Source organism: Vagococcus intermedius (genome assembly GCF_029144185.1).
Lineage (GTDB): Bacteria > Bacillota > Bacilli > Lactobacillales > Vagococcaceae > Vagococcus_D > Vagococcus_D intermedius.
Genome location: NZ_CP110232.1, coordinates 576,716 through 634,386 on the forward strand (window position 1 = coordinate 576,716; position 57,671 = coordinate 634,386).

Consider the following 57,671-nt stretch of genomic DNA (forward strand, 5'->3'; position numbering starts at 1 on the left):
CTTAAAAGAAGTAACAGATATGTTTATTGGTATGTTCGAAGCGATGGAAGATAACCCTTACATGCAAGAGCGTGCTGCTGACATCAAAGATGTTGCTAAACGAATTTTAAGTCATTTATTAGGCGTTAAATTACCCAACCCTTCAATGATTAATGAAGAAGTTGTGGTAGTAGCACACGATTTGACACCAAGTGATACGGCTCAATTAGACCGTCGCTATGTTAAAGCTTTTGTTACTGATATCGGTGGACGTACCTCTCACTCAGCTATTATGGCTCGTTCTCTAGAGATTCCAGCAATTGTTGGAACAAAAGAAATTACGACTAAAGTTGCTGAAGGCGATATGTTGGCCGTAAATGGTATTGATGGTGAAGCATTTATTCATCCAACAGATGAACAAAAAGCAGCTGTCATTAAAATTGGTGAAGATTATGCTGAATTAAAAGCTGAATGGGACAAGTTAAAAGATGCTAAGACTGTTACAGCTGATGGCAAACACATTGAATTAGCTGCCAATATTGGAACGCCTAAAGATTTAGAGGGTGTTAACAATAACGGTGGTGAGGCAGTGGGGCTTTACCGTACTGAGTTTTTATACATGGATTCACCAGATTTCCCAACAGAAGACGACCAATACCAAGCTTATAAAGCTGTTTTAGAAGGTATGGCTGGTAAACCTGTTGTTGTTCGTACAATGGATATTGGTGGAGACAAAGAGTTACCTTACTTACAATTACCACATGAAATGAACCCATTCTTAGGGTACCGCGCTATTCGTATTTGTTTAGCTGAAGATGCAATGTTCCGTACTCAGTTACGTGCCTTGCTACGTGCATCAGTTCATGGTCAATTACGTATCATGTTCCCAATGATTGCAACACTTCAAGAATTTAGAAGTGCTAAAGCCCTTTTAGATGAAGAAAAAGCTAAATTAATTGCTGAAGGTGTCGAAGTAGCCTCTGATATTCAAGTAGGTATCATGATTGAAATCCCAGCAGCAGCTGTGATTGCTGATAAATTTGCTAAAGAAGTCGATTTCTTCAGTGTTGGTACGAATGACTTAATTCAATATACAATGGCAGCAGACCGTATGAACGAACGTGTCTCTTACTTATACCAACCTTATAACCCGTCAATCTTACGTTTAATTAAAAACGTTATTGATGCAGCACATGCTGAAGGGAAATGGGCAGGTATGTGTGGCGAGATGGCTGGCGATCAAACAGCTGTACCACTACTTGTTGGTTTAGGTTTAGATGAATTTTCAATGAGTGCGACAAGTATTCTTAAAACTCGTAGCTTGATGAAACGTTTAGATACAGCTAAAATGGCTGAACTAGCGGATAAAGCAATTAACGAATGTGATACAGCTGATGAGGTTGTAGCGTTAGTTGATTCTTACACTAAATAATAAAAAAGCTTAGCTCCTAGGAGTTAAGCTTTTTTTTGTATCTAGTTTTCATTTAGTAATCTCCCCAATATAGTATGCTTATTTCTTGTGAAAGGCTTTTTAATAAAACGGATTCAATGTATAATAAAGGTAGATATTATTATCAATAAAAATGAATTGGAGGCTTCAACAGATGAAAAAAATTGGATTTATCGGAACAGGCGTAATGGGGTCATCCATTGTTAAGCATTTACTTGCAAGTAACTATGAGGTGGCTGTTTACAATCGGACCAAACAAAAGGCTGATGAGTTAGTCGGTTTAGGTGCGATATGGCAAGATTCGCCACAACAAATTGTTGAAGTTAGCGATATTATCTTTACAATGGTTGGTTATCCACATGATGTAGAGGAGACTTATTATGGCGAAAGTGGTATTTTTCAAGCGGAAGTTACAGATAAAATTTTAATAGATATGACGACTAGTACGCCTGTTTTAGCACAAAAGATTGCTAAGACGGCTACTGATAGAGGAGCAATTAGTTTTGATTCACCGGTCTCTGGTGGGGATTTAGGTGCTAAAAATGGGACGTTGACTACAATGGTTGGCGGAGATCTTTCTAGTTTTGAAGAAATCAAAGAGCTATTAGCTATTTTTAGTTCAAAAGTAAACCTACAAGGTCCAGCTGGTTCGGGACAGCATACAAAGATGGCCAATCAAATTATGATTGCTGGCACGATGACAGGAATGACAGAGTTATTAGTTTATGCTAAAAGTGCGGGACTTGATTTGGAGAAAGTATTGGATACAGTCGGTGGAGGTAGTGCAGCTAACTGGTCGTTAGCAAACTATGCTCCTAGAATTTTAAAAGAGGATTACACACCAGGCTTCTTCGTTAAACATTTTGTGAAAGATTTAAATATTGCTTTAAGTGAAGCAGAACGAATGAATATAGCGTTACCTGCCACCGAAAAAGCGAAAGAACTGTATGAGGAGCTAGTAAAAAATGGATTTGAAAATGAGGGGACACAGGCTCTAATTAAATTATGGTGGTCGTAATTTGACTAACTGATATAAAAAATAAGATGAGGCTAAAAAAAAATCAAAAAAAATGATTATTTTCGGTGCATGTTATATAAGAGTCTGATACAATATAACAGAAAGTGATATTGAAGGAGGTTTACCCTATGAGACATTCACAATTAGTAGCGATTATCAAACGTTTAGAAGCTATGACTGAGGCAACGGATAATGAAATTCAAGTTCGTCGTTTTGAGCGTGAAGGTAACGAAAGATGTATCGTAACTTATGATTCAGCAAATGAAATGTTTGAATTAACAGAAACTGACACACAACAAGTGTATCAATTTGACGATATTGATTTAGTTGCAATGGAGATTTATGAATTATTGCAAGCTTAATAATCACTAGTTGATGATTTTTGCATAATGACATAATCAAAAGTCTGGGATCTTGATTCCAGGCTTTTTTGTTACAGCAAGTGGTTTGAACAGGCTACTAAAAAATAGTTTATGTTAAAATAAACTGACTAACTTTTGAAGGAGAAGAAGATGAATAAAAAGAGATGGATTGCGGTAGGAATTGCAGCGGGCTTATTATTGGCTACAAGTTTAGTTGCCGTACCTGATGCTAAAACAGAATTAACCTCTCATATGACAGATAGTCAATTGTCAGAGGTAGTCATCAATGAACGTGATGACAATCAAAAAATTGCGTTGTTACAGCTAGATGGCACAATTGGCCCAACAGAATCAGCTGGTTTATTTGGTAGTGAGGGCTATAATCATGATTTTTTCATGTCGCAATTGAAAGCGATTGAAGGAGACGAAACTGTTAAAGGGGTCTTACTAGAAGTGAATACACCGGGTGGTGGCGTTTATGAAAGTGCTGAAATCGCTCGTGAATTAACAAAAATTCAAAAAGATCGTAAGATACCACTCTATGTGTCGATGAAAAATATGGCAGCTAGTGGCGGGTATTATGTTTCAGCTAAGGCTGATAAAATTTTTGCAACAGAAGAAACGATGACAGGATCAATCGGTGTGATTATGACGGGATTAAATATGTCAGAATTTTTTGATAAGATTGGTTTTAAAGACGAAACTGTTAAAAGTGGTCAGTTTAAAGATATAGGGTCAAGTACTCGTAAGTGGACAAAAGAAGAACGTGACGTACTGCAAAAAAATATTGATAGCTCCTATAATCGTTTTGTTAAACTAGTTGCAGAGGGTCGTGGGATGTCAGAAGAAGCGGTTAAAAAAATTGCAGATGGTCGTATCTATGATGGACAACAAGCTAAAGAAAATGGCTTGGTCGATGAATTAGGCTATCCTGATGAAGCGCTAGAAGCACTGAGAAAAGAGCATAAATTACGTGATGCCTCAGTGATTAGCTATGACAATACTAATAATTCATTTGCTAAAAGTTTAGGTGGTAATTGGTTAAGTTCAGCTATCAATCAGTTGACAGGATTTAAGAGTCAATCTCCTTTAAATCAATCACTAATGCCAAAAGAAGAGGTATCACCTCTTGAAATGATGTATTTATACGGAGGGGAGTAAGATGACTAAGGAAGATAACTTCAAAGATCGGATCGATGGGAGTCAGGAAGACGCTAAAGATAATCGAGAAGACTTAAAAAAATTGCCAAGCTTCCCCTCAGAAGAGGAATTAGTTGAGTGGAAAAAGCAACAAGCTATTAAGAAACAACAAGAGCAAATGATAAATGATGATCATTCAGAAGTGACGACAGAAAGTGTGACGGATAAAATAGAAGGACAAGAACGAACAGCCCGTTCAGTCTCTGAGGATCTAGAGGATGAACGGGTAGAAAAACTATTGGATGCGTTATTAAGTGATGAAAATGAGGGAAGTAGTCCGTCTGTAGGAGAGCCACTAGACAATAAAAAAATGATTAAAGCCAGTAAAAGTCAGCATGAAAAAAAAGAAGTGACAGATTATTTTCAACATTTAAAAGAGAAAGAAAAAAATAATCTCCCGGATGATCCAAAAACGAGATACCAAAGACAAAGTGCATGGTCTTATTTGACAACAGCAAGGAAAAGTAAAAAATCGCCAGTATTTCATGATTTTCCAGACTATTTTTATGCAGGTTTTTGGATCAGGTTGTACGCTTTTTTAGTTGATTTAATTTGTATCAATGCGCTATCAACATTTTTTGTTTGGTTAATCCCGACATCGATGATTAATTTACAAGGAATAGCGATTGTTGAGTCAATTATCTATTTAGGTTATTTTATTTTGATGACAAAGTTAACCAATGGTCAAACAATTGGGAAGATGATCTTTGGTATTCAAGTTGTTTGTTTTAATGAAGCAAGGTTGAGCTGGGAAACGGTTTTGATTAGAGAAGGAGCTTGTCGTTTTATGATGCAGGTGGGGCCTTTTATGCTGGCTTATTTAGTAACAATTTTTACTGGAAAAAAACAACATATTGGTGATTTTTTCAGTGATACAAGTGTTGTGACGTTGAACACGCTAAAAGCATATAATGGTATGAGTCAATAGTATACTAATATAGGAGGCACTGAAATGGGAGAACGTATAGAATTTTCAAATAATTTTGAAGGGTACTTAGCATTAGGCAAACAAGCCTTTAATGACGGTCAATATAAGGTAGCAACAGAGAATCTAGAAGCAGCTTATAATTTGAAACCTGATTTTGAAGCAAACTATGGTTTGGTTAAAAGCTTGTTAGCTCAAAATAAATCGCTGGAAGCAGAAAAAATCGCGACTGAGATGCAAACAGAATATTTGGCAGATAGTGATTTCTTAAAAGTTTATTTACAAGCACTCTTAAGCAATCAAAAATTTATTCATTGTCATAAACTTGTTCACTTGTCTCCGATAACACCACAAGAAAAAAATGACCTAATTAGGTTTGTTGGATTCAGTGAAGAGAATGCCAGACAATTTTTACAAGCTAGTTTAGCAGATCGGGTAAAAGCAGGTCTTAATTTAGGCGAGTGCTCTTTTATGAAAGCACTAGAAGTCATTAGTGAATTAGAAAAAGTTCCGTTTAAAGAGTATGCAGATGTTGCTACAACAGTAATTCATGAAAAACAGGTGAGTTTGCTTCTCTCTCAATTGTTGATAGAAAGTTTAGTTGCCATTGATTATAAAGAGAGGGTCATCGTGCCTGATATTTTTGGTGGGACACAGAAACTGAAACTAGCCGAATTAGAACCAATTGGGACAACAGCAATTTATCAACAATGCATGACTGAATTAATGAGGGAATTAGGCGCGACAGATTCTGAAATGGCGGGACAACTACAACAGGCGTTGCATGTTCAGATGGTTTTAATTTATCCAAAAGGGCAAGAGCTTATAAGTGATGCATCGCTGTGGGTTAAGCTATTTGTTGCCTCATATCTGGGTCAAGAAATTAAAGTAGCGGACACTCAAAAAGAGATGATGACCTCAATGCGAAAAGTGCAACAACTCATTCAAAATGAACTGTTACAAAATATGGGGTAAGACTGTTTTAGTACCTGAGACAATTTGTTGTAAAAATGTTTACATTTAGGTGACAATAGTGTACTATTGTGGGGTATGCAATTGAAAGAATTGTTAAAATTAGATATTTTCTGGAGGGAATAAGTATATGACTGCCAAGTTTGAAAAGAAAGGCACCAATGATGGTGTATTAACATTTGAAATCGATAAAGAATTAGTAGCACAAGGCTTAACAAAAACATTTAACCGCGTGAAGAAAAACCTAAGCGCACCAGGTTTCCGTAAAGGTAAAATTTCACGTCAATTATTTAATAAAATGTATGGCGAAGCAGCATTGTATGAAGATACTTTAAATGATCTTTTACCAGCAGCTTACCAAGCAGCAATTGAAGAAGCTGGAATTAAACCAGTTGTTCAACCAACAATTGATATCCAAAGTATGGAAGCTGACTCAAACTGGGTTATCGATGCTAAAGTTATCTTAAAACCTGAAGTTAAATTAGGTGATTACAAAGGTCTTACAGTAGACAAACAAGATACAGATGTAACAGATGAAGAAGTTGAAGAAGCTATTGCTTCAAAACAAGCAGCTTTAGCTGAATTAGTTTTAAAAGAAAGTGCTGCTGCTAATGGCGATACTGTTGTAATCGACTACAAAGGTACGAAAGATGGCGTAGCTTTTGATGGTGGTACAGCTGATAACTATTCATTAGAATTAGGTTCAGGCTCATTCATTCCTGGTTTTGAAGAACAATTAGTTGGCGCTAAAGCTGGCGATTCTGTAGATGTTAAAGTAACTTTCCCAGAAGAATACCATTCAGAAGATTTAGCTGGTGCTGAAGCAGTCTTTGCTGTAACAGTTCACGAAGTTAAAGCAAAAGAATTACCAGAATTAGATGACGAATTTGCTAAAGATGTTGATGATTCAGTAGAAACATTAGCTGACTTAAAAGCTAAAATCCGTACTGATTTAGAAGTTAACAAATTAAACGCTGCAAAAGAAGCTGTTCAAGAATTAGCTATCCAACAAGCTGTTGACAATGCTGAAATCGTTGACCTACCAGGTGAAATGGTTCACGCTGAAGTACACCGTGCTATGGAAGAATTCTTAAACAACATGCAACGTCAAGGAATCCAACCAGAAATGTATTACCAATTAACAGGTACAACTGAAGCTGACTTACACACTCAATTTGAAGGTGAAGCAGAAACTCGCGTTAAAACTAACTTAGTAATCGAAGCTATCGCTGCTGAAGAGAAATTTGAAGCAACTGAAGAAGATCTTGCTAACGAAGTTAAAACTTTAGCTGAAACTTATGCTATGGAAGAGGCTGAAATTCGTAAAGTCTTAAATGACGATATGTTAAGCCATGACATCGTATTGAAAAAAGCTTTAGACGTAATTACAGAAACTGTTAAACAAGCTTAATAAATAATAGTTATGTGAAAGAGCGAAGGTTAGTTCCTTTGCTCTTTCTTGCTTTAAACCATAAAATTAAAGAAATTTTTATTTTTATGGTAAGATAGATGAAGTGATAATATGAGATTGATAGATAGTGATACTATTTATTTGGTCTGAATAGATATAGTAAGAGGAGGATTTTTGTATGTACGATAATACAGACGAAAATGGTTCTGTCCGTTGTTCCTTCTGTGGGAAAGCTCAAGAAGAAGTCAAAAAAATAGTTGCCGGACCAGGTGTCTATATATGTGATGAGTGTATTGATCTATGTAAAGAAATCATTGCAGAAGAGTTTCACGAAGAAATAGCTCAAGAATTTTTAGATGTATTAAAACCGAATGAAATTGTGGAAGCCTTAAATGCTTATGTTGTAGGACAAGAACAAGCTAAAAAAACGTTATCAGTAGCTGTATACAATCACTATAAACGTGTTGGAGCAGAAACTGTCACAGATGATGGTGTTGAGCTACAAAAGAGTAATATTTGTTTAATTGGACCGACTGGTTCAGGTAAGACTTATTTAGCTCAAACATTAGCTAAAACGTTAAATGTCCCATTTGCGATTGCTGATGCGACAAGTTTAACAGAAGCTGGCTATGTTGGGGAAGATGTGGAAAACATCTTGCTTAAATTATTACAAGCGGCTGATTTTAATGTTGAACGTGCACAAAAAGGAATTATCTACATTGACGAGATTGATAAAATTGCTCGTAAAAGTGAAAATGTCTCAATCACTCGTGATGTTTCAGGTGAAGGAGTGCAACAAGCCTTACTTAAAATTTTGGAAGGCACAGTGGCTAGTGTCCCACCACAAGGTGGTCGTAAGCATCCGCAACAAGAGTTAATTCAAATCGACACAACTAATATTTTATTTATTGTAGGTGGCGCTTTTGATGGGATTGAAACGATTGTTAAAGAACGTTTAGGTGAAAAAGTGATTGGTTTTGGAACATCAAACGCTAAGTGGGATGAATCTAAGAGTTTAATGCAAGAGATTATTCCAGAAGATCTCTTGAAGTTTGGTTTAATTCCTGAATTTATCGGACGTTTACCTGTGATGACAGCTTTAGAAAGATTGAGAGTGGAAGACTTAGTACGTATCTTAACTGAGCCTAAGAATGCTTTAGTTAAACAATATAAAAAACTATTAGCTTTAGATGATACAGAGTTAGAATTTGAACCAGCAGCCCTAGAACGTATTGCTAAATTAGCAATTGAACGTAATACAGGAGCGCGTGGTTTAAGATCAATCATAGAGCATATCATGTTAGATATTATGTACGATATTCCAACACGGGATGATATCCAAAAAGTGATTATTACAGAAGAAGTTGTTGATCATGCTAAAGAACCTAAATTAGTTTTAGTTGATAAAAAAGCAAAATCAAAAGAATCGAATGATCCTTCGGATAAAAAAGTAACAGATGAAGAGTCTAATTCTGCAAAAGATAATACTAAAGCAAAAGAAAAAGTATCAGATAAAGAAATTAGCAAAGAAACAGCTACCAAAAAAGGTAAAAAAACTAAAAAGAAATAACTAAAGAGTAACAGAGAGACTATCTCTCTGTTATTTTTTGTATGGAACTACTTGGGATAGGTGGGGTAAATAAGTTATTCTTTTATTTTGCTAGTTAGATATTTTTAAGTATGCTAAAATAAGTAAGGATTTAGTTAATGAAAAGTTAGGTGATTGTGATCGATAGAATCACACGCCAATAGGAGTGAAAAAATGAAAGTACATAATGCAGATATTGTTATTAGTGCCGTATCACCTAAACAATATCCGGATGTTGAAATACCAGAGATTGCTTTAGCCGGTCGTTCTAATGTGGGTAAATCTTCCTTTATTAATACCTTGATTAATCGTAAAAACTTAGCTCGTACATCAAGCAAGCCAGGTAAAACCCAAACCTTAAATTTTTATATTATCGAAGATAAATTTCATTTTGTGGACGTTCCAGGGTATGGTTATGCCAAAGTTTCTAAGAGTGAACGCGCTAAATGGGGGCAAATGATTGAAACGTATCTAACACAACGTGAGCAATTACGTGCTGTGATTTGTTTAGTTGATATTAGACATAAACCGAGTCAAGAAGATATTCAAATGTATCAGTTCTTAAAATACTATGATATTCCAGCGATTGTGGTGGCTACAAAAGCTGATAAAGTTCCAAAAGGCAAATGGAACAAGCATGAATCGATTGTGAAAAAAGCATTGGATTTTGATAACAATGATGCCTTTATTTTATTTTCTTCTGAAACTAAAAAAGGTAAAGAAGAAGCTTGGGTTGTGATTGAAGAATTTTTAGGTCTAGACTAAATTTAGTATTCTAAAACAAGTTAAGGGTGAGTAGATGGAATTTAATGATTATCAAGAGCTAGCTAACCGCTCTTTAAATGGAGATGAGCAAGTTCTAACCAAATGTGCTTTAGGCTTAGCAAGTGAGACTGGTGAGGTTTTAAACTTGATTCAAAAATATACATTTGAACATTCTGAGGTCAGTCGAAAAGAGTTAGTGAAAGAAATGGGTGATGTGATGTGGTATTTGTCACAAATTGCTCAATGGGCTAATATCCCCTTTGAAGAAGTTGCTAAATCTAATGTTGAGTTATTAAAAAACCGTTATCCAGAGCGTTATTAAGGGTTATGGTTGAGTGATAGTATAGAGGAGTAGAGAGTGTGCAAAATAGAATGATGAGTATGCCAGTTGTCAAACAAGAAGTGGTTGATTTTATGCGTGACAAGCAAAAAAAATTACCAGGACAACTAGGTGAATTAGAAAAAGAAGCAAATGAAAATGGTGTTCCGATTATCCCACATGAAACAGTCGTGTTTATGCAATTTTTATTAGGACAATTACAACCTAAAAATATTTTAGAAATTGGAACAGCGATTGGTTTTTCAGCAAGTTTGATGAGTCAGTTTGTCGGGGAAGATGGTCATGTGACAACGATTGATCGTTTTGATGTGATGATTGAGAAAGCTAAGAAAAACTTAGTTAAGTTAGGATTAACAGACAAAATCACCTTGTTAGAAGGACAAGCAGCGGATATTTTGCCAACCTTAACAGAGCAATATGATTTTATTTTTATGGATAGTGCTAAAGCAAAATACATTGAATTTTTGCCGTACTGTTTAAACGTCTTAAAAAAAGGTGGCGTATTGATGATTGACGATGTCTTACAAGGAGGAACTATCCTTGAACCGATAGAGTCAATCCATCGCAGTCAACGTGCGATTCACCGCAAGTTAAACGAGCTATTTGACGTAGTAACCAATCATCCGGATCTGACATCAAGTTTGGTACCTTTGGGGGATGGCGTATTATTGATAACTAAAGAAGCTGAAACAGTTAAATTATAAAAAAAGACCCTTGCTTATGTTAAGATAGCAAGGGTCTTTTTTGTTTGAACGTAAAATAAAAAAATCATCACAAGGATGATTTTTTATTACTGATGATATGTCACAGGAGGGATTCGAACCCCCGACCGTCCGCTTAGAAGGCGGATGCTCTATCCGGCTGAGCTACTATGACTTTTTTACCGAACAAGCTTATTATAGGCAATAATAGTTGTAAAGTCAACATGTTTTTTTAGAAATATATGTAAAAAAAGAGAAACTTAGCAATATTTTTGTAAAAAAGTATAAAAAACGTTGATATAATAAGGATTTGCTCCTATTATATTCTTTATATACGATTTAAGAAAGTTTTGGTAACTGTTATTGACTAGACAAACAAAAAAAATCAATATATACTGATTTTGTTAGGGGATTTGTGATAAAAATTTGGGCTTAATTGACACATAACAAAGGGAAGAGGAAAATAATATGGGGAAAATTGACCCTCGAGTAATTAAAACAAGACGAAAATTAAAAAATGCTTTTTTGTCTTTAATTGCAACTAGAAAACTTAGCGAAATAAATGTAAAAGACTTAACGCAAACGGCTGAAGTAACACGTGGCACGTTCTACTTACATTATAAAGACAAAGATACTTTCATTCAGGTAATGATGGAAGGCTTAATTGATGAGTTTTTTGAAAGTGCAATTTTTGAAATGAAACAAGAAGATAAAGTATATCCAGTATTATCGTTAATTCATGTCTTCGATTATGTAAATGATCGTCCTGATTTCTTTACAGTTCTATTGAAAGAAAGTGATGCGATTGAGTATCAAAATATGTTTAGCAATAAATTGTATCATTATATTGAAAATTATCAGGTGACATCAGGTATTGTATCTAATTCTAAAGTACCAAAAGAATTATTAATGAACTTTTTGATTTATGGTGTGTTAGGTTATATTGATCAGTGGTTAAAAGATGGTAAAATTTATGCAAATCGTTATATGGCAGAAAACTTAGAAAAATTATTAACATCTGAATTAACAAGTGAAGCCGGCTTACATGGTTTCTTTGTAACAGATGAAAATGATGTTATTAACAAGTTATCAAATGGTTAAGCTAGGTTATGTTAGTAGATAACAAATAAAAAATCGCAAGTTTTAAGACTTCGGTTTTTTTTATTTTGTTAAGGAATTGACAATATTGTTTTTTTTTGATAGAATATGAATGTTGTAATTGTGGGCACCACAACTACAACCGCACGGATTAAGTAATTAAGAACATGATGTCGCTTATGACGGCGAGTCTAAGTTAAAAAATAAGGAGGTGCTTAACAGCATGTATGCAATCGTTAAAACAGGTGGTAAGCAAGTAAAAGTAGAAGTAGGTCAAGCAATTTACGTTGAAAAATTAGACGTAGCAGCTGGCGAAAAAGTTGTATTTGACGAAGTTATCTTAGTAGGTGGCGAATCAACAAAAGTTGGTACTCCAACTGTCAAAGGTGCAACTGTTGAAGGAACTGTTGAAAAACATGGAAAACAAAAGAAAGTTGTTACTTTCAAATACAAACCTAAAAAACATACTCACCGTAAACAAGGTCACCGTCAACCATATACAAAAGTTGTCATTGACACAATCAACGCGTAAGCTTATCAGATGAAAGAAGGCAATTAGATGATTAAAGGTACAATTAGGCGTGAAGAAGATGGTCGTATTGTTTCGTTTGAAATGAGAGGTCATGCTAACGCGGGTCCCTATGGTAGTGATATTGTCTGTGCAGGAGTTTCAGCTTTAACTTTCAGTACCGTCAATGGTATTGAAGCATTAGCAGGCATCATTCCAATTGTGGAAATTGATGTAGCAGATGAGGGCTACTTATACTTTGAAACAGAAGAAGATATAACTCAAGAACAATCAAATATTGCTCAGATTTTACTGGAAAACTTAGTGTTAGGTTTACAGGGTATCCAAGAAGAACATTCAGATTATTTAAATCTTGAAACAGTAACGAAAAAATAAGGAGGTGCGAACCTATGTTAAAAATGAATTTACAATTCTTCGCGACTAAAAAAGGTGGAGGTTCTACTGCCAATGGACGCGATTCACAATCTAAACGTTTAGGTGCTAAACGTGCTGATGGCCAAACTGTAACAGGTGGATCAATTTTATACCGTCAACGCGGAACTAGAATTTACCCAGGTGTTAACGTTGGTAAAGGTGGAGACGATACATTATACGCTAAAGTTGATGGCGTAGTACGTTTCGAACGTAAAGGACGCGACAAAAAACAAGTGTCTGTTTACCCAGTAGCTCAATAAGAGTCATTAAACCATTGCTTTTAAAGCAATGGTTTTTTTTATAAATTGAATCTAGTTAAATTAAGTAGAAAACTTATCCTAAAAATTAAAAATATGCAAAGATTGTAAAAAAATAATTTTAAAATAGTTAGTATAGGAAGCTTCTTGTTATGATAACAACGATATGTTACACTATAAACAAAAAGTGACGGTAGTGTCATTTTCGGGGAGGAGGGACACTTTGTTGACTAAATCAGAGTTGAAGAAGAAATTAATTGTTGAGGCTGCTAAGAGAGTATTTGTGAAAAAAGGTTATGTGAGTACCACAATGCAAGATATTGTTGATGAAGCTCGCATTAGTCGTGGGGGATTGTATCGGTATTTTACTTCAGTAAAAGAATTATTCGAAGCGGTTATGAGAAATGAAATCGCCATTCAGGAAGAAAATATTTATGCCGATTTAGATGTTTTTCTAGAGACCCAAAAACAAGAGTTACTAACCATTGAACATACATTAAGAGTAGCGGGTTATGAGTTTATGATGAAAGAACGTAATTCGCCAGATGAAGAGTTAGGCAAAGCTTTATTTAAAATTTCTCTGAAACAAATAGAGCATTGCTTAGCAGAGTCGAATAAACAGCAAGCTTTGGGAATTATGTTGGAATTAGAAGGCTTGACAGTGATGGCGTTGACAGGGATTTTGGAAGAAACATTTTTGACTGAACGATTAGAAATTATTTTAGAAAGAGGCTGGGGAAATGAGTAAAGTGAGAGAAATGAAGCAAGATGAATTAAATCAAGTCATGACTATTTGGTTATCAGGAAATAAGAGCGGTCATCCTTTTATTTCAGAGGGATACTGGGAGTCTCATTACGACGAGGTTAAAGAAATGTTACCTAGTTCTACGGTTTATGTTTGGGAAAGTAATAGGGAAATTAAAGGGTTTGCTGGTTGTTTAGAAAATGGCTATTTAGCTGGTATTTTTGTGAATCCCAAAGATCAAGGTAAAGGGATAGGACACGATTTATTGACTCATATTCAAGCCAAGTATGAGGTGGTCAGTTTACATGTCTACAAAAAAAACGAGCATGCTATAGCTTTTTATAAGCAACATGGCTTTCTATTACAACAGGAAAAATTGGATGAGGTAACTCAAGAAATAGAACTGGAATTTTGTTATACTAGGTAAGTATTTTAGGTACAAAAGAGTCAGGGTGACTGTCACTAACGTGTATGTTGGGTACTAATAAAAGTAAAAAGAGGAGTGTTTTATGTTAGTTAATGGCAATAAATGGTTACACCGTTTTGTTGATTCTCTCCTAATTATCTTAGGGTTGATGTTGATGGGTGTGATGATGAAACAAATAATTGAGATAGGTCAGGAAGTCTTTTGGATTAAAGGTGAATTTGATGTAGTGATTGATAAAGTCTTATCATTTTTCTTATGTTTTGAGTTTTTTACAATGATTTTACGTTATATCCAGGAAGACCATCATATTCCTTTGCGTTACTTGATTTATATCTGTATTACTGCGATTTTACGGCAAGAAATAGGGCATCATACAACCGCTCTTAATACGCTGCTGGTTTCTTTATCAATATTATTATTAGTGATAACACTCGCCTTGATACAGTGGATGACTCATAAGTTTCAAACATCATCGGAAGATCATTATAGTGGTTAGAAAACCTTCCTTCTTGGACGGTTTTTTATTTTGTGAAGGGAGTTGTCAGGCGTAATATTTAATAATACAATGAGGAAGAAGTAGCGTGTTTAATTGGTATAGATAATGTATAAAAGAGGTGGAAATAGTGTCAAAGTATAAAGCGCATTTTTTATTAGATACACAGACGGTCGTTGATTATGTGAAAGTTAACCTGCCTTTTTTTGATGAAGAAGCTGATTTAATTAGTCATGAAATCGGAGATGGCAACATTAATTATGTTTTTAAGATACTTGATTTGAAGCAGGGGCGCTCTCTTGTGCTCAAACAAGCAGATACCTTATTAAGGTCTTCCGGTCGTCCTTTGGCTATTCAGCGTAGTCAGATTGAAGCTGATATCTTAAAGATTCAGTCAAGCTTAGTACCGGAACAGGTCCCGAGAGTGTACCATTACGATCCTACGATGGCTGTCTTAGCGATGGAAGATATTTCTGCTTATCGAAACTTACGTCAAGAATTAGACTTGGAGCAGATTTATCCTGATTTAGCTGATCAGATTAGCCATTTTCTTGTTGAAACCTTACTGTCAACAACTGATTTGGTAATGTCGCGGAAAGAAAAAAAACAACAGGTTCAGCGTTTTATTAACATAGAATTGTGTGATATTAGTGAAGATTTGGTTTTTACTGAACCGTATACGGATTATCGAAAACGCAATGTTATTACAGCAGGAATGGAAGAATTTGTCACGAAACACTTATATGAAAATTCAACGTTACAGTTAGAAATTGCTAACTTACGTAATAATTATTTGAATAATGCGCAAGCGCTCTTACATGGTGATTTGCATGCCGGCTCGATTTTTATTAATAATCAGGGAATAAAAGTGATTGATCCGGAGTTTGCTTTTTATGGTCCGATTGGTTATGACATTGGTAATGTTTTAGCGCATCTTATTTTTCCGTTGTGTCAAACTGATATGATAAACAAAAAAGAAACAGTCGGGTTCAGTGAGTGGTTGATAGAAACCCTAGGTGACGTTTTTGATTTAACCTTTGAAAAATTTGACAAGAGGTATGAGGAGCTAGTCCAATTGTCTTTATATCGTTTGCCAAATTTTAAAGACCAGTATCTAAATGACGTAAAGGCAGATGCGATTGGTTATATGGGGACGGAAATAATTAGACGGGTAGTAGGAGATTCAAAGGTGCCAGAGTTAGCTGATTTGCCAGTGACGTCTTTAAAAATAAATTTAGAGAAAACCTTATTGACGATGGCTAGTCAACTTATTTTAGAAAGAAAAAATATCAAAACAGGCCAAGAGTTGATAGGTTACTATGTATCAGCAAATAATAATTAATAGGAGTGGAGAGTATGGCGAAAAGGCAAGACTATGATTTACCGTTTTTGTTGCAGTATGAAAACGTGGCTTGGTATGAAAAAGGTCAAGTTAGAATATTGGATCGAAGAATATATCCGACAGAAATCACTTTTGTCACATGTCAAAGCTATCAAGAAGTCGCCCAAGCAATTACAGATATGGTGACACAAAGTGCAGGACCTTATACAGCAGCAGGGATGGGGATGGCTCTGGCAGGGTATGAGTGTCAAGGGTTACCGCAAGATGAACAAGTGGTGTTTTTAACGAAAGCAGCTTATGAGATTGCCCATGCTAGACCAACAACCGCAAATCGCATGGGAGCGATTACTGAAAATTGTTTGCAAGTAGCTAAGGCAGCTATTGCCAAAGGGGAAGATACGATAGAGGCGATGTTCCAAGAAACGTTGGCTTCTCTTGAGAGACGCTATGCAACTATGGCAACGGTTGGGGATAACTTATTAAAACATATTCCAAATGGGAGTCGTGTCTTAACGCAATGTTTTGGTGAAACAATTGTTGGGATGCTTTTACGAGGTGCTCAGGAACAAGGGAAAGAGTTGGAGTTATACTGTGCTGAGACAAGACCTTATTTACAAGGGGCTCGTTTAACTGCAAGTTGTTGCCAAGAGATGGGATTTAAAACGACCTTGTTAACTGATAACATGGTTGGTTATGCAATGGAACATCATCACATTGACATTTATACCTCAGCTGCTGATACGATTGCGTGTGATGGGTATATAGCTAATAAAATTGGGACCAAGCAAATGGCATTGTTAGCAATGCATTATGGTATTCCTTATTTTGTCACAGGTATTCCAGACCAAGATAAGGCCAAGGGTAGTGAAATTGTGATAGAAGAACGGGATCCTCAGCAAGTGTTAGAGTTTAGGGGGATCCAAATAGCATTAGAAGGCGTCGAAGCGATTTACCCATCTTTTGATATAACCCCACCTCACTTAATAAGTGGGATAGTTACGGATAAGGGGACTTATTCGGCGTATGATGTAGCAAGTTATTTCTTGAGTAATACCCAGCAATTTTATTAAGTCAGAAAATCAGCTAAGAGGAGTGCTAATAAAGGATGAATTATCAAAAAGAACGTCAAGAGATTATTGAGTATGGGAAAGCATTAGTGACAGAACAGCTAACAACTGGAACGGGAGGAAACATTAGTCTTTTTATACCTGAAGAGCAAGTGATGTTGATTAGTCCTAGTGGGATTCCTTATCAGGATATAGAGCTTACAGATGTAGTGGTTCTCGATTTAGAAGGAAATATTTTGGAAGGCACACGCAAACCATCTAGTGAATACGAGATGCATAAAATTTTTTATAAAAAAAATCCCGAAATTAGAGCGGTTGTTCATACTCACTCGGATTATGCCACAAGTGTTGCTTGCCTACAAAAAGAAATTCCGCCTCTGCACTATATTATAGGATCGGTTGGACGTAGTGTGAGATGTTGTGCCTATAAAACATTTGGGACACAAGCCTTAGCGGAAGAAGCGTATCAAGTAATGGGAGCTAATAAAGGAATTTTGTTAGGTAATCATGGAGTCTTAACTGTTGGAACAGATTTATCAGAGGCTTTTTCAATTGCTAAAGACATAGAATTTTTAGCGAAACTCTATGTTAGGTCTGCTACACTAGGGGAACCAGTCTTACTTTCTGAAGCGGAACTTGATGTGGTTGTCAAAAAATTCAAAACATACGGACAAATCACTAACTAACTGGTTAAAGAGTTGAGGAGTGTCTCGACTCTTTTTTTGTGTGAAATGCTCAGTAATTATATAAATTAGCGGTTGAGCATACTCTTTTGTTTTATTAAGACCGGGCTTTTGCTATAATGATTAAAGAGAATAACTAAAAGAAAGAAGGGCGTTACATGATTAATCGTATTGAGAAATTAAGAGAACAGATGAAAAAAGTTGAATTGCCTGCAATGCTTGTGACAAGTCAGTATAATTTACGTTATTTAACAGGGTTTACTGGAACAACGGGATTAGCTGTGATTACGATGGATAATGCCTATTTTGTCACTGATTTTCGTTATACAGAACAAGCGACATCACAATGTCAAGGGTATCAAATTGTTCAAAATTTTGGTCCAATCTATGATGAAGTCTCAAAAATTGTTGAAGATGAACAATTAACAGCGATTGGATTTGAAGAGGATCATGTGTCATTTGCTTTATATAGCTTATTTGAAGAAATTATTGACGTTGATCTTGTTCCAGTTTCTGGGATGGTTGAGACGTTGCGAGAAGTGAAAGATGAAGAAGAATTAGCTATTATTCGAAAAGCGTGTCAAATTGCAGATGCCGCTTTTGAGCATATCCTAGGTTTTATCAAACCAGGTCTGACAGAAATTCAAGTCGCTAATGAGTTAGACTTTTATATGCGTTCATTAGGCGCGACAGGCGTTTCATTTGAAACAATTGTTGCCAGTGGTGTTCGCTCTGCTATGCCACATGGTGTTGCTAGTGACAAAGTGATTGAGCAAGGTGATTTGATTACGCTTGATTATGGCTGTTACTACCAAGGTTATGTTTCTGATATGACAAGAACAATTGCGTTGGGAGATCCTGGTGAGAAGTTAAAAGAGATCCATCAATTAGTCTTAGATGCTCAGTTAAAAGTGATTGAAGCAGCCAAACCAGGAATGACTGGGATTGAACTTGATGCTGTTGCTAGAGGTTATTTTGAAGAAAAAGATTGTGCAGAAGCTTTTGGTCATTCTACAGGTCATGGAATTGGTTTAGAAATTCATGAAGGACCGAATGTATCTAAAATCGCCGACAAAGCTTTTGTTCCAGGAAATGTTATTACTAATGAACCGGGTCTTTATTACCCAGGTTTAGGCGGAGTCAGAATTGAAGATGATATGTTAGTAACGGAAAATGGAGTTGAAATTTTAACGCATTCACCAAAAGAACTGATTATCATTTAATTGTTCGATAAAAACGTTAGATTTTTTCACTAGTTTCTGGTGACAAGTTGGGGCATTTAGTGATAAACTAACAAGGAGCACATTTAGTGGACGCAGGCAATTAGTATGAACTAGTTGTTCGATAAAACCTCAAGCTAACAAATTAGTTTTTAGAGATGAGCGTCTAAGTAAAGGGGGGATACCAGTTGACAGAAGAGACATTTGTAATTAATAACAATCAAACAACCCCTGGTGGAGAAATCGTCATTGCACCAGAAGTGATCGAAGTGATCATTGGGATTGCGGCATCAAAAGTTGAGGGTGTCTATGGTATGCGCGGTGATTTGGCTTCTAACGTCAACCAGTTGTTAGGACGTACGGCACATAGCAAAGGTGTTTACTTGAAGAATGAAGAAGACGGCTTAAGAGTGGATCTTTATTGTTACTTGAATTATGGTGTAGCTGTTCCAAAAGTTGCGCTTGATATGCAAGAAAAAGTAAAACAACAAGTTTTATATATGACTGATATTAACCTTTCAGAGGTTAACATTCATGTCGTAGGAGTTGTTCCTGAAAAAACAGAAAACCCAAAAATTGACGAATTATTTGATGTAGAAGAGGATGAATAGAGTGGAATTAACTCGACACGAGATAAGAGAAAAAGCGTTACAAGCCTTATACCCATTTGATTTTGATGGTGAGGTAAATAAAGCAGAAGCAATCGAATATGCCTTAGCCTATAATAATGCAGAGGTTGTAAGCGAAGATGGCGAGATGTTTGTTCCTGGTTACTTAGATGTTTTAGTAACAGGTGTATGTAATCACAAAGCTGAATTAGATGAGCTGATTAAAGCTAATTTAAAAAAATGGACACTAAACCGAATTGCCAAACCAGATTTGATTATTTTACGTTTAGCTGTTTATGAAATCAAATATGTAGAGCAAGTACCTGCAAAAGTTGCGCTTAATGAAGCATTAGAGCTGACTAAAAAATACAGTGATGATGAGTCACGTAAATTTGTTAATGGTGTATTATCAAATATTATTGCTAAAGAAGATTCAGAGAAATAGTCTTATTTCTCTGAGTTTTTTTATTTGGCCTGATTAAGAGAAAAGAACTAAGATATTCGTGTGTGAACTTTCGTGGGTTAGCGTTTTATGCTAGAATAAAAGCAATGAATTTAATTGAAAGAGGGGCGTTCTAAATGGGAAATAAAATTAGCGGTCGTAAGTTAGCGGATGAGATGCAATTGGAAATGGCAGCCGAAGTTTCAGCTATGACAGTAAAACCTGGTTTAGTGGTCATCATTGTTGGAGAAAATAAGGCAAGCCAAACTTACGTTAGAAATAAAGAACGTACAGCAGAAAAAATTGGGATTAATTCAAAGATTGAACGTTTGCCGGAGACAACAACAGAAGAGGACTTATTGAGCTTAATTGCCCAATATAATCAAGATGAGCAGTTTCATGGTATTTTAGTGCAATTACCTTTGCCAGAACATATCGATGAGCAACGTGTCTTATTGGCGATAGACCCTGATAAAGATGTAGATGGGTTTCATCCACTAAATGTCGGGAAGTTATTAACGGGACAACCAGGCTTATTGCCATGTACGCCTTACGGTATCATCAAAATGTTACAAGCATCAGGTGTTGAAATGGCGGGTAAACAGGCAGTGGTAGTCGGACGTAGTAATATTGTTGGCAAGCCAATGATGCATTTATTGTTACGAGAAGATGCAACAGTGACTGTTACTCACTCTAAAACGGTTAACTTGAAAGAAATAACTCGTCAAGCTGATATTTTAATCGTGGCAATTGGTCGAGGTCATTTTATAAAAGCCGATCACATTAAACCAGGAGCCGTGGTAGTTGATGTTGGGATGAATCACACCGCTGAAGGGAAATTAATTGGGGATGTTGAGTTTGAAACAGCTCAAGAAGTGGCTAGTTTAATCACGCCTGTTCCAGGTGGTGTGGGCCCGATGACTATCACAATGTTAATGGAACAAACCATTTCAAATGCCCGAAAAAAAGATAAGTGAGGTCAAATTGTGTCAAAAAATTACTTAACAATCACAGCTCTAACTAAATATTTAAAACGTAAATTTGAAGCGGATCCTCATTTAGACCGTGTTTATTTAACAGGCGAGATTTCTAATTTCAGACCACGGCCCAATGCCCATCAGTATTTTAGTTTAAAAGATGATCAAGCTAAAATTTCAGCGATTATGTTCAAAGGTGCTTTCCAAAAACTTAAGTTTCAACCTAAAGAAGGCATGAAAGTTTTGGTTGTAGGTCGTGTGTCTTTATATGAAGCAAGCGGTAATTATCAGATTTATATCGAGCATATGGAACCAGATGGCGTGGGTGCTTTGTATCAAGCTTTAGAGGAGTTAAAAGGCAAGTTATCTAAAGAAGGTTTATTTACAGCACCTAAAAAAGAACTAAGTCGCTATCCTCAAAGGATTGCAGTGGTGACTAGTCCAAGTGGAGCAGTTATTCGTGACATTATGACGACTCTTCAAAGGCGTTATCCGATTGCTGAGTTAGTGCTATTTCCAACCCTCGTGCAAGGGGATAAGGCAGCTGCTGATATTTGTCGCAACCTTACGCGAATCGAAGCATGTCAAAATTTTGATACAGTCATAGTCGCTCGGGGAGGTGGCTCAATTGAAGATTTGTGGCCGTTCAATGAAGAAATAGTTGCTAGAGCGATAGCGGGTTTGACTATTCCTGTTATTTCCTCAGTTGGACACGAGACCGATGTGACCATAGCTGATTTAGTAGCCGATGTCAGAGCTGCCACCCCTACAGCAGCAGCAGAGTTAGCAGTACCTGTGCTAAGTGACGAATTACTTAAGATTAAAGAGAAGGAAAATCGTTTAATTAAAAGTTATTCTTATTTATTAGAGCAACAACAAGCTCGTTTAAAACATACCATGTCTTCTTTTGTCTTTACTCAGCCCGAAAGATTATATGAGGGCTTTACGATAAAATTAGATTTATTGACAAGGCGTTTTCAACAAAGTAGCCACCAAGCTGTCTTGTTGAAGAAGGATGATTACATGCGTCTACTTGCTCAATTGAATCTGTCTCATCCAGGACACCGTTTAGCAGCTGAGCAACAGCGACTAAAGAATATCGAACAACAATTTAAACAAGTCAGTCAACAGTTACTTAAAAACAAGCAACAACATTTTGGACAGTTAGTTCAGTCTTTAGATATACTGAGCCCTCTAAAAACAATGGGACGCGGTTATACTTATGTCACGCAAGCAGAAACTCTAGTGGCAAAAGCTGAGGATTTAAAAAATAAAGATGAGATGACCATTCATTTTAACGATGGTCAGGTGGATGTAACAGTACAAGAAATCAGATTAAGTGAAGGTGAAAAATAAGATGGTAAAAAAAACAGAAATGACATTTGAAGAATCAATGTCAGCTTTAGAACAAATTGTACGTGAGTTAGAACAAGGAGATGTCCCTTTGGAAAAAGCTTTAGAGCAGTTTCAAACAGGGATTGAGTTGAGTAAGGTTTGTCAAGAAACTCTCTCAAAAGCCGAGACGACATTGACTAAGATTATGACAGAAAATAACGAAGAAATCGTATTTGATGAGGGTGCTGATTAGAGATGACTATTGACTTAAAAAGTTTTTCGTCACATCACTTACCCTTGATTAATGAAGAGATGCTTGAGACTATTCAAGTACTTGCTAGTGAAGACAGTTTGCGTGAAAGTATGCGCTACTCAGTGATAGCTGGTGGTAAAAGGTTGAGACCGTTATTATTATTGGCAACTTTAGCATTCTTTGATCATAAAATTGAAAAAGGGCATTATCAACTGGCTGCAGCATTAGAAATGATTCATACGTATTCGTTAATACACGATGATTTACCGGCTATGGACAATGATGACTTAAGACGTGGTCAACCAACTAATCATATTGTGTTTGGAGAAGGATTGGCGATTTTAGCAGGAGATGCTTTGTTAAATGAGGCGCTATATCTAGTTAGTGATAGTGAATTGGATAATGAAAGTAAGGTTTGGTTGATGAAACAACTAACCTTAGCTGCCGGATCAGCAGGTATGATTGGTGGACAAGTAGCTGATATCGAAGGGGAAGAACGCCCTTTGAGTTTGGATGAATTGCAAAGTGTCCACCGACGTAAGACTGGTGCGTTAATCAAGTTTGCTGTGGAAGCTGGGAGTTATTTAGCAAAGGTTGATGAACATATTTTTATTGAGATGGGACTCTTTGCTGAGAATTTTGGAATAGCCTTCCAGATAAAAGACGACTTACTTGATGTATTAGGTGATGAGGCGCTGATTGGCAAAAAAACAGGAATGGATGCGACGTTGAATAAAAGTACCTACACTTCGTTGTTAGGGGTAAAGGGCGCTCAAACAGCGTTACAAGAGCATTATACTAAAGCTATTGCCGCGTTAGATGAAGTGAAGAAAATAATCGGGAAACCAATGGAAGTTAGTCTGTTGGAACAATTAATCGAAACCTTAATGGTTTAAGAGACGAAAGAAGAGACCAATGAAAAAAGAACGTGTAGATGTCCTTGTATATAATCAAGGATTAAGTGAAACAAGAGAAAAGGCAAAACGTGCCGTTATGGCAGGTTTAGTTTATGATGAAAATAATTTACGTATGGATAAACCAGGTGAGAAAGTTTCTGTAGAAACAGTGTTGCACTTAAAAGGTGAAGGGTTAAGATATGTCTCACGTGGAGGCTTAAAATTAGAGAAAGCTTTAAAAGTTTATGAGATTGACATGACAGATAAAATTCTATTAGACATTGGCTCATCAACAGGTGGGTTTACTGATGTGGCATTGCAACATGGGGCAAAAATGAGCTATGCCTTAGATGTTGGGTATAATCAATTGGCTTGGAAGTTAAGACAAGATGAGCGTGTGGTTGTGATGGAGAGAACTAATTTTAGATACTCAAAACCAGAAGATTTCGAACAAGGCTTACCAGATATTGCTTCTATTGATGTTTCTTTTATTTCCCTGCGTTTAATTTTACCTGTGTTAAAACAAATTTTGAAATCAAATGGTGAAGTAGTTGCTTTAATTAAACCACAATTTGAGGCTGGCAAAGACTTAGTAGGTAAAAATGGGGTCATTAGAGAAAAAAGTACTCATCGTTTTGTTTTAGAAGAGATGTTGCACTTTATGGTATCCGAAGGATACGAAGTTACTGGTTTAGATTATTCACCGATTAAAGGTGGCGAAGGAAATATTGAGTTTTTAGCTTATTTAAAATGGCCAGGTTTAGACCAAGGTGGTTCGGCAGTTAGAGAGATTGAATCTTGGGCATCCGACATTGTGGAGCAGGCTCATTCTGAATTAAAAGTGAAGAACAAATAGCTTTAAAATTGAGGAGGTCAAAATGAAAAAGATAGAGCGCCAGCGATTAATTAGACAATTACTGAAAGAACATCGCATACAAAAACAAGAAGAATTTGTTGAGTTATTAAATGACAAGGGTGTAGAAGTAACACAAGCGACCATATCCCGAGATATTAAAGAGATGCAGTTGATAAAAGTAAGTAATGAAGATGGCACGTTTTATTATAGTATTTTGGCTCAATCGGGAGAAGCTGATCAGAAAAGGTTGAAAAAGATGGTACAAGATGTGGTGCTTGATTTTGACACTATGGATAAGTATGTTTCTTTGAGAACAGTTCCTGGAAGCGCGCATGCTTTAGGTATTTCAGTGGAAAAAGTTTATGATAAGAAATTATTTACCTTAATCACCACAGATGATAAAGTTTTAATGATTTTTAAATTGGAAGAAAGTGCAAAAGAGGTTTGGCAAAATCTTCAAGCGCTGACTTATGGATAAGAGGTGTTTTTTTGTTACAAGAATTAGCAATTGAAAATTTTGCGATTATTTCGTCGCTACAAGTTTCATTTGGTGAGGGGATGACGACACTTACCGGAGAGACCGGCGCTGGAAAATCGATCATTATTGATGCGGTTGGTCTTTTGATGGGTGGCAGAGGGTCTACTGATTATATTAGGCAAGGCGCTACTAAATGTTTATTAGAAGGACAGTTTATAGTAGGTAAAGCTAATAAGTTACCACTACTATTGGAAGAACTTTCAATTGATTTAACCGATGGTACGGTGATCATTTCGCGTGAAATAAATCAAAGTGGTAAAAATGTTTGTCGAGTAAATGGCCGCTTGGTCAATACAACAGTTTTACGTGAAATTGGTACGTATTTAGTCGACATTCACGGTCAAAATGAGCATCAAGAATTAATGCAAGCTGACCATCATTTAAATTTGCTAGATCAATACGCCTCTGACCAGTTGCCAAACTTAAAAGAAACCTATAAACAAATTTATCAATCCTATAAAAAAACTTTAAAACGTGTTAAAAATAAGCAAACGAATGAAAAGGAGTTTGCTCAGCGACTAGATATGCTTACTTTTCAATCACAAGAAATCGAATCAGCAGATTTAAGAATTGGGGAAGAAAGCGAATTAAAAGAAGAGCGTCAGCGTTTGGCTAATTATCATAAAGTGATGGCAGCGTTGAATAATACTTACGATGCTTTATCAGGCGGTGAAACAAGTAGTTTAGATGGTGTCGGATTTGCTATGAATGAAATGATGGATATTGAAAATTTAGCAACAGAATATTCAGATATTTCGGAAACTATTAAAAATAGTTATTACCAATTGCAAGAAGTCGCTAATGAGGCATTGCGTTGTGTGGATGCTTTAGAAGTCGATGAGGGACGTTTAGATGAAATTGAAACGCGTTTGGATGTGATTCGTCAACTTAAGCGTAAGTATGGGGAGTCGGAAGAACAAATCCTCAGTTATTGGCAGGAGATTAATGAAGAATTATTAGCCTCAACCCAATTCGAGCAACAAAATGAGCAATTGGAAAAAGAATTAGCGACATTGGAAACGGCCTTAATTAAAGCGGCGGATGAATTAAGTCTTGAACGAAAAAAAGTTGCCCGCAAATTGGAGGAAGCTATTTTAAAAGAGTTAGCAGAACTTTATCTTGAAAAGACGCTGTTTGAAGTTCGCTTTTTTGAATCTGATAATCCAATCTATCAAGAAAGTGGACAAGATAGTGTTGAATTTTATATCACGACAAATCCAGGAGAGCCACTAAAACCCTTAGTTAAAGTTGCCTCAGGAGGCGAATTATCTCGAGTGATGTTGGCGCTTAAAACTATTTTTTCACAATTACATGGAATGACTAGTATTGTCTTTGATGAGGTAGATACAGGAGTTAGTGGTAGAGTGGCACAAGCCATTGCTAATAAAATTCATCAAATTTCACAGCGTTCGCAAGTTTTATGTATTACCCATCTCCCTCAGGTAGCAGCTGTAGCTGATACACAATATTATATTGAAAAAAATATTGTAGGGGAGCGTACAGAAACGTCACTGTATTTATTAACACATGACGAGCGAGTCTTGGAAGTAGGGCGAATGTTAGCTGGAGATGAAATTACACCGTTAACAATTGAACATGCCAAAGAACTTTTGGCGTTAGCCAAAAAATAAAAGCAGTCGTCTTTCGTAGACGACTGCTTTTATTTTTAAAATAGCATCATGACGCCACCAATTACGGCAGAACCGATAATTGAAATCAGCATAACCCAGACTACTACTTTTGTAATTTTTGAAAACGTACTTGGTTTTTTATCATACATAGGAAAACAACTCCTTTATCTAAATAATAATGGAATAAAGATAACCACTCAAGTTTACACCGAGTGGCTTACTTAAAGCAAGGTTTGTTAAAAAAATTTTTTCTTTTTTAAAATCCAAACTGTAAAGAGACTCAATAAACCAATAGCTAATAATAGCCACCAAAAAGCATGTTGATCATTTGAAAAAGGCAGAGCGACATTCATACCGTAGATCCCACCGATAATGGTTGGAATAGTTAAAATAATTGTGATGACTGTTAAAACTTTCATCACGATATTCATATTATTAGACACAATGGCAGAGAAAATATTTCCTAGTTGTGCTAATAGTTCAGTTTGAATTTTTACAGAGGCTAAAGCTTGTTTGGTTTCGATAATAATATCGAAGACCACGGTTAAACTGTCTTTTGAAGTCATAATCAAATTAGATTCATAAACTTTTTGTAAAACATTGAGATTTTGATCCAAGGCTGAGTTGAAGTAGATCAAACTTTTCTGCATATCCATTAGTTCAAAAAGCTGTTTGTTTTCGGTCGATAATTGAAGCTCACTTTCCAATCGATCCGTCTCAATGCGAATTGATTTTAAGTGATAGTTAAATAAGTCAGAGAAGAGCCAAGCTAGCTGAGTTGTTATCTTTTCTGTTTCATTTGTAAGGTTAGAGTTAAGACGTTGGCCATGCTCGATATGTGGTAGAAAATCTAAGTCTTCTTTACAACTTGTAATCAGGATATCGGGTGTAACGATCATACTAAATGGTAAAGCTTGGATTTGTCTAAAGCCGCTAGGGCTTAGAGTTTGGTGTGGATATTGTAGTAATAATAAAAGAGGTGTTACTAATTCACTTTGTTTAGGCGTTTCATAACGAGAGATTTCTTGATTGTCTAGAACAGCAGTGAGATAATCTTGTGGAAAATTATAGTGCTGAGAAAGTCTCGTAATCTCGCTACTAGTTGGGTTTTCTACATGTAACCAGGTTGCTTGATCGACAGTTGCAACTTCAGTTATTTGGTTGTCGGGCGTTAGGGTCAAATATTGAATCATGGGTTGGAAGTCCTTTCATTTGAAAAATGTCTGTTACCGTAAAGTTTACACAAAGATTCATTTAGTCGCAACTTTTAACTTGAAAAGCTGTTGAAATTTAGTATAATCTAAAAAGTAATTGTGATATGCTAGAACTAGAAAATTTATCAAAGATCCACCAAACTAATTTGTGCCTCCCAGCGTCTTATTGTCAATGGGGTGTGTTGACAAGTGATAAGGTTGGACTGGTATTTTAAGTAAGGAGGATGACACGTGAAGTTGATATCAATTATGTTAGTGCTATGGTATATTTTTCCAATTGTTTTATTGACAGCGTGCAACTTTATTGTTCAAACTGTTCCATTTTTTAAACGTCACAGTATTATTGCAACTGATTTAGCAACTCCATTTTTATTAATGAGTATTCATGTGATTTCAGTAGATACCTACCAAAAATCAGCTGTACCCTATGTAATCATCATAATATTATTGATGGGTGTGGGTGTATCATTAAGTCATGCTTATTATTATGGAGATATCCAATATGAACGTTTTTTTAAAACTTTTTGGCGTATTATATTTTTAGTCATGCTTTTGGCCCATTTAATCTTAATTATCTTAAGTGTTTTTAGTTACCTATAATTTAAAAAAACAATTTTTTCTATAATGAAAAAGTTGTTTTTTTTTTGTCAATCTTTTTGTTAAAAAAATCATAAGGACTGTGGTAGAAAGTGGGTGAATGTGGTAGACTTAAAGTACTATGTGGGTAGAAGGAGCACTTGTCGATGTTAATGGGAGAATATAGACATAATATCGACTCAAAGGGTCGTTTAATTGTGCCTTCAAAATTCCGCGAAGAGTTAGGAAATAAGTTTGTTGTGACTCGTGGAATGGATGGTTGTTTGTTTGGCTACCACTTAAATGAATGGAAAAAACTAGAAGAAAAATTAAAAGAGATGCCGTTAGCTAAGAAAGAGGCCAGGACATTTGTCCGTTTTTTTTATTCCGCCGCTACTGAGTGTGAATTAGATAAACAAGGTCGAATTAACATCCCAAGTACACTACGAAATCACGCCTCTTTATTAAAAGAATGTGTCGTGATTGGTGTTTCAGACAGGATTGAGATTTGGAGTCAAGATAGATGGCAGGAGTATTCACTTACTGCTGAAGAAAATTTTGATGAATTAGCTGAAACAATGGTAGATTTTGGTTTTTAGACTAGAATGAGAGGATATATCGAGATGACTGAAGAATTTCGTCATACTACAGTATTATTAAAAGAAACAGTTGATAAATTAAATATAAAACCTAATGGGGTCTATGTTGATTGCACATTAGGTGGTGCAGGACATAGTGAATACCTACTATCACAATTGAATGAGGAAGGTCATCTTTATGCTTTTGATCAAGACCAGGTGGCTATTGACCATGCGAGAGTGAAACTTGCTTCGTATGTTGAAAAAGGAATGGTAACGTTTATCAAATCTAATTTTAGATATTTAAAATCTGAATTAGAAGCCATTGGCATTTATCAAGTTGATGGGATACTCTATGATTTAGGCGTGTCATCGCCCCAATTAGACGAGGCGGAACGTGGTTTTAGTTATCATCAAGATGCACCTTTAGATATGAGAATGGACCAAGAGGCAAGTTTTTCAGCTCGTGACTTAGTAAATGAGTACGAGTATCATGAGTTAGTTAAGATATTTTTCCGTTATGGAGAGGAAAAATTTTCTAAGCAAGTGGCTCGTGCGATTGAGAGACAGCGCGAAGTTCAGCCGATTGAAACGACAAGTGAGTTGGTAGAAATTATCAAATCCGCGATTCCAGCCCCAGCTCGTCGAAAAGGTGGACATCCAGCGAAACGTGTCTTCCAAGCAATTAGAATTGCTGTTAACGATGAGTTGGCAGTAGTGGAGGAGTCCTTAGAACAAGCGATAGACCTTTTGATACCTGGAGGCAGAATTAGCGTAATTACCTTCCATTCTCTAGAGGATCGTATTGTTAAAGTGATTTTTAAAGAGCTTAGTCAGCCTAAGGACACACCACCCGGTTTGCCAGTTATACCAGATGAGTTTAAACCGATATTAAGTTTAGTAAATCGCAAACCTATTCTACCAAGTGAAGAAGAGTTAATTGAAAATAATCGAGCACGTAGTTCTAAATTACGAGTAGCTGAAAAAAACCAATTAACTGGGGGAGGGATGAGTGATGCCTGAGTTAAAAAAGTATGATACATCTCAACTTGACAGAGATCAGTCACTGCCAAAAGAGAAAGTAGCCCCTAAGGTGATCGAGTTTCCCCATACTAAATTAAAGAGCATTTCTAAGTTAGAAAAAAACATTATGCTAGTTAGCGTGGGTATTTTCATTTTACTAGCAATCATGACGGTTAAATTGACAGTTGAAACCTCTCAATTAGTTGAGGAGATTTCGGTTATCCAAGTAGGTGTTAATGACAAGTTGGATAAAGTTAATAAGTTAGATCAAGAAAGAAGTGAGTTGTCACGTGCCTCACGCTTAAAAGGTTTAGCCGAAACAGCGGGCATGGAAGTAAATGATGACAATGTAAGGAATGTTGAAAAATGATTAAGAAGTTAATAGAATTATGTAAAAATAAAACATTGAGTCCTAAAGAAAATCGCAGACTAACGGGTGTAGTATTCTTTGGGACTGCGGTTTTAGTTTTTTCTATTTTTATTTTTCGCTTTATATATATTGTAGGAGTAGGTAAAGTGGGGGAAACCTCACTGGGTACTCAAACGCAGGAAATATATCAGGGCAGTAGCGTAGTTCAAGCAAAGCGGGGAACGATCTATGATCGTAACGGACTCGTGATAGCTGAGGACGCTACTTCTTATTCTTTATATGCCATTTTAGATAAAAATTATCTCGGTATAATGGATCCTGACACAAAAGAGCGTGAAAAACTTTATGTTGAACCTAAAAATAAAAAGTCAATTGCTAAAATTTTAAGTAAGTATACCGATTTAGAAGAAAAAGATATTTTAGAACGTTTGAAACCTAAGAAGAATAAACAGGGGAATCTCATTACTCAAGTTGAATTCAAAGGGCGTAATATTTCATTAGAAACAAAAAATAAAATTGAAAAAGCCTTTGAAAAAAAAGATATTAAAGGTATCTATTTCACAGAACATCCGGCAAGATTATATCCAAATGGGGTCTTTTCTCCCTATTTAATAGGGTATGCTAACTTGGCAGATAAAGAAGATGAGTCCAAAGGTCTTACAGGACAAATGGGAATAGAGTATGCTTTTAATAAGGAATTAAAAGGTCAAAATGGTAAGATACGTTATCAAAAAGATCGTCAGCAAAATCCTTTGCCAGGGAGCGTTATAGTTGAAAAAGAAGCAGTTGATGGTAAAGATATTTATACAACCTTAGATAGTGGGTTACAGTCTCGTTTGGAAGACCTGATGACAGAAACCTATGACACTTACGGTCCAGAAGATATTACAGCCACCTTAATGGAGGCTAAAACTGGTAAAATTTTAGCAGCCTCTCAGCGACCAGGGTTTAATCCAGAAACTTTAGAGGGTTTGGTTGATGTAGACACACCACAATGGCAGAATTTATTAGTTGAGATGCCGTTTGAACCAGGTTCTACAATGAAGCCTTTTACAGTGGCTGCTGCGATTGAACTAGGTGTGTTTAATGAAAATGCAACGTTTGAAACAGGTGGGATTAGAGTAGGAGATGCTCTTATTAATGACCATATGCCAGAAGGTATTGGGACCATCACTTATCGCCAAGCCCTTGCTTGGTCAAGTAACGTCGGAATGGTTCATTTGCAACAAGCAATGGATATGCGTTGGCTGGATTATATTAAACAATTTGGTTTTGTCAAAACAACCAATTCTGGTTTAAGAGGAGAAAACGTAGGAACACTCCAGGATGAAACAACAGTTGATAGAGCGATGTCAGCTTATGGACAAGCTATTTCAGTCACACCATTTCAAATGCTACAAGCTTACACAGCCATTACCAACGAAGGAGAAATGATTAAACCACGCTTCATTGACAAAGTAGTTGATACTGATGGTAAGGCTAAGCGTCAAAAAAAAGAAATAGTAGGGAAACCAATCAAGAAAGATACGGCCAACAAGGTTCTAGAAATGATGATAGATATTACTGAAGATGAGCGATACGGAACAGGTAAAAATTTCTATAAAATTGATGGTTATCATGTAGCAGCTAAAACTGGTACGGCTCAAATTTTTGATAATAATACAGGTAGTTATTTAGAAAATCAGTACCTGTACTCTGTCGTACAAGTTGCGCCAGCAGAAGATCCTGAATACATTATGTACGTGACTTTACGTCGCCCACCAGTAGGGGTACAGGCTGAAGAATTAATTAGCAACATTTCTAACCCCTTGTTGAAACGGGCTTTAGATTTTGATGCTAAAAATCAAAAAAAATCGGCCGCTCAAGATCGTAAAGATGAAGAGGCACAAGAGATTGCTGAAGCGAAGGCGCGTGAAGCAAAAAAACAAAGTGATAAATAGGTAGTAACTATAGGTAATAAATAAGTATAATATATAGGAGATTATGATAATGGAATGGACGAAAGTATTTTTACCGATTGCACTTAGTTTTGCAATTACAGTATCATTGATGCCGTTATTCATTGGTTATTTCCAAATGAAAAAACACGGACAATCAATTAGAGAAGATGGCCCAACTTGGCACAATAACAAAGCAGGAACACCAACGATGGGAGGTACTGTTTTCTTAGTTGGGACAGTTCTAACCTCACTTATTTTTGGTGTTTGGCAAAAACAAATGACCGCATCGTTAGCGATTATTTTGTTTATCTTAGTGTTGTATGGGATGTTAGGATTTTTAGATGATTTTATCAAAATCTTCAAAAAACGTAACATGGGTTTGAATTCTAAACAAAAATTAATTGGACAAATTGTGGGAGGTCTGGTATTTTATGCGGTTTACCGTATGCAAGGATTTCCAAACTCAATCATGATTCCTGGATTCGGAGATATTAATCTAGGTATCTTGTATGGTTTGTTTTTATTAATCTGGTTAGTTGGTTTTTCTAATGCAGTTAATTTAACAGATGGGTTAGATGGATTAGTTGCAGGTTTGGGCATGATTTCATTTGGAACATATGCTATTATTGCATGGAATCAAAAACAATATGATGTCTTATTAGTTTGTTTAGCAACATTTGGCGGCTTATTAGGTTTCTTTTTATTCAATAAAAAACCAGCCAAAATTTTCATGGGAGATGTTGGTTCCCTAGCTTTAGGTGGCATGTTAGCAGCAATCTCAATTTTACTACATCAAGAATGGACATTATTGTTAATTGGTTTAGTTTATATTATTGAAACATTAAGTGTCATGATGCAAGTAACATCATTTAAACTAACTGGGAAACGCATATTTAAGATGAGTCCCATTCACCATCATTTTGAAATGTCAGGTTGGTCAGAGTGGAAAATTGATATTGTTTTTTGGATAATAGGATTATTGATGTCAGTAATTACTTTAATGATTTTATATTAATTAAGGAGAATTTATAGGATGAAAAAAGTGGCGATGTATGAAAACGAAAAGATTTTAGTGTTAGGATTAGCAAGAAGTGGCATGAGCGCAGCACGTTTATTGCACCAATTGGGAGCTCTAGTAACAGTTAATGATGGAAAAGACTTTGATGAAAATCCAGAAGCACAGGAGTTACTATCTATGGGGATTCGCGTCGTCGCTGGAGGTCATCCAGTTGAATTGTTAGATGAGGAGTTTACCTTGGTTGTTAAAAACCCAGGAATTCCTTATTCTAATCCTATTCTCGAAAAAGCAATTGAAAAAAATATTCCGATTATCACGGAAGTAGAGTTGGCCTATCAAATAGCGGAGGCGACAATTGTTGGTATTACAGGAACAAATGGCAAAACAACGACAACGACAATGATTGGTGACATTTTAACAGCTGGTTTAGAAAAAGGGACAGCATTACTAGCAGGAAACATTGGTGCACCAGCAAGTACGATTGCTCAAAATGCTCAAGCAGAAGATGTTTTAGTAACAGAATTATCTAGTTTTCAATTGATGGGAGTTAGAGCGTTTAAACCACATATTGGTGTTATTACAAATATCTATGAAGCTCATTTAGATTATCATAGTTCACGAGACGAATACGTCAATGCCAAGTGGGCTATGCAACAAAACATGACGAAAGAAGATATTTTAATAGTAAACGGTAATCAACCAGAGTTAAAAGAGTTAGCTAGAACAACAAAAGCTCAAGTTCTTTACTTTTCAACTAGTCAAGAAGAAAGTGCGAGTGCTTACGTAGCAGAGGATACTATTTATTATTTAGGTGACAAGATTATGACTACTACTGAACTGGGAGTGCCGGGTGAGCATAATATCGAAAATGCCCTAGCTGCTATTTTGGTAGCAAAACAGTTTAACATATCTAATGAGACTATAAAAACGGCCTTGCAACATTTTGGCGGTGTTGAACATCGCACAGAGTTCGTTACAGAGATTGAAGGTTGTAAGTATTATAATGACTCGAAAGCGACTAATATTTTGGCAACTGAAAAAGCTTTAAGTGGTTTTGATAATTCTAAAACTATTTTATTAGCGGGTGGGTTAGACCGAGGCAATGATTTTGATGAATTAGTCCCAAGTATTAAAGGTTTAAAAGGAATCGTGCTATATGGCGAAAGCAAATATAAATTAAAAGAAGCGGCAGATGTTTCTAACATCACTAATATTAAGGTAGTTAATACCTTAGAAGAAGCAGTTTCTGAAGCTGTTCCAATGAGTACTAAAGGAGATGCAATTTTATTATCACCTGCTTGTGCAAGTTGGGACCAATATAAAAACTTTGAAATACGTGGTAATGTATTTAAAGAAGAAGTCAAAAAAATAAAAGGTAAGAGTGAGTAATGACTATGAGAGTATTAGTATCAGGTGGTGGTACAGGGGGACATATCTACCCGGCTGTATCTTTAGTTAAACATTTAAGAGAGCAACATCCGACTGCTGAATTTTTATATGTAGGAACAGAGCGTGGCTTGGAAAGTAAAATTGTTCCCGAAGCGAATATTCCATTTAAAACGATTGAAATTCAAGGTTTTCGTCGATCATTGTCTTTAGAAAATTTTAAAACTGTTTATTTATTTCTAAAAAGTGTTCGTGATTCGAAAAAAATTATTAAAGAGTTTAAGCCAGATGTCGTATTAGGAACTGGTGGCTATGTTTCGGCAGCTGTTGTTTACAGTGCACATAAACAAGGGGTTCCAACAGTTATCCATGAACAAAATAGCGTACCTGGCGTTACAAATAAATTTTTAGCTAAGTATGTGGATAAAATTGCTATTTGTTTTCCAGAAGCAGCTGAGTATTTTCCAAGTCAAAAAGTTGAAATAACAGGAAATCCACGTGCTCAAGAAGTAGCAACTGTTGAGAAATCAGATATTTTAAAAACATATGGGTTAGATCCAGTAAAAACAACGGCTTTAATTTTTGGCGGGAGCCAAGGCGCTTTAAAATTGAGTAGTGCGATGAAAGATAGTTTGGCAGAATTAGCTTCTCGTGATTATCAAATTCTTTTTGCAACAGGTGAGCGTTATTATGAAGAGATTGCTAATGAATTAAAAACTAATTTCTCTGATTGCCAAAATATAGCCTTACAACCTTATATTAGTAATATGGAAGACGTTCTGAAAAATGTCGATTTGGTAGTGAGTCGAGCAGGGGCAACAACCATTGCGGAGTTGACAGCATTAGGTTTGCCTTCTATCTTAATCCCAAGTCCTAATGTGACAAATGATCATCAAACTAAAAATGCGATGAGTCTAGTTAATGTAGGGGCTGCTAGTTTATTAAAAGACTGTGATTTAGATGGCACTCATCTAGTAGCGGCTTTAGATAACATATTATTAGATAAGGCAAGCTTAGCTGTGATGTCAGAAGCATCACGCCAACAAGGAATACCTGATGCTACGGATAGATTATTGACAGTAGTTTCAACCATTATGTCTTAGTATTAGGAGGTGGGGATGAAAATGTCGCAAGATGATAATAAGAAAGACACAACCCCAAAAGATGACACAATAGAAAAGCCACTAACACCGTGGCAAAAAGAGAATAAAAAATATTTAGGTTTGTTAGATGAAAATGGTGAAAGTACAGAGGACTCAAATCAAGTCGACTCAAGTCAAGAAGATGAGCTTGATGAAACAGCAGAGAAAACCTCTTTGAAAAAAACAGCTTTTTTTACTCGAGATAAAGATGCTATCAAAGAGTTACCTAAATCGATCTCATATGCAGATAAGTTACCTCGTATGAAAGAAAATCGAAAAAAAAGACTAACCAAACGTTTGATAGCTATTCTGAGTTTTTTTGGTATTACAGCAGCAGGGATGATTTATTATGTATCACCTCTTAGTAAACTAAATAAAGTAGAAGTAGTTGGCAATGATAAAGTGTCTAATGAGCGAGTAGCTGAAGCTATTAAAGTAACTAAAGATGATCATATTTGGGCAGTTTATTCCGATAAAACACTGCCTAATTCAATCAAAAAAAATAACCCACAAATTCATCAAGCTAAGATTAAGTTAAGTGGAATTAATAATTTGAAAGTTATTGTAAAAGAATATAAAGAAGTAGCCTATCAAAGGGTAGATAATCAACTTTTTCCAGTATTAGAAAATGGCGATATCATTCAAGAAAGAGAAGTTAATCCAAATAATAGTTTTCCAATTTTGATTGACTTTAAAAAAGGAAAGAGTTTAGATAGTTTTGTCAAAAATTATCATAAGATTGATAAAAAGGTCAATGATATGATTAAAGAGATACATGCGACACCTTCAAAGAGTAATCCATATCTGATGACATTATACATGAAAGATGGCAATGAAGTTTTAGCCTCTACAAAGGATTATTTTCAAAAGTTAAATTATTACCCACAAATTTCTGCCGAAATGGAAGAAAAAGGAGTAATTGATATGGAAGCGGGGGTTTTTTCAAGAAGTTTCGAATCAATTGAACGTGAAAAAGTTGAAAAAATAATTTCTGATAAAAGCACTGATGACACAGCTAAAACAGATGACTCACTGGCTAGTGATGACCTATCCCTAGAGGAAAGTGACACTAAAAAAGATCAAAATATGACCGAAGACAAAACAGAAATTCCCGGTGTTATTCGTAAAAAAGAACCTAAAGAAGAATCTAAGGAAGAAACTATTGAAGAAGGTGACTTACCAACAGAGGAACAAGGTGAAATTCTTCCTCCGGAGAATAATGATGATCAGGAAATGCCTGCACCTCAGGAATGGCAACCTGAAGAATTTTAAAAGTTTGTATAATAAAAGAATTAATAATGTTAAAAAAGGGGTCATACTTGCAAAAGAGTGATAGCTTGATTAATATTAAGGACAGAATGTAAAAAATATCCAAAAAGTGAGTAATTCTAATTTATTGTTCTTTGGTAACAGGATTTTTTATGGTAGAATTATATGAAGATGATTTATTTTTATTCAATTAATAAAATAGGATCAAATAAAAATGGATATAAACTGGAAGTAAATTTAGGAGGGACGACCTTTCATGGCAAAAACAGGTATTTATGTTGGCCTAGATATTGGGACCACATCGGTTAAAGTTGTTGTTGCAGAGTATATTGAAGGGCAACTTAATATTATAGGTGTCGGCAATGCGAAATCAGAAGGATTAAGCAGAGGCATTATTATTGATATTGACAAAGCAGCGAATTCAATTAAACGTGCAATAAATCAAGCAGAAGAAAAATCAGGAATCAACATTCGTTCAGTAAATGTTGGTCTTCCAGCTAACTTATTAGAAGTGGCAGAGTGCGAAGGCATGATTGCAGTGAATACTGAAGCAAAAGAAATCACAGATAAAGATGTTTATAATGTTGCTGCAGCAGCGGTTGTCCGTGCTACGCCACCAGAACGTCAAGTCATATCACTTATTCCTAAAGAGTTTAAGGTTGATGGTTTTGAAGGAATTCAAGACCCTCGTGGAATGATTGGTGTTCGTTTAGACATGTCAGGTCTTGTTTATACAGGTCCCAAAACAATTGTTCATAATATCTGTAAATGTGTGGAAAAAGCTGGTTTACAATTGGATAAATTAGTCATTACACCATTAGCGTTGTCAGAGTCTATTTTATCTGAAGGTGAAAAAGATTTTGGTACAACTGTAATAGATATGGGGGGCGGCCAAACTACTACCTCAGTGATGTTTGAAAGTGATATGCGTTTCACACATGTTGAGCAAGAAGGTGGCGAATTCATTACGAAAGACATCTCGGTTGTTTTAAATACTTCTTTAAATAATGCGGAGTTTTTCAAAGTTAATTACGGGGATGCCTATCCTGCAAATACTTCAGAAGAAGAAGAGTTTCCAGTTGAAGTAGTGGGACAAGATGAGCCGGTAAAAGTTGATGAGCGCTACTTATCAGAAATCATTGAAGCACGTATGGAACAAATTTTTAATAAAGCTAAAAAAGCATTGGCACCAACTGATGCCTTAAATTTACCTGGTGGGATTATCTTAACAGGTGGAAATGCTAGCTTACCAGGTGTGATTGAGTTAGCTAGTGAAGTATTTGGAACGCATGTTAAATTATATGTTCCAAATCATATGGGCTTACGTAATCCAATCTTTTCTAATGCTATTAGTATTGTGGAGTATGGTTCATCATTAGATGATATTTACGAATTAGCCAATGCAGCTGTTACTGGTGAAACGATTATTTTCACAAGTCTTCCAGAAGAAGAATATAATGAAGAGAGTCAACCAATGGTACAAGAAAGTTATGTACCTGAAAAACCAGTAAAAAAACAAAAAGTTAAAGAAAAAGAAATCGAAACAGATGAAAATAATCAAGGTAATGTCAAAAAGAAATTAAAAGGCTTCCTGGCTAATATTTTTGACTAACTAAATTAGGAGGATGACTCACATGGAATTTTCAATTGATAATAATATTGACAATGGTGCAATTATAAAAGTAATCGGTGTTGGTGGCGGCGGTGGAAATGCTGTTAACCGTATGATAGAAGGAAACGTTAAAGGTGTTGAATTTATCGTAGCTAATACGGACGTTCAAGCACTAAAAGATAGTAAAGCTGAAACAGTTATCCAATTAGGACCTAAATATACACGTGGCTTAGGTGCAGGTTCACAGCCAGAAGTTGGTAAAAAAGCAGCAGAAGAAAGTGAAACATTAATTGCAGATGCGCTAACAGGTGCCGATATGATCTTTATCACAGCTGGTATGGGAGGCGGTACTGGGACTGGTGCAGCGCCACAAGTTGCCAGAATTGCAAAAGAATTAGGGGCTTTAACAGTAGGTGTTGTGACGCGTCCATTTAGTTTTGAAGGACCAAAACGTGGTCGTTATGCAGCAGAAGGTATTGCTGAGTTAAAAGAAAATGTTGACACCCTATTAATCATTTCAAACAATCGTTTATTAGAAGTAGTTGATAAAAAGACACCTATCTTAGAAGCTTTCCGAGAAGCAGACAATGTGTTGCGTCAAGGTGTTCAAGGTATTTCTGATTTAATTACAGCACCAGGTTATGTGAACCTAGATTTCGCTGATGTTAAAACAGTAATGGAAAATCAAGGAACAGCCCTAATGGGTATTGGAGCAGCAACTGGTGAAGACCGTGTTGTTCAAGCAACAAAACAAGCAATTGCTTCACCATTATTGGAAACATCAATTGCAGGTGCTGAACAAGTCTTGCTTAATATCACAGGTGGTTTAGATATGACATTATTCGAAGCACAAGATGCTTCAGATATTGTAACAGGTGCTGCTGATGGTGATGTAAATATTATCTTAGGTACTTCAATTAATGAAGATATGAAAGATGAAATTATTGTAACTGTTATTGCAACAGGAATTGATCCTTCAAAAAACGAAAAAAAAAAAGAACATAGCACACCGAGAGTAAATCATTCAACTCGTGTTCAAAGTGCTGCTCCAACACAAGTATCACAACCTAAATTAGATCCTGCTGTTGCAGTAACAAATGAACCGCAAAATTTTGGTTCTAAAATTGAAGTTGAAACTCCAAAAAAAGATACAACAACTAGTGTTCTAGGTGATTGGGATATTCGTCGCGATCCATCAGCTGTCAATCAAACAGAAGATTTAAAGATTGAAAAAATGGCTAAAAAAGAGTTCGATTCTGTTCCAACAGATGCTGTATCAACAGAAGATGATGAATTAAATACACCTGCATTTTTCCGTAGAAATAAATAAAGTGAGGTCATTGGATGTTTGAGAAGAATATAGACAAGTTAAAATTGAATATATCTCAGGCATGTAAAGCAAGTAATCGTGACATAAAAGATGTTAAAGTACTTGCTGTGACTAAGTCGGTTTCATGCGATACAGCAAAAGAATTATTACCTTTAGGTTATAATTCTTTTGCTGAAAATCGTGTGGATAGTTTTTTAGAAAAAAAAGAATATTTTAGGTCGGAAAATATAGAGTGGCATCTAATTGGAACCCTCCAAAGAAGAAAAGTTAAGAAAGTAATTAATGAAATTGATTATTTTCATGCCCTTGATAATTTTAAACTAGCTGAAGAAATACAAAAACGAGCGAATCACAGTATTAATTGTTTTGTTCAAATAAATGTTTTTGGCGAAAAAACGAAACAGGGCGTATCATTATCTCAAACAATTAATTTTATTAAATCTCTTGCGGAGTTTGATAAAATAAAAGTTGTTGGTTTAATGGCAATGGCTCCACGTGAAGCAGATGATTTTGAAATTCAAACAGGTTTTGATGCAGTTGCAAAAAAACGTTTAGAGATTGAAAATTTGAAATTATCTTATGCACCATGCTCAGAATTAAGTATGGGAATGAGTCAAGATTATGCGTTAGCGATCAAATCTGGAGCAACATATGTTAGAATTGGTACAGCTTTTTTCAACGACTAGAAAACACGAAGGATGAGTAATAATGAATATGTTGATAGCAACTGAAAAAATACAAAAGTTTTTCGGCCTAAACGAAAGCGATGATTTTGAACCAGCAGGTAAGCCTGTTCAAAAAGTTCAAGAAAATCAGCCTGTTTCTTCTAGCCAAAAACAACAGAAAGTAGAGTCCGAGTATTCTACGAATGATAATCAGCCTAGTCAGAGAATGACTCAAGCTAAATCTCCAAAGAAGATTTTTCAAAAAGCGGCCACAGCTGCTCAACCAAAGACACAAGCAGCGACAGCTACTCGTGAAAAAAATATTAGACTAGAAAATGAAACACGTGAAAATACCCGCATTCCTGAAAAAATTGTAACGTTGGGTCAAAATGAACGTGTTCCTAATCAAAAGCAACCGGGAGATTCTGGTATGCAAAAAATTTCTATTGTAGAACCACGTACTTATACAGAATCAAAAAATATTGCACAATCGCTTTTCCGAGAAGAAGCTGTTATTATTAATTTTCATTTAGTAGAAGAAGAGCAAGCCCGACGTATTATTGATTTCTTAACAGGGATTGTCTATGCGATTGACGGTGATATTCAACGTATTAGTGGAGAATTATTCATTTGTACTCCTAAAAATATGGAGATTGATAGTGCAACTGCTCAAAGTCTATTAAAAACACAATTTAGAGACTATTAGAAGGATGTGTTGATTTGTTATATACATTGGTCAACTTTATAGCCTTTTTATCTGAATTATACTCAGGAGCATTGGTTATTTATGCATTATTATCATGGTTTCCAGGTGCTTACGACTCAGCTATTGGCCGTTTCTTAGCAAGTATTTGTGAACCTTATATTAGAATATTTGATAGACTCAATTTGAATATTGGTGGTATTGGTTTTTCAATTATGATAGCTGTAATTGTATTGAACTTTGGAACGAGGATTTTAATTAATTTCTTAATGTTATTTGTATAAGATAAAAGGTTAACCAGAAAGGATGTGATTCTATGAATGTAAATGTTTACCAGCATTTTCGGAAAGAGGAGCATCCTTTTGTGGACATGGTAAGTGATTGGATAGCTCAAGTTGAAGGTCAATATGCTCCTTACTTAACAGATTTTTTAGACCCACGTCAAGCTTATATTTTAGAAATGCTAGCAAAAAGTAATGGCAATCTACAATTTAGTTTTTATGGTGGCTATGAGCAATCAGAGCGTAAGAGAGCGTTGATTTATCCTGATTATTATGCACTAGATTTAGATGATTTTGATATAGTCAATTATGAGATCAACTATCCTACAAAATTTTGTGATTTATCTCATGGTAAAATTTTAGGAACCTTATTAAGTACCGGTATTAGGCGAGAATTTTTTGGTGATATTATTTCTGATGGTTTTCGTTGGCAGTTCTTTGTAAAAAAAGATATGGCCAATTTTATCGAAGCACAGTTTGATAAGATTGGAAAAGTTCCTATTAAGATAAATGAATGTTCATATACAGATATTCTTATTCCAAAAGATACCTGGGAAATTGAACATTTGACAGTAACATCTTTGCGGATTGATGTTATCATCTCTTCGGTTTTTAATATATCGAGACAACGGGCTAAGTTATTAATTGAAAGTAACAAAGTTAAAGTTAATTGGACTGAGACTGAACGAGTTGATACGGTTCTTGCTTTGTTAGATATTATGTCGATAAGAGGTTTTGGTAGAATTCAGTTACGTGAGATTGAAGGTAAAAGTAAAAAGGACAAGTTCAAATTGGAACTTGGAGTATTAAGAAAATAACTAAGAGGTGAAAAGAATGGGATTAAGTCCATTAGACATTAAAAACAAATCATTTTCAACGAAAATGAGAGGGTACCATCAAGATGAAGTTGATGATTTCTTAGATCAAATTATTGAAAGCTATGAAACGGTACTAAGAGAAAATCGTGAATTAGAAAAATCATTAAAACATGCAAATGAAAAAGTTAAATATTTCAATGAACTAAAAGATGCTTTGAACCAATCAATTATTGTAGCGCAAGATACTGCTGACAAATTAAAAAATACTGCTGCTAAAGAATCAGAAGTTATATTATCAACAGCGAATTCTGAAGCTGAGCGTATTGTAAGTAAAGCTAAAGCGGAAGCTGCTTTCCAATTAGCAGAGTCAACACGCAAGTCTAATGAAATTATGGACCGTGCGACAAATACATCTGATCAATTAACAAAAGAAACAGATGAGCTAAAACAAGAAACTCGCGAATTCCATCGCAAATTATCATTGTTACTTTCTTCTCAATTAGATATGGTTAAGAGCAAAGATTGGAGTGACTTATTACGCTACCCTTCATCAGAAGAGCGCGTATCAAGTCAATCAGTTAGCGAAGCAGAAAAAACACAAGCGCCAGTAGCGCCAAAAGCACCAGTAGCACCAAAAGCACCAGTAGCGCCACAAGCGCCAAAAGCACCAGCAGCGCCAAAAGCACCAGCAGCACCAAAAGCACCAGCAGCGCCAAAAGCACCAGTGGCACAAAAACCTACTTTATCAACTGAACCAGTTCAGCCTTCAGGAGAAATGGTAAAAAATAGAGGGGCTAAAAAAGTATCTTTAACAGATACAAGTGTTATTTCAGAAGATTTAATTAGAAAAACAAATGAAGCAGCAGCTGCTGCAAATAATAATCAAAACCCATTAATGGGAAAAACAACAGTTGTAACGACTGATTCAAAAGTTATGTCACCATCAGGTAAAAAAGATGGCGAAAAAACAATGAGCCGTCGTGAACGTACTAGATTATAAAATATGAAATAGAAAAGCTTATAGTTATTCTCAAAGCGAGTCAATGATAGTGAAAGATTGACAGACACTGACTATAAGAAAGATCCTTCATAGCTATTGTTTGTGAACCTTATCTAAGTTTTAGCAAACAACGTGTTATTCTCGTTACGAATAAAGAGAGGGAAATTTAAGCTAGTCTAAATTTCTGAATCTGGGTGGTATCACGAGCACATCGTCCCTATTATAGGGGATGATGTGTTTTTTTATAGTATGAAAGAAGTTATAAAAGGGGAGAGATAAGGATGAAAATAAAAGAAACATTACAACTTGGTAAGACAGGTTTTCCGATGCGTGGTAATTTGCCTGTCAATGAAGAAAAATCTTTAAAAGAGTGGGAAGAACAAGCTATTTATGAACGCCGACAAAAATTAAATGAAGGCAAACCATCTTTTGTTTTACATGATGGACCACCATACGCTAATGGGAATATTCATCTTGGACATGCTTTGAATAAAATTAGCAAAGATATTATTATCCGTTCAAAATCAATGTCAGGTTTTAGAGCACCATATGTTCCTGGTTGGGATACACATGGTCTACCGATTGAGCAAGCCTTGACCAAAAAAGGAATTAAACGTAAAGAAATGTCACGTGCAGACTATTTACGAAAATGTGAAGAATATGCGATGGAACAAGTTAACACTCAACGTGAAGATTTTAAACGATTAGAAGTTGCTGGAGAGTGGGATAATCCATATATTACTTTACAAAAAGAATATGTGGCTGAACAAATTCGTGTGTTTGGTAAAATGGCCGAAAAAGGCTATATTTATAAAGGGTTAAAACCAATTTATTGGTCACCTTCTAGTGAGTCTTCATTGGCAGAAGCAGAAATTGAGTATCAAGATGTAAAATCTGCTTCAATTTTTGTGGCTTTTCAAGTTAAAGATGGTAAAGGATTATTAGATAATGATACATCATTCATTATCTGGACAACCACACCATGGACGTTACCTGCTAACTTAGGTATTTCTGTCAATTCTGAATATATTTACAATGTCATTGAAGCTGATGGACGCAAGTTTGTTGTGGCAAAAGAGTTATTAGAAAAAGTCACAGAACAAATTGGATGGGAAGATGTGACAGTTCTTTCAGAAATTAAAGGAGCTGATATGGAATTAATGACAGCTCAACATCCTTTCTACGATCGTGATTCTTTAGTGATGGTTGGAGAGCATGTGACACTTGAGGCTGGGACAGGTTTGGTTCATACGGCACCAGGTCATGGTGATGATGACTATCAAGTAGGGAAAAAATATAATTTAGATATCTTATCTCCAGTTGACTCTAGAGGTTGTTATACTGATGAAGCTCCTGGGTTTGAAGGTATTTTTTATGATAAAGCCAATCCAATGGTGACTGAGTTATTAGAAGAAAAAGGTGCTTTATTAAAATTAGACTTCTTTACTCATAGTTATCCACATGATTGGAGAACTAAAAAACCAGTTATTTATCGTGCAACGGCACAGTGGTTCGCTTCGATTGATAAATTTAGAGATAACGTTTTAGAGGAAGTTCAAAAAGTTGATTGGGTCTTACCATGGGGAGAAACAAGACTGTATAATATGGTTCGTGATCGTGGTGATTGGGTTATTTCTCGTCAACGCGCATGGGGCGTACCATTACCTATTTTCTACGCAGAAAATGAAGAACCAATTATGACTGTCGAAACAATTGAACATGTTGCTAAAATTTTTGAAAAAGAAGGAATTGATGTTTGGTATGAGCGTGATGCCAAAGAATTATTGCCAGAAGGTTTCACACACCCAGGTAGTCCAAATGGTATTTTCAAAACTGAGACAGATATTATGGACGTATGGTTTGACTCAGGTTCGTCTCACCAAGCTGTTTTAAAACAACGTGATAACTTGACCTTCCCAGCAGATTTAGTCTTAGAAGGATCAGACCAGTATCGTGGATGGTTTAATTCAAGTATCACAACAAGTGTCGCTATTAATGGTGTGGCACCTTACAAACAAGTCCTATCACAAGGGTTTATTATGGATCAAAAAGGACGTAAACAAAGTAAATCATTAGGAAATACAATTGAACCAAACAAAGTTATCAAACAAATGGGTGCTGATATTATTCGTCTATGGGTCGCTAGTGTCGATTCAGAATCAGATATTAAAGTGGATATGGATAATTTAAACCAAGTCTCAGAGGTTTATCGTAAAATCAGAAATACAATGAGATTCTTATTAGCCAATACTAATGATTTTGAACCAACAAGTCATGGGGTTGCTTATGAAGAGTTACGTTCAGTTGATAAATATATGATGGTGCGCTTAAATGAATTAATTGAAACCGTTCGTAAAGCTTATGAGGTCTACTCATTCCCAACAGCTTACAAAGGAATTGTTAATTTCTGTATTACTGAACTATCAGCCTTTTATCTAGATTTTGCTAAAGATGTTGTGTATATTGAAGCTGAAGATAATTATGATCGCCGTTGTATGCAAACTGTTTTCTATGAAACGCTTGTAGCGATGACGAAATTATTGACACCGATTGTTCCTCACACAGCTGAAGAAATCTGGAGTTATTTAAAAGAAGAAGAAGAGTTTGTTCAATTAGCAGAACTTCCAGGTTATCAAGAATTTGCTAACCAAGAAGAATTAATGGAACAATGGTCAAGCTTTATGGAGCTAAGAGATAATACATTGAAAGCTTTAGAAGAAGCCCGTAATGAGAAATTAATTGGTAAATCATTTGAAGCTAAAGTAACATTATTCCCAAGTGAACCAATTGCAACATTAATTAAAGCATTGGATTCTAATTTAGGTCAATTATTAATTGTTTCTCAATTTGAAGTAGCTGACACAACAGCTATGGTTCCAGAAAAAGCTTTAGTATTTGAAGGGATGTCAATCTTGGTAGAAAAAGCACAAGGGGAAGTATGTTCTCGTTGTCGTGCGGTTAAGGAAGATGTTGGCAGTCATGAAAAATTAGAAACATTATGTGATCGTTGTGCAACAATTGTTGAAACGGCCTATCCTGAAGCAGTAGCGGAAGGATTTGAAAGCTAGAATTAGTTTAGCCAATTAATAAAAAAAGCAACCAAGTCATTCTGATGACTTGGTTGCTTTTTCATTAATTTAATTGACCTCGTTCACGGTACCATTCATCTGGGTTCCAGATCCAGTTGAAACCGTCGCGTTCTAATAAATCAAAAGCAGCTTGTGGTCCCATTGTCCCACTAGCATAATTAGGAAACTCGGTGGTTTCTTGATCCCAAACGTGACGGATAACATCGACAATGCGCCATGATTGAGCAACTTCGTCCCAGTGGGTAAAGTTGGTGCTATCACCCTTCAAACAGTCTAATATAAGCTTCTCATAAGCTTCTGGACTATTGTCTAAGGTATCTGCAGAATGACGGAAGTCCATTTTGACCGGGTTAATATTAAAACCATCGCCAATTTCTTTCCCGTTTAGGGTTAAAGAGAAACCTTCAGTTGGTTGAATATAGATGGTCAAAATATTTCGAGGGGTGTCTTGTGCTTGGCAAGCTGTTTCATTTTCACTGCGGAAAACATTGATAGGTGTCGGTTTGAATACAATGTTAATACGCGTACCTTTTTCAGTCAGTTGTTTACCTGAACGGACATAAAAAGGGACACCACGCCAACGGAAATTATCAATCATTAATTTCCCTGCAACGAACGTTTCGGTCTCAGATTGAGGGTCAACATTTAATTCGTCACGATAATTAATAAATTCTTTCCCGGCTAATTTTCCAGCACCATATTGTCCTCTAACAAAATTTTGTTTGACTTCTTCAGGTGAATAAATTCGAACTGAATTAAGTGCTTTAATTTTTTCTTCACGGATATTTTTTTCAGTAAAGATAGCGGGTGCTTCCATTGCTAATAATGATACAACTTGTAAGGTATGATTTTGAATCATATCTTTAAGGGCACCGCTTTTATCATAATAACCGCCACGTTCCTCAACACCTAAGGCTTCGGCTAAAGTAACTTGAACGTTATCGATATATTTATTATTCCATAGTGATTCCAAGATATTATTACCAAAGCGAATAGCTGAAATATTCTGAATCATTTCTTTGCCTAAATAATGATCAATTCTAAAAATTTGGTCTTCTTCAAAAGCACCACGGATTTCATCATTTAATTTAGCAGCAGAATTATAATCAGTTCCAAAAGGTTTTTCAATAATTAAGCGATTGAAACCGTCCGGTGTCACAATTTTTTCAGATTTTAAGTGCTCAGTAATTAAACCAAAAAAATTAGGCGCCATAGCTAAATAGAAAATACGATTTTGATTTAAGCGATATTTTTCATCAAGGGCGGTCGCTAATTTTTTTAAATTATGATAATGTTCTGTTTCAGTCACATTATGAGATTGGTAATAAAAGTGACTAGCAAAACTATCAAGCTCGTTTTCAGATGAGTCAAAATCAATCAGACTTTCTTTGACTACCTCACGAAAGTAGTCGTCGGTCCATTCTCTGCGAGCAGTCCCGATAACAGCAAAACGCTCTTTTAAGAAACCTTTACGGTAGAGACGGAAGAGTGAGGGATAAAGTTTTCTTTTGGCTAAATCACCTGTACCTCCAAAAATAGTAAACAATGCAATTTGTTCGTTTGACATGTGACGACTCCTAACATTTTTTATTCAATAAACAGATTTTTGTGTCGGAAAGAATTCATTCCCGTACTTATTTTAGCGGTTTATCCGCGTCAAAGCAAGGTTTTGACCTTTTAAAAAAAATGCCGTGTTACTAAAAAAACGCCAACGGCTTGCCTAGCAAGCGTTAGCGTTTTTAGGTAAATTTGACTATATAAGATAAAAATAATGATTTTGAATAAGATAGGGATATTAGAGTGGTGCTACAAAGATATTATGTGCTGCTTTATAGCTAACATGTAATTTTTTTCCATGATTGTTGACCAAGGTCAAAGGGCCTTCATAAGCACCAACTGTTTTAATTGTGACTGTATCATTGATATTCAAACCAATACTGGCTAAATAATCTAGCAGTTCTGTTTCGTCGATAACTCGTTTGATAATGACTTTATCTTGTTCTTTAAAGTCATTTAGAGAAGAAAACTTATGTTCCTGAATAGGTTGATTATCACCAGGGATGACACCACCGTGTGGGCATGCTTTTGGAAAATCAAGGTACGATTCTAATCGACTAGCTAATTCAGAAGATGTAACATGTTCTAAAACTTCAGCTTCTTCATGGACTTCATTCCAAGAGTAGTTGAGATGTTCGACTAAGAATACCTCCCATAAACGATGTTTTCTAACTAAAGAACTGGCATGTTGTAAACCTAAATCCGTTAATTGAACCCCTTGATAGGGAGAGTGTTTGACAAAATCTTGTTTCTCTAGCTTTGAGATCATTTCACTTACTGAGGCAGCAGAGACATTTAAACCTGCAACAATCGATTTATTGGTTATTTTTTTTTCATAACCACCTAGTTCAAAAATTAATTTTAGGTAGTCTTCTTTATTTGGTGTCATTGCTTTCATCCTCGCTTTCTCTTCTATTCTATCAGATTTATTGAGTGTAGGGCAATCTGTAAAGCATGAAAAAATTATCTGCAAGCGGATTTTTTTGAAGAAGCATAATAACTTGTCAGTAATTTTTTTATAGTCTAAAATAAAGAGGTTGGTAACTAAAAAGTTGAAGGTGATAAAATGGCGTCAAAATTTACAGAGAAACATGAAATAACATTTTATGAATGTGATGTAAGAGGTAGGCTAACACTGCCAATGTTATTAAACATTGTGATCAAAACTTCAGAATCTCAAAGTGATAGTTTTGATCGTGGCACAGATTATGTGACTAATTTAGGCTTGGGTTGGGTTATAACCCAACATGAAATCACAATTAATCGTTTGCCAGAAGTAGGAGAGCAAGTCGCAGTTAGTACCCAAGCATCTACTTATAATAAATATTTTTGTTATCGTGATTTTTGGATTCATGATAAAGATGGAAATGAGTGTGTTAAAGTTAACTCAACATTTGTATTAATGGATCTAGTAACTCGCAAAATGACAAGTGTTCCAGAAGAATTAATTGCCCCTTATGAGTGTGAAAAAATCAAAAAAATTAAACGGGGAATGCCACTAACAGTAATCGAAAAGGGCGAGGAACGTCCCTATCGTGTTAGATTTTCAGATATTGATGGAAATAAACATGTCAATAATGCTCGTTATTTAGATTGGATGGTCGATAGCTTAGAGTACGATTTTTTAATCAATCATACGCCAACTTTTGTTAACATTCGTTTTGATAAAGAAGTAGCCTATGGGGATACAATTACTAGTAAGAGTTCATTGGAAACAGTGAGTGAAACGTTGAACAAAATGAGTTGTCATCAAGTAATATTGGATGAAACAAGTTGTGCAGTAGCTAATATTCACTGGCAATAAAAACGAAAAGATATTTTCTTTTCGTTTTTTTTTACTTTTAAAAGTTCATATTCTAATAGTATTTTAAATAATGGGAATCTAGCTAAAAAGCTTTAGTATCAAAGTTTTAACTTGTTATTTTGTTTAAAATAGCTAGTTTAAATAGGGTTATTGCTTGTAAAAAATGAGGAAGACCCTCATAATTAAATTATAATGATTATTAGAAAGAACATCATTAGTTTTTTCAAGACAAAAGGGAGTGTAAAAAAATGATTGAATATAAAAATGTCTCGAAAATATTTAAAGGTGGAAAAGTTGCGGTTGATGACGTGAGTATTTCCTTTGAAAAAGGTGAATTTGTTTGTTTTATTGGTACTAGTGGGAGTGGAAAAACAACGACTATGCGCCTTTTAAATAGAATGATTGAGCCAACATCAGGTCAAATTTTAATAGATGGTGTAGATATTCAAACACAAGATGCGGTTGAGTTACGACGAAAGATTGGGTATGTGATCCAAAATATTGGGCTAATGCCACACATGACAATTAGAGAAAATATCGTGATGGTGCCAAAATTATTAAAATGGCCAGAAGAAAAGCGGAATGAAATTGCTGATAGAATGATTGATTTAGTTGAGTTACCAAGAGAAATGTTAGACCGTTATCCTAGTCAATTATCTGGTGGACAACAACAAAGAATTGGAGTTGTAAGAGCGCTAGCAGCCGATCAGGATTTAATTCTTATGGATGAACCCTTTGGTGCCTTAGATCCAATTACTAGAGAGTCTCTACAAGATTTAGTCAAAGAGTTGCAAGTTAAAATGGGGAAAACATTTGTTTTTGTGACGCATGATATGGACGAGGCCTTGAAGTTAGCAAATAGGATTTTAATTATGGACGATGGTAAAGTTATTCAATTTGATACGCCAACGGCTATTTTGCAAAACCCAGCTAATGAATTTGTGGAAAATTTATTAGGTGAGGATCGTTTGATGCAAGCCAAACAAGAAGAGACAACAGTGGAACAAGTAATGCTAAAAGCTGCAATAGCAATTACGCCAGAAAAATCGATTTCTGAAGGAATTAGTTTGATGCGTGATAAACGTGTTGATACCTTATTAGTAGTAGATGGTACAGGTGTCTTAAAAGGGTTTGTTGACGTGGAAGATATCAACCGTCATCGCAAGACTGCTACAAGCATAGGGGATATCCTACGTACAGACGTCTTTTATGTAAAAAAAGATAGTTACCTACGTGATACATTACAACGTATATTGAAGCGTGGATTGAAATATGTTCCTGTTGTAGACGAGACAAATCGCTTGGTTGGAATTGTCACACGGTCGTCCTTAGTTGACATTGTTTATGATGCCGTTTGGGGAGAAGAAGAATCAACTATTACTAATGAGGAATCGGCTTCAGGTCAGGAGGTAGTATAATGAATACTTTCTTACTAGAGCATGGTCAAGAATTAATCTTAAAAACAGGCGAGCATATCGCCATTTCAGCAATTTCTCTATTGCTGGGTGCTTTGGTAGCCGTACCATTAGGGATAGCCTTGACAAGAACCCCTAAAATTTCAGGCTATGTGATTGGGTTTGCTAGTCTCTTACAGACCATCCCATCTTTGGCATTATTAGCTTTGATGGTTCCAATTTTAGGAGTTGGTAAAGTCCCAGCCATAGTCGCCTTGTTTATTTATTCGTTATTGCCAATTTTGCGAAATACATTTATTGGTATGGACAATGTAAACCCTGATTTGAAAGATGCGGCTAAAGGAATGGGGATGACCAATCTACAATCTATTTTAACGGTTGAAATACCCGCTGCTCTTTCAACGATTATGGCAGGAATCAAGTTATCAGCCGTATATGTCATTGCTTGGGCAACGTTAGCTTCATATATTGGCGGCGGTGGTTTAGGTGATTTGATTTTTAGTGGGTTAAATAATTATTTACCAGACTTGATTATTGGTGGGACGATCCCTGTTACTATTTTGGCGTTAGTAACTGATTTTCTATTTGGTAAATTAGAAGATAAATTAACGCCAGTATCAGAAAGGGGCGAGTAATATGACAATTAGAAAAAAATTAGTAATGGTTGGGGCTATTTTTTCACTGTTATTATTGAGCGCCTGTTCATTACCAGGATTACCGAGTAAAAAAAGCGACAATACGATTTCGATTGGGAGTTTATCAACATCTGAGTCACAAATATTAAGTGGGATTGTGAAAGGAATGATTGAACACGAGACTAATCTTAAGGTAAATATGGTAAACAATCTTGGGACATCTACAGTGATGCACCAAGCCATGGTAAATAAAGATGTTGATATTTCAGCTTCCCGTTACACAGGGACTGATTTAAGTGGTGTTCTGAAGTCTGAACCAGAAAAAGATCCTAAAAAAGCTATCGCGATAGTTCAAAAAGAATTTGCAAAACGTTTTAATCAAAAATGGTATGATTCTTATGGATTTGCCAATTCTTATGCCTTTATGGTATCTAAAGAGACAGCAGAGAAGTATGACTTGAAAAAAATCAGTGATTTAAAAGATGTTGCCAAAGACTTAACAGCAGGAGTAGATACATCTTGGTTAGATCGTAAAGGCGATGGTTATAAAGGTTTTACTAAAGAATACGATTTTGATTTTGGAAAAGTTTACCCAATGCAAATTGGACTCGTTTATGATGCTGTCAATGCAGGTAAGATGGATGTGGTCTTAGGTTATTCAACTGATGGTCGGATTTCGAGTTATGATTTGGTAGTCTTAGAAGATGATTTGCATTTCTTCCCACCATATGACTGTTCGATTGTAATAGGTGAAGAGATGTTGGAAGCTTATCCAGAATTGGATGAGGTTTTAGGTAAATTAAGTGGAAAAATTACAACAGATAAGATGCAGCAATTAAATTATGAAGCTGATAATAATTTACTAGAGCCAGAGATTGTGGCACAAAGATTCTTACAAAAAAACCATTATTTTGAAGAGAAAGGAGGCGCATAAGTATGCAAGATATGGGTGTAATGGCACAGTTTTTCTATTATTTTAAAGAAAATGGGAGTTATGTTTTAAGCCAGTTTATGCGTCATTTTTTAATCTCAAGTTATGGTGTACTTTTTGCCGCAGTGATCGGGATACCATTAGGAATTATGATTGCAAGACGCCGTAAGCTAGCTAAATGGGTGATAGGCTCAGCCAATGTTATTCAAACCGTACCTTCATTGGCAATGTTATCTATACTGATGTTAGGCTTAGGTTTAGGTGTGAATACAGTTATTGTTACGGTCTTTCTATATTCTTTATTACCCATTATTTCTAACACGTACACTGGGATGGTACAGGTTGACCCAACTATCTTAGATGTAGGGAAAGGGATGGGGATGACTCGTTTTGAATTACTATTTCAAGTGGAGTTACCCTTATCAATTTCTGTGATTATGGCTGGGATTAGAAATGCCTTGGTTGTTGCCATTGGGGTTACGGCGATAGGTTCTTTCGTTGGTGCCGGCGGTTTAGGAGATATTATCATTAGGGGAACAAACGCAACAGATGGAACTGCACTAATTTTAGTAGGGGCTTTGCCGACAGCCTTGATGGCCATTATGGTTGATTGGTTATTAGGAATGGTTGAAAAACGCTTAGATCCAACAGCTAAAATTCAAAAATAATTTTTAGAAATGGTAGGAAGTGTTTAAGACTTCCTACCATTTTCTTATTTATCTGATAATTAGTTGCTTTTTTTCTAACAATGGTGTATTTTTATAATTATTAAAAAAAGATGAGATTAATTAAATCCATATAAGTCTTGTTTTGTATAAGATAGGGAGAGTAGAAGGATGAGAGAATTTTATAAATCAAGAAAATTAGATAATGTAAGTTATGATGTAAGAGGTCCGGTTTTAGAAGAAGCTGATCGTATGATTGAAGAAGGCATTAATATCTTAAAGTTAAACACCGGAAACCCTGCACCATTCGGTTTTGATGCTCCCAATGAAATAGTAAGAGACTTGATTATGAATGTGAGAGAATCTGAGGGATATTCTGATTCTAGAGGGATCTTTTCTGCACGCAAAGCGATCGAACAATATTGTCAACTAAGAGGCTTTCCTAACGTTACGATCAATGATATTTATACAGGAAATGGTGTGAGTGAGTTGATCACGATGAGTATGCAAGGCCTGCTAAATAATGGGGATGAAGTCTTGATTCCAATGCCAGATTATCCTTTATGGACTGCTTCTGTTTCCTTGTCAGGAGGGACACCCGTGCATTATATTTGTGATGAGCAAGCTGAATGGAATCCCGATTTAGATGATATTCGGAAGAAAGTTACCTCTAAAACTAAAGCTATTGTCATTATCAATCCTAATAACCCAACTGGGGCCTTGTACCCGAGAGAAATCCTTGAAGGCATTGCAGAAATTGCTCGCGAACATAATTTGATTATTTATGCAGATGAAATTTATGATCGTTTAGTGATGGATGGACTCGAACATATACCAATGGCAACTGTTGCGCCGGATTTATTTGTTGTCTCATTCAATGGTTTATCTAAGTCTCATCGAGTGGCAGGTTTTCGTTGTGGTTGGATGGTTTTAAGTGGAGACAAGCGCTATGTGAAAGATTATATTGAAGGATTAAATATGCTGGCTTCAATGCGCCTATGTTCAAATGTTTTATCCCAACAAGTAATTCAAACGGCACTAGGTGGTTACCAAAGTAGTGATGAATTATTGTTACCGGGCGGACGTATCTACGAACAACGAGAGTTTATTACAAAAGCATTAAACGACATACCAGGTATCACAGCAGTGAAGCCTAAAGCGGCTTTTTATATCTTTCCTAAGATTGATGTCAAAAAATTTAATATAAAAAATGATGAACAATTTATCTTAGATTTTTTGCATAAGCATCATACTCTAATGGTGCATGGTGGTGGATTTAATTGGAATCAGCCAGATCATTTTAGAGTTGTTTATTTACCTAAGATAGAAGATTTACAAGAGATGACGACAAATATGGCCGATTTTTTATCGACTTATCAACAACGTTAACAGCAAAAAAGCAGGTAGTTTTAACTACCTGCTTTTTTTGTTTTTTTAAATAAATAATAATATTCCCGAATATAAAGAATAAAAGAAAGGAGTAAGAAGGCAACCGTCAACCAAATTAAAGCATTATTAATAGGAGTGGATAGGTTGGGAAATAATAATAAGACGAACATGGTGACATAGAAAACAGCAGTCGAGACTTTTCCAAACCATTTAGCACCATCTAATTTCATGTTCTTTTTTAATAATAACCAGCCTGATATCAGCATAAATAGTTCTTTGATTACCAATAAAATGGCAACGGACCACATCTGTGGATGATAAATAATTAAACTGAAAGCTAACGCGGCCTGTGTTAATTTATCAGCGACTGGATCAAGTAATTTGCCTAATTCAGTTATTAAATTAAATTTTCTTGCAATCCAACCATCTAATAAATCAGTCAAGCCTGATAGTAAAATAAGAGCTGCAGCCCAATAAAAATCAGTATCATCCTTTGCATTTAAAATAACACTTAAGTAAATAGGAACTAAGATAATGCGACAGGTTGATAGAATATTTGGAATCGTAAAAATATCGCGACGCCAGTTAAGAGAATCCGGTAAAATCTTCATGGTTAAATAACCTCTATTTCTGAATAATTAATTAATATAGTATAACACAAAATGCAAATAGGGTGGTCTTGATTACTGTAAAAAATAAAAGACTAGGATAATAAGTGAGTTTAAAATATATCCGCATAGAATAGAAGAGTCGATTAGTGGTATACACCAATCTTGACATTTGCGTTAATTAGGCGTAATTTAGAGTATATAAAAGCTAGTACGTGGAAGGAGAAATTCAAATGACAAAATATATAAAAGCTGATAAATTTTTTCTTAAAAGTGGGATGGTAGGACCTGGTTACCTGGCTGTTGATGGAGGGGTATTTGGTGAGTTCTCTAAAGAGATCAGTGAAGGGCAAGAAATCATTGATTATACAGGAAAATGGATTGCTCCAGGGTTAGTTGATACACATATCCATGGTTATATGAATCATGATGTTATGGATAATGACGCAGAAGGCATCAAAGTAATGTCAGAAGGTCTATTGTCTTGTGGGGTGACTTCATTCTTACCAACAACGCTAACTTCTTCTCGAGAATTATTAACAAAAGTCGCTAAAACGATTGGGGATAGCTATCAAGAAGTTAAGGGTGCTAAAATTCAAGGAATTTACTTTGAAGGACCATTTTTTACTGAAAAATATAAGGGAGCACAAAATCCCGGTTATTTTTCTGATCCAAGTATCGAAGTATTTAATGAATGGCAAGAAGCCTCAGGCGGCTTAATTAAAAAAATAGCTTTAGCACCAGAACGTGAAGGTGTATCTGAATTTGTTAAAGAGGTAACCAGTCAAGGGGTAGTCGTTGCTTTAGGTCACAGTGATGCAACGTTAGAAGAGGCTCAAAAAGCAGTTGAAGCAGGCGCAAGTGTTTTTGTCCATGCGTTCAACGGGATGCGTGGCTTACATCATCGTGAACCTGGTATGGTAGGTGCAACAATGACATTACATGATGTGTATGCTGAATTAATTTGTGATGGTCATCATGTTCACCATAAAGCAATGGATGTTTTAATTAAAACAAAAGGTCATGATCATATTGCCTTAATTACCGATTGTATGATGGCTGGCGGGATGCCTGATGGTGATTACATGTTAGGTGAGTTTCCTGTGACTGTAGCAGGTGGTACAGCACGTATGGAAAGTGGTAACTTAGCCGGAAGTATTTTAAAATTAAAAGAAGCACTTAAAAATGTAGTCGATTGGGGTATGGCTACACCAGAACAAGCAGTTATGATGGCAAGTTTGATTCCTGCTGTTAGCTGTAATATTGATGATAAATGTGGTGTGATTGCGTCAGGTCGAGATGCTGATTTCATTGTGTTATCAAATAAATTAGAATTAGAAGCAACTTATCTAGACGGTATCAAACGTTATGAAGCATAAAAAAAATGCATGAGCGAATTGCTCATGCATTTTTTTATTTTTTTCCAAACAATCTAGCAAGTAGTCCTTTTTTCTGTTTAGGAGTGGATGTAGTATTTGATACCACTTCTTGTGACTCACTTTGAAGTGGTTCTTTGCTTTGGTGCGACGATTCAGGTTTTATTTGAGACGTCTCCTCATGTGCGAGACTATCGTCATTGTTAGCTGTATCGATCGTCTCTGACAGCTCGCTACTCTCATAAGTAGGAATAATAGAAGAACTAAGAGTATGTTCTTCGTAGCTGACAAAAAAGTCAATGACAGGCATATCAAAAGTTTCAACATCGGCTTTAACCATAGTATTAGGTACGACAAAAACTTGTGAATCACTAGCTAAAATAAAATCACCATCAATTGTCATCGCCACAACTTTGACAACCTCTAAATCAAAATCAGTTGGAGTCAAGGTGATTTCAGAAGCAAGTTCTTCCAAATTTGTTTTAAATAAGCGATTAATCCGATCTTGATCAAGCAAGAAAAACTCATTGTATTGATAAATACGACGGTCGTCAAAGTGCTTAACAAAGGTTGTGACCGTTGTATCTTTTAATAAATGTTGTAATGTTACAAAGACGTGTTCCATAAAGCACTCCTCCTATTTTTGATTTAATATCGTAATATTGAAATTAATGGTTTGCTGTGGGTCTAAACTTTGCCCTTCCATTCTAATTTCTGTTGGCAAAGGTTCGTCCCCCTCATATACAGGGTAGACA

Annotated in this window: 61 protein-coding genes, 1 tRNA gene, 1 pseudogene and 1 other annotated feature (2 of these 64 running past the window's edge); of the genes and pseudogenes, 55 read left to right on the top strand and 8 right to left on the bottom strand. The window is 35.7% G+C overall.

Going from position 1 to position 57,671, the window contains the following annotated elements:
• The 11 genes and pseudogenes from ptsP to OL234_RS02645 form a co-directional block, all read left to right on the top strand.
• On the top strand, positions 1-1,411 hold the 3' portion of the coding sequence (ptsP, locus tag OL234_RS02595; RefSeq protein ID WP_275469620.1) for a phosphoenolpyruvate--protein phosphotransferase. Its footprint begins 311 nt before the window's first position; the window shows 1,411 of its 1,722 coding nt (coding positions 312-1,722); its start codon lies off the left edge, out of view; the stop codon is at positions 1,409-1,411.
• Positions 1,412-1,583: 172 nt separating this feature from the next.
• Positions 1,584-2,447: an NAD(P)-dependent oxidoreductase gene (locus OL234_RS02600; RefSeq protein ID WP_275469621.1), complete on the top strand. Its 864-nt coding sequence runs from the start codon at positions 1,584-1,586 to the stop codon at positions 2,445-2,447.
• A gap of 128 nt (positions 2,448-2,575) precedes the next feature.
• Positions 2,576-2,809 carry a YkuJ family protein gene (locus OL234_RS02605; protein WP_275469622.1) on the top strand — a complete coding sequence of 78 codons (234 nt, stop codon included), beginning with the start codon at positions 2,576-2,578 and terminating at the stop codon, positions 2,807-2,809.
• A 150-nt stretch (positions 2,810-2,959) separates the two neighbouring features.
• Positions 2,960-3,970 (top strand): signal peptide peptidase SppA, encoded by a 1,011-nt coding sequence (sppA, locus tag OL234_RS02610; protein ID WP_275469623.1) that lies wholly within the window; start codon positions 2,960-2,962, stop codon positions 3,968-3,970.
• A gap of 349 nt (positions 3,971-4,319) precedes the next feature.
• Positions 4,320-4,937 carry an RDD family protein gene (locus tag OL234_RS11025; protein WP_437184432.1) on the top strand — a complete coding sequence of 206 codons (618 nt, stop codon included), beginning with the start codon at positions 4,320-4,322 and terminating at the stop codon, positions 4,935-4,937.
• A 24-nt stretch (positions 4,938-4,961) separates the two neighbouring features.
• On the top strand, positions 4,962-5,909 hold the full coding sequence (locus OL234_RS02620) for a hypothetical protein (RefSeq protein WP_275469625.1): 948 nt from the start codon (positions 4,962-4,964) through the stop codon (positions 5,907-5,909).
• Between the two features lie 127 nt (positions 5,910-6,036).
• Positions 6,037-7,317, top strand: a complete 1,281-nt coding sequence (tig, locus tag OL234_RS02625; RefSeq protein WP_275469626.1) for a trigger factor — start codon at positions 6,037-6,039, stop codon at positions 7,315-7,317.
• Between the two features lie 178 nt (positions 7,318-7,495).
• A pseudogene (gene clpX / locus OL234_RS02630) lies at positions 7,496-8,737 on the top strand (ATP-dependent Clp protease ATP-binding subunit ClpX); the annotation flags it as partial.
• A 342-nt stretch (positions 8,738-9,079) separates the two neighbouring features.
• Positions 9,080-9,670, top strand: coding sequence for a ribosome biogenesis GTP-binding protein YihA/YsxC (gene yihA / locus OL234_RS02635; protein ID WP_275469627.1), 591 nt, complete (start codon positions 9,080-9,082; stop codon positions 9,668-9,670).
• A 34-nt stretch (positions 9,671-9,704) separates the two neighbouring features.
• Positions 9,705-9,992 (top strand): nucleoside triphosphate pyrophosphohydrolase family protein, encoded by a 288-nt coding sequence (locus OL234_RS02640; protein ID WP_275469628.1) that lies wholly within the window; start codon positions 9,705-9,707, stop codon positions 9,990-9,992.
• A 38-nt stretch (positions 9,993-10,030) separates the two neighbouring features.
• Positions 10,031-10,714 (top strand): O-methyltransferase, encoded by a 684-nt coding sequence (locus tag OL234_RS02645; protein ID WP_275469629.1) that lies wholly within the window; start codon positions 10,031-10,033, stop codon positions 10,712-10,714.
• Positions 10,715-10,812: 98 nt separating this feature from the next.
• Here OL234_RS02645 and OL234_RS02650 read toward each other — a convergent pair.
• Positions 10,813-10,886: transfer RNA gene (locus OL234_RS02650), tRNA-Arg, on the bottom strand.
• Positions 10,887-11,179: 293 nt separating this feature from the next.
• Between OL234_RS02650 and OL234_RS02655 the strand changes: the two genes are divergently transcribed.
• From OL234_RS02655 to recN, 20 genes are all read left to right on the top strand, one after another.
• Positions 11,180-11,812, top strand: coding sequence for a TetR/AcrR family transcriptional regulator (locus OL234_RS02655; protein ID WP_275469630.1), 633 nt, complete (start codon positions 11,180-11,182; stop codon positions 11,810-11,812).
• 127 nt (positions 11,813-11,939) lie between these two features.
• Positions 11,940-12,012 (top strand) — a sequence feature (ribosomal protein L21 leader region).
• Between the two features lie 20 nt (positions 12,013-12,032).
• Positions 12,033-12,341 (top strand): 50S ribosomal protein L21, encoded by a 309-nt coding sequence (gene rplU / locus OL234_RS02660; RefSeq protein ID WP_275469631.1) that lies wholly within the window; start codon positions 12,033-12,035, stop codon positions 12,339-12,341.
• A 27-nt stretch (positions 12,342-12,368) separates the two neighbouring features.
• The gene (locus OL234_RS02665; RefSeq protein ID WP_275469632.1) at positions 12,369-12,713 is read left to right on the top strand and encodes a ribosomal-processing cysteine protease Prp; all 345 of its coding nucleotides are present in this window, start codon (positions 12,369-12,371) and stop codon (positions 12,711-12,713) included.
• A 14-nt stretch (positions 12,714-12,727) separates the two neighbouring features.
• Positions 12,728-13,012, top strand: coding sequence for a 50S ribosomal protein L27 (gene rpmA / locus OL234_RS02670; protein ID WP_275469633.1), 285 nt, complete (start codon positions 12,728-12,730; stop codon positions 13,010-13,012).
• Between the two features lie 223 nt (positions 13,013-13,235).
• Positions 13,236-13,757 carry a TetR/AcrR family transcriptional regulator gene (locus tag OL234_RS02675; RefSeq protein ID WP_275469634.1) on the top strand — a complete coding sequence of 174 codons (522 nt, stop codon included), beginning with the start codon at positions 13,236-13,238 and terminating at the stop codon, positions 13,755-13,757.
• On the top strand, positions 13,750-14,181 hold the full coding sequence (locus tag OL234_RS02680; RefSeq protein WP_275469635.1) for an N-acetyltransferase: 432 nt from the start codon (positions 13,750-13,752) through the stop codon (positions 14,179-14,181). The genes OL234_RS02675 and OL234_RS02680 overlap by 8 nt, the downstream gene beginning before the upstream one ends.
• A gap of 82 nt (positions 14,182-14,263) precedes the next feature.
• A complete protein-coding gene (locus tag OL234_RS02685; protein WP_275469636.1) occupies positions 14,264-14,677 on the top strand; it encodes a phosphate-starvation-inducible PsiE family protein in 414 nt (137 codons plus the stop codon).
• Between the two features lie 127 nt (positions 14,678-14,804).
• The gene (gene mtnK, locus OL234_RS02690; RefSeq protein ID WP_275469637.1) at positions 14,805-16,016 is read left to right on the top strand and encodes an S-methyl-5-thioribose kinase; all 1,212 of its coding nucleotides are present in this window, start codon (positions 14,805-14,807) and stop codon (positions 16,014-16,016) included.
• A gap of 14 nt (positions 16,017-16,030) precedes the next feature.
• Complete coding sequence (locus OL234_RS02695) at positions 16,031-17,086, top strand: S-methyl-5-thioribose-1-phosphate isomerase (protein WP_275469638.1); 1,056 nt, start codon at positions 16,031-16,033, stop codon at positions 17,084-17,086.
• Between the two features lie 35 nt (positions 17,087-17,121).
• Positions 17,122-17,769, top strand: coding sequence for an L-fuculose-phosphate aldolase (locus OL234_RS02700; RefSeq protein WP_275469639.1), 648 nt, complete (start codon positions 17,122-17,124; stop codon positions 17,767-17,769).
• Positions 17,770-17,924: 155 nt separating this feature from the next.
• On the top strand, positions 17,925-18,989 hold the full coding sequence (locus tag OL234_RS02705; RefSeq protein WP_275469640.1) for a M24 family metallopeptidase: 1,065 nt from the start codon (positions 17,925-17,927) through the stop codon (positions 18,987-18,989).
• Between the two features lie 206 nt (positions 18,990-19,195).
• Positions 19,196-19,597 (top strand): Asp23/Gls24 family envelope stress response protein, encoded by a 402-nt coding sequence (locus OL234_RS02710; RefSeq protein WP_437184433.1) that lies wholly within the window; start codon positions 19,196-19,198, stop codon positions 19,595-19,597.
• Positions 19,590-20,039, top strand: a complete 450-nt coding sequence (nusB, locus tag OL234_RS02715; RefSeq protein WP_275469642.1) for a transcription antitermination factor NusB — start codon at positions 19,590-19,592, stop codon at positions 20,037-20,039. The genes OL234_RS02710 and nusB overlap by 8 nt, the downstream gene beginning before the upstream one ends.
• A 134-nt stretch (positions 20,040-20,173) precedes the next feature.
• Positions 20,174-21,013, top strand: a complete 840-nt coding sequence (gene folD / locus OL234_RS02720) for a bifunctional methylenetetrahydrofolate dehydrogenase/methenyltetrahydrofolate cyclohydrolase FolD (RefSeq protein ID WP_275469643.1) — start codon at positions 20,174-20,176, stop codon at positions 21,011-21,013.
• A gap of 9 nt (positions 21,014-21,022) precedes the next feature.
• On the top strand, positions 21,023-22,369 hold the full coding sequence (xseA, locus tag OL234_RS02725; RefSeq protein WP_275469644.1) for an exodeoxyribonuclease VII large subunit: 1,347 nt from the start codon (positions 21,023-21,025) through the stop codon (positions 22,367-22,369).
• 1 nt (position 22,370) lies between these two features.
• Complete coding sequence (locus OL234_RS02730) at positions 22,371-22,601, top strand: exodeoxyribonuclease VII small subunit (protein WP_275469645.1); 231 nt, start codon at positions 22,371-22,373, stop codon at positions 22,599-22,601.
• Positions 22,602-22,603: 2 nt separating this feature from the next.
• Positions 22,604-23,497: a polyprenyl synthetase family protein gene (locus OL234_RS02735; RefSeq protein ID WP_275469646.1), complete on the top strand. Its 894-nt coding sequence runs from the start codon at positions 22,604-22,606 to the stop codon at positions 23,495-23,497.
• 19 nt (positions 23,498-23,516) lie between these two features.
• Positions 23,517-24,353, top strand: coding sequence for a TlyA family RNA methyltransferase (locus OL234_RS02740; protein ID WP_275469647.1), 837 nt, complete (start codon positions 23,517-23,519; stop codon positions 24,351-24,353).
• A gap of 22 nt (positions 24,354-24,375) precedes the next feature.
• Complete coding sequence (locus tag OL234_RS02745) at positions 24,376-24,831, top strand: arginine repressor (RefSeq protein WP_275469648.1); 456 nt, start codon at positions 24,376-24,378, stop codon at positions 24,829-24,831.
• 11 nt (positions 24,832-24,842) lie between these two features.
• Positions 24,843-26,522: a DNA repair protein RecN gene (recN, locus tag OL234_RS02750; RefSeq protein ID WP_275469649.1), complete on the top strand. Its 1,680-nt coding sequence runs from the start codon at positions 24,843-24,845 to the stop codon at positions 26,520-26,522.
• Between the two features lie 35 nt (positions 26,523-26,557).
• On the opposite strand, the gene OL234_RS02755 is transcribed toward recN, so the two are convergent.
• Together OL234_RS02755 and OL234_RS02760 are read right to left on the bottom strand one after the other, a co-directional pair.
• Positions 26,558-26,671, bottom strand: coding sequence for a DUF4044 domain-containing protein (locus tag OL234_RS02755; RefSeq protein WP_275469650.1), 114 nt, complete (start codon positions 26,669-26,671; stop codon positions 26,558-26,560).
• A gap of 87 nt (positions 26,672-26,758) precedes the next feature.
• The gene (locus OL234_RS02760; protein WP_275469651.1) at positions 26,759-27,715 is read right to left on the bottom strand and encodes a magnesium transporter CorA family protein; all 957 of its coding nucleotides are present in this window, start codon (positions 27,713-27,715) and stop codon (positions 26,759-26,761) included.
• Positions 27,716-27,967: 252 nt separating this feature from the next.
• Here OL234_RS02760 and OL234_RS02765 point away from each other — a divergent pair, with 252 nt between their 5' ends.
• The 17 genes from OL234_RS02765 (at position 27,968) to ileS (ending at position 46,515) form a co-directional block, all read left to right on the top strand.
• The gene (locus tag OL234_RS02765) at positions 27,968-28,336 is read left to right on the top strand and encodes a DUF3397 domain-containing protein (protein ID WP_275469652.1); all 369 of its coding nucleotides are present in this window, start codon (positions 27,968-27,970) and stop codon (positions 28,334-28,336) included.
• Between the two features lie 143 nt (positions 28,337-28,479).
• Positions 28,480-28,911, top strand: a complete 432-nt coding sequence (gene mraZ / locus OL234_RS02770) for a division/cell wall cluster transcriptional repressor MraZ (protein WP_275469653.1) — start codon at positions 28,480-28,482, stop codon at positions 28,909-28,911.
• Between the two features lie 24 nt (positions 28,912-28,935).
• Positions 28,936-29,913 (top strand): 16S rRNA (cytosine(1402)-N(4))-methyltransferase RsmH, encoded by a 978-nt coding sequence (gene rsmH, locus OL234_RS02775; protein WP_275469654.1) that lies wholly within the window; start codon positions 28,936-28,938, stop codon positions 29,911-29,913.
• On the top strand, positions 29,906-30,283 hold the full coding sequence (ftsL, locus tag OL234_RS02780) for a cell division protein FtsL (RefSeq protein WP_275469655.1): 378 nt from the start codon (positions 29,906-29,908) through the stop codon (positions 30,281-30,283). Before rsmH ends, ftsL begins: the two co-directional genes overlap by 8 nt.
• On the top strand, positions 30,280-32,223 hold the full coding sequence (locus OL234_RS02785) for a peptidoglycan D,D-transpeptidase FtsI family protein (protein WP_275469656.1): 1,944 nt from the start codon (positions 30,280-30,282) through the stop codon (positions 32,221-32,223). The genes ftsL and OL234_RS02785 overlap by 4 nt, the downstream gene beginning before the upstream one ends.
• Before the next feature lie 49 nt (positions 32,224-32,272).
• The gene (gene mraY, locus OL234_RS02790) at positions 32,273-33,238 is read left to right on the top strand and encodes a phospho-N-acetylmuramoyl-pentapeptide-transferase (protein WP_275469657.1); all 966 of its coding nucleotides are present in this window, start codon (positions 32,273-32,275) and stop codon (positions 33,236-33,238) included.
• 18 nt (positions 33,239-33,256) lie between these two features.
• A complete protein-coding gene (murD, locus tag OL234_RS02795) occupies positions 33,257-34,630 on the top strand; it encodes a UDP-N-acetylmuramoyl-L-alanine--D-glutamate ligase (protein WP_275469658.1) in 1,374 nt (457 codons plus the stop codon).
• A 5-nt stretch (positions 34,631-34,635) separates the two neighbouring features.
• Positions 34,636-35,730, top strand: coding sequence for an undecaprenyldiphospho-muramoylpentapeptide beta-N-acetylglucosaminyltransferase (murG, locus tag OL234_RS02800; protein ID WP_275470099.1), 1,095 nt, complete (start codon positions 34,636-34,638; stop codon positions 35,728-35,730).
• Between the two features lie 15 nt (positions 35,731-35,745).
• Positions 35,746-37,041, top strand: coding sequence for a cell division protein FtsQ/DivIB (locus OL234_RS02805; RefSeq protein ID WP_275469659.1), 1,296 nt, complete (start codon positions 35,746-35,748; stop codon positions 37,039-37,041).
• A gap of 253 nt (positions 37,042-37,294) precedes the next feature.
• Positions 37,295-38,650: a cell division protein FtsA gene (ftsA, locus tag OL234_RS02810; protein WP_275469660.1), complete on the top strand. Its 1,356-nt coding sequence runs from the start codon at positions 37,295-37,297 to the stop codon at positions 38,648-38,650.
• A gap of 22 nt (positions 38,651-38,672) precedes the next feature.
• On the top strand, positions 38,673-39,980 hold the full coding sequence (ftsZ, locus tag OL234_RS02815) for a cell division protein FtsZ (RefSeq protein ID WP_275469661.1): 1,308 nt from the start codon (positions 38,673-38,675) through the stop codon (positions 39,978-39,980).
• A 14-nt stretch (positions 39,981-39,994) separates the two neighbouring features.
• Positions 39,995-40,666: a YggS family pyridoxal phosphate-dependent enzyme gene (locus OL234_RS02820; RefSeq protein ID WP_275469662.1), complete on the top strand. Its 672-nt coding sequence runs from the start codon at positions 39,995-39,997 to the stop codon at positions 40,664-40,666.
• 22 nt (positions 40,667-40,688) lie between these two features.
• Complete coding sequence (locus OL234_RS02825) at positions 40,689-41,351, top strand: cell division protein SepF (protein WP_275469663.1); 663 nt, start codon at positions 40,689-40,691, stop codon at positions 41,349-41,351.
• Positions 41,352-41,365: 14 nt separating this feature from the next.
• Positions 41,366-41,632, top strand: a complete 267-nt coding sequence (locus OL234_RS02830) for a YggT family protein (protein ID WP_275469664.1) — start codon at positions 41,366-41,368, stop codon at positions 41,630-41,632.
• Between the two features lie 32 nt (positions 41,633-41,664).
• Positions 41,665-42,447: a YlmH family RNA-binding protein gene (locus OL234_RS02835; protein ID WP_275469665.1), complete on the top strand. Its 783-nt coding sequence runs from the start codon at positions 41,665-41,667 to the stop codon at positions 42,445-42,447.
• 16 nt (positions 42,448-42,463) lie between these two features.
• The gene (locus OL234_RS02840; RefSeq protein ID WP_275469666.1) at positions 42,464-43,447 is read left to right on the top strand and encodes a DivIVA domain-containing protein; all 984 of its coding nucleotides are present in this window, start codon (positions 42,464-42,466) and stop codon (positions 43,445-43,447) included.
• Positions 43,448-43,728: 281 nt separating this feature from the next.
• Complete coding sequence (gene ileS / locus OL234_RS02845; RefSeq protein ID WP_275469667.1) at positions 43,729-46,515, top strand: isoleucine--tRNA ligase; 2,787 nt, start codon at positions 43,729-43,731, stop codon at positions 46,513-46,515.
• A gap of 64 nt (positions 46,516-46,579) precedes the next feature.
• On the opposite strand, the gene zwf is transcribed toward ileS, so the two are convergent.
• Both zwf and OL234_RS02855 read right to left on the bottom strand, forming a co-directional pair.
• The gene (zwf, locus tag OL234_RS02850) at positions 46,580-48,103 is read right to left on the bottom strand and encodes a glucose-6-phosphate dehydrogenase (protein ID WP_275469668.1); all 1,524 of its coding nucleotides are present in this window, start codon (positions 48,101-48,103) and stop codon (positions 46,580-46,582) included.
• A gap of 228 nt (positions 48,104-48,331) precedes the next feature.
• Complete coding sequence (locus tag OL234_RS02855; protein WP_275470100.1) at positions 48,332-48,982, bottom strand: metal-dependent transcriptional regulator; 651 nt, start codon at positions 48,980-48,982, stop codon at positions 48,332-48,334.
• Positions 48,983-49,159: 177 nt separating this feature from the next.
• On the opposite strand from OL234_RS02855, the gene OL234_RS02860 reads away from it, so the two are divergent.
• From OL234_RS02860 to OL234_RS02885, 6 genes are all read left to right on the top strand, one after another.
• Positions 49,160-49,897: an acyl-[acyl-carrier-protein] thioesterase gene (locus tag OL234_RS02860; RefSeq protein ID WP_275469669.1), complete on the top strand. Its 738-nt coding sequence runs from the start codon at positions 49,160-49,162 to the stop codon at positions 49,895-49,897.
• Between the two features lie 248 nt (positions 49,898-50,145).
• Positions 50,146-51,315: a betaine/proline/choline family ABC transporter ATP-binding protein gene (locus OL234_RS02865; RefSeq protein ID WP_275469670.1), complete on the top strand. Its 1,170-nt coding sequence runs from the start codon at positions 50,146-50,148 to the stop codon at positions 51,313-51,315.
• On the top strand, positions 51,315-51,947 hold the full coding sequence (locus OL234_RS02870; protein ID WP_275469671.1) for an ABC transporter permease: 633 nt from the start codon (positions 51,315-51,317) through the stop codon (positions 51,945-51,947). Before OL234_RS02865 ends, OL234_RS02870 begins: the two co-directional genes overlap by 1 nt.
• Before the next feature lie 7 nt (positions 51,948-51,954).
• On the top strand, positions 51,955-52,881 hold the full coding sequence (locus tag OL234_RS02875) for an osmoprotectant ABC transporter substrate-binding protein (protein ID WP_275470101.1): 927 nt from the start codon (positions 51,955-51,957) through the stop codon (positions 52,879-52,881).
• 2 nt (positions 52,882-52,883) lie between these two features.
• On the top strand, positions 52,884-53,546 hold the full coding sequence (locus tag OL234_RS02880; protein ID WP_437184429.1) for an ABC transporter permease: 663 nt from the start codon (positions 52,884-52,886) through the stop codon (positions 53,544-53,546).
• 168 nt (positions 53,547-53,714) lie between these two features.
• On the top strand, positions 53,715-54,932 hold the full coding sequence (locus OL234_RS02885) for a pyridoxal phosphate-dependent aminotransferase (RefSeq protein WP_275469672.1): 1,218 nt from the start codon (positions 53,715-53,717) through the stop codon (positions 54,930-54,932).
• A gap of 20 nt (positions 54,933-54,952) precedes the next feature.
• Here OL234_RS02885 and OL234_RS02890 read toward each other — a convergent pair whose 3' ends face one another.
• Positions 54,953-55,543 (bottom strand): CDP-alcohol phosphatidyltransferase family protein, encoded by a 591-nt coding sequence (locus OL234_RS02890; protein WP_275469673.1) that lies wholly within the window; start codon positions 55,541-55,543, stop codon positions 54,953-54,955.
• A gap of 230 nt (positions 55,544-55,773) precedes the next feature.
• On the opposite strand from OL234_RS02890, the gene nagA reads away from it, so the two are divergent.
• Positions 55,774-56,919, top strand: coding sequence for an N-acetylglucosamine-6-phosphate deacetylase (nagA, locus tag OL234_RS02895; protein WP_275469674.1), 1,146 nt, complete (start codon positions 55,774-55,776; stop codon positions 56,917-56,919).
• 34 nt (positions 56,920-56,953) lie between these two features.
• Here the strand turns inward: nagA and OL234_RS02900 are convergent, their stop codons facing one another.
• Together OL234_RS02900 and OL234_RS02905 are read right to left on the bottom strand one after the other, a co-directional pair.
• Entirely contained in the window at positions 56,954-57,541 is a 588-nt protein-coding gene (locus tag OL234_RS02900; RefSeq protein WP_275469675.1) for a hypothetical protein, read from the bottom strand.
• A 12-nt stretch (positions 57,542-57,553) separates the two neighbouring features.
• Positions 57,554-57,671: the 3' portion of a DNA/RNA non-specific endonuclease gene (locus OL234_RS02905; protein ID WP_275469676.1), read on the bottom strand. Its footprint extends 587 nt past the window's final position; only the last 118 of its 705 coding nucleotides appear in the window; its start codon lies off the right edge, out of view — the gene reads right to left on this strand; the stop codon is at positions 57,554-57,556.

Coding starts and splice junctions, on each gene's coding strand:
- mraZ (WP_275469653.1), top strand. CDS start 28,480: ATGTTAATGGGAGAATATAGACATAATATCGACTCAAAGGGTCGTTTA.
- OL234_RS02835 (WP_275469665.1), top strand. CDS start 41,665: ATGAATGTAAATGTTTACCAGCATTTTCGGAAAGAGGAGCATCCTTTT.
- OL234_RS02680 (WP_275469635.1), top strand. CDS start 13,750: ATGAGTAAAGTGAGAGAAATGAAGCAAGATGAATTAAATCAAGTCATG.
- rplU (WP_275469631.1), top strand. CDS start 12,033: ATGTATGCAATCGTTAAAACAGGTGGTAAGCAAGTAAAAGTAGAAGTA.
- OL234_RS02760 (WP_275469651.1), bottom strand. CDS start 27,715: ATGATTCAATATTTGACCCTAACGCCCGACAACCAAATAACTGAAGTT.
- ftsZ (WP_275469661.1), top strand. CDS start 38,673: ATGGAATTTTCAATTGATAATAATATTGACAATGGTGCAATTATAAAA.
- murD (WP_275469658.1), top strand. CDS start 33,257: ATGAAAAAAGTGGCGATGTATGAAAACGAAAAGATTTTAGTGTTAGGA.
- OL234_RS02885 (WP_275469672.1), top strand. CDS start 53,715: ATGAGAGAATTTTATAAATCAAGAAAATTAGATAATGTAAGTTATGAT.
- OL234_RS02880 (WP_437184429.1), top strand. CDS start 52,884: ATGCAAGATATGGGTGTAATGGCACAGTTTTTCTATTATTTTAAAGAA.
- nagA (WP_275469674.1), top strand. CDS start 55,774: ATGACAAAATATATAAAAGCTGATAAATTTTTTCTTAAAAGTGGGATG.
- OL234_RS02695 (WP_275469638.1), top strand. CDS start 16,031: ATGGCGAAAAGGCAAGACTATGATTTACCGTTTTTGTTGCAGTATGAA.
- OL234_RS02890 (WP_275469673.1), bottom strand. CDS start 55,543: ATGAAGATTTTACCGGATTCTCTTAACTGGCGTCGCGATATTTTTACG.
- OL234_RS02755 (WP_275469650.1), bottom strand. CDS start 26,671: ATGTATGATAAAAAACCAAGTACGTTTTCAAAAATTACAAAAGTAGTA.
- OL234_RS02825 (WP_275469663.1), top strand. CDS start 40,689: ATGAATATGTTGATAGCAACTGAAAAAATACAAAAGTTTTTCGGCCTA.
- OL234_RS02705 (WP_275469640.1), top strand. CDS start 17,925: ATGATTAATCGTATTGAGAAATTAAGAGAACAGATGAAAAAAGTTGAA.
- ftsL (WP_275469655.1), top strand. CDS start 29,906: ATGCCTGAGTTAAAAAAGTATGATACATCTCAACTTGACAGAGATCAG.
- folD (WP_275469643.1), top strand. CDS start 20,174: ATGGGAAATAAAATTAGCGGTCGTAAGTTAGCGGATGAGATGCAATTG.
- OL234_RS02620 (WP_275469625.1), top strand. CDS start 4,962: ATGGGAGAACGTATAGAATTTTCAAATAATTTTGAAGGGTACTTAGCA.
- OL234_RS02785 (WP_275469656.1), top strand. CDS start 30,280: ATGATTAAGAAGTTAATAGAATTATGTAAAAATAAAACATTGAGTCCT.
- OL234_RS02745 (WP_275469648.1), top strand. CDS start 24,376: ATGAAAAAGATAGAGCGCCAGCGATTAATTAGACAATTACTGAAAGAA.
- OL234_RS02640 (WP_275469628.1), top strand. CDS start 9,705: ATGGAATTTAATGATTATCAAGAGCTAGCTAACCGCTCTTTAAATGGA.
- sppA (WP_275469623.1), top strand. CDS start 2,960: ATGAATAAAAAGAGATGGATTGCGGTAGGAATTGCAGCGGGCTTATTA.
- yihA (WP_275469627.1), top strand. CDS start 9,080: ATGAAAGTACATAATGCAGATATTGTTATTAGTGCCGTATCACCTAAA.
- zwf (WP_275469668.1), bottom strand. CDS start 48,103: ATGTCAAACGAACAAATTGCATTGTTTACTATTTTTGGAGGTACAGGT.
- OL234_RS02840 (WP_275469666.1), top strand. CDS start 42,464: ATGGGATTAAGTCCATTAGACATTAAAAACAAATCATTTTCAACGAAA.
- OL234_RS02805 (WP_275469659.1), top strand. CDS start 35,746: ATGAAAATGTCGCAAGATGATAATAAGAAAGACACAACCCCAAAAGAT.
- nusB (WP_275469642.1), top strand. CDS start 19,590: ATGAATAGAGTGGAATTAACTCGACACGAGATAAGAGAAAAAGCGTTA.
- OL234_RS02700 (WP_275469639.1), top strand. CDS start 17,122: ATGAATTATCAAAAAGAACGTCAAGAGATTATTGAGTATGGGAAAGCA.
- ftsA (WP_275469660.1), top strand. CDS start 37,295: ATGGCAAAAACAGGTATTTATGTTGGCCTAGATATTGGGACCACATCG.
- OL234_RS02600 (WP_275469621.1), top strand. CDS start 1,584: ATGAAAAAAATTGGATTTATCGGAACAGGCGTAATGGGGTCATCCATT.
- OL234_RS02605 (WP_275469622.1), top strand. CDS start 2,576: ATGAGACATTCACAATTAGTAGCGATTATCAAACGTTTAGAAGCTATG.
- rpmA (WP_275469633.1), top strand. CDS start 12,728: ATGTTAAAAATGAATTTACAATTCTTCGCGACTAAAAAAGGTGGAGGT.
- ileS (WP_275469667.1), top strand. CDS start 43,729: ATGAAAATAAAAGAAACATTACAACTTGGTAAGACAGGTTTTCCGATG.
- OL234_RS02820 (WP_275469662.1), top strand. CDS start 39,995: ATGTTTGAGAAGAATATAGACAAGTTAAAATTGAATATATCTCAGGCA.
- mraY (WP_275469657.1), top strand. CDS start 32,273: ATGGAATGGACGAAAGTATTTTTACCGATTGCACTTAGTTTTGCAATT.
- OL234_RS02655 (WP_275469630.1), top strand. CDS start 11,180: ATGGGGAAAATTGACCCTCGAGTAATTAAAACAAGACGAAAATTAAAA.
- tig (WP_275469626.1), top strand. CDS start 6,037: ATGACTGCCAAGTTTGAAAAGAAAGGCACCAATGATGGTGTATTAACA.
- OL234_RS11025 (WP_437184432.1), top strand. CDS start 4,320: ATGATTAAAGCCAGTAAAAGTCAGCATGAAAAAAAAGAAGTGACAGAT.
- OL234_RS02865 (WP_275469670.1), top strand. CDS start 50,146: ATGATTGAATATAAAAATGTCTCGAAAATATTTAAAGGTGGAAAAGTT.
- OL234_RS02740 (WP_275469647.1), top strand. CDS start 23,517: ATGAAAAAAGAACGTGTAGATGTCCTTGTATATAATCAAGGATTAAGT.
- OL234_RS02860 (WP_275469669.1), top strand. CDS start 49,160: ATGGCGTCAAAATTTACAGAGAAACATGAAATAACATTTTATGAATGT.
- OL234_RS02685 (WP_275469636.1), top strand. CDS start 14,264: ATGTTAGTTAATGGCAATAAATGGTTACACCGTTTTGTTGATTCTCTC.
- OL234_RS02735 (WP_275469646.1), top strand. CDS start 22,604: ATGACTATTGACTTAAAAAGTTTTTCGTCACATCACTTACCCTTGATT.
- murG (WP_275470099.1), top strand. CDS start 34,636: ATGAGAGTATTAGTATCAGGTGGTGGTACAGGGGGACATATCTACCCG.
- OL234_RS02730 (WP_275469645.1), top strand. CDS start 22,371: ATGGTAAAAAAAACAGAAATGACATTTGAAGAATCAATGTCAGCTTTA.
- OL234_RS02900 (WP_275469675.1), bottom strand. CDS start 57,541: ATGGAACACGTCTTTGTAACATTACAACATTTATTAAAAGATACAACG.
- rsmH (WP_275469654.1), top strand. CDS start 28,936: ATGACTGAAGAATTTCGTCATACTACAGTATTATTAAAAGAAACAGTT.
- OL234_RS02870 (WP_275469671.1), top strand. CDS start 51,315: ATGAATACTTTCTTACTAGAGCATGGTCAAGAATTAATCTTAAAAACA.
- OL234_RS02855 (WP_275470100.1), bottom strand. CDS start 48,982: ATGACACCAAATAAAGAAGACTACCTAAAATTAATTTTTGAACTAGGT.
- OL234_RS02665 (WP_275469632.1), top strand. CDS start 12,369: ATGATTAAAGGTACAATTAGGCGTGAAGAAGATGGTCGTATTGTTTCG.